At 67.1% G+C, this 57,671-nt stretch carries 46 protein-coding genes, 3 pseudogenes and 2 riboswitches (1 of these 51 only partly in view); of the genes and pseudogenes, 23 read left to right on the forward strand and 26 right to left on the reverse strand.

What is annotated here, in order from left to right; translation table 11 throughout:
• Nucleotides 1-34: 34 nt before the first annotated feature.
• Nucleotides 35-1,240 carry a precorrin-6y C5,15-methyltransferase (decarboxylating) subunit CbiE gene (cbiE, locus tag BVC93_RS02710; protein WP_083735835.1) on the reverse strand — a complete coding sequence of 402 codons (1,206 nt, stop codon included), beginning with the start codon at nucleotides 1,238-1,240 and terminating at the stop codon, nucleotides 35-37.
• Between the two features lie 20 nt (nucleotides 1,241-1,260).
• Nucleotides 1,261-1,425, forward strand: a riboswitch (cobalamin riboswitch).
• A 38-nt stretch (nucleotides 1,426-1,463) separates the two neighbouring features.
• Here cbiE and BVC93_RS02715 point away from each other — a divergent pair.
• Genes BVC93_RS02715 through cobT form a run of 4 tightly spaced genes read left to right on the forward strand, consistent with a single transcriptional unit; the run spans nucleotide 1,464 to nucleotide 7,490 of the window.
• Nucleotides 1,464-3,434, forward strand: coding sequence for a VWA domain-containing protein (locus BVC93_RS02715; protein WP_083735836.1), 1,971 nt, complete (start codon nucleotides 1,464-1,466; stop codon nucleotides 3,432-3,434).
• Nucleotides 3,434-4,048, forward strand: a complete 615-nt coding sequence (cobO, locus tag BVC93_RS02720; protein WP_083735837.1) for a cob(I)yrinic acid a,c-diamide adenosyltransferase — start codon at nucleotides 3,434-3,436, stop codon at nucleotides 4,046-4,048. The genes BVC93_RS02715 and cobO overlap by 1 nt, the downstream gene beginning before the upstream one ends.
• Complete coding sequence (locus BVC93_RS02725; RefSeq protein ID WP_083735838.1) at nucleotides 4,042-6,450, forward strand: cobyrinate a,c-diamide synthase; 2,409 nt, start codon at nucleotides 4,042-4,044, stop codon at nucleotides 6,448-6,450. The genes cobO and BVC93_RS02725 overlap by 7 nt, the downstream gene beginning before the upstream one ends.
• Nucleotides 6,447-7,490, forward strand: coding sequence for a nicotinate-nucleotide--dimethylbenzimidazole phosphoribosyltransferase (cobT, locus tag BVC93_RS02730; RefSeq protein ID WP_083735839.1), 1,044 nt, complete (start codon nucleotides 6,447-6,449; stop codon nucleotides 7,488-7,490). Before BVC93_RS02725 ends, cobT begins: the two co-directional genes overlap by 4 nt.
• Before the next feature lie 16 nt (nucleotides 7,491-7,506).
• Here cobT and BVC93_RS02735 read toward each other — a convergent pair.
• Nucleotides 7,507-7,593: pseudogene (locus BVC93_RS02735) on the reverse strand (bifunctional adenosylcobinamide kinase/adenosylcobinamide-phosphate guanylyltransferase); the annotation flags it as partial.
• Between the two features lie 24 nt (nucleotides 7,594-7,617).
• Between BVC93_RS02735 and BVC93_RS02740 the strand changes: the two are divergent.
• The gene (locus tag BVC93_RS02740) at nucleotides 7,618-8,574 is read left to right on the forward strand and encodes a cobalamin biosynthesis protein (RefSeq protein WP_236950217.1); all 957 of its coding nucleotides are present in this window, start codon (nucleotides 7,618-7,620) and stop codon (nucleotides 8,572-8,574) included.
• Between the two features lie 11 nt (nucleotides 8,575-8,585).
• Here the strand turns inward: BVC93_RS02740 and BVC93_RS02745 are convergent, their stop codons facing one another.
• The 6 genes from BVC93_RS02745 to BVC93_RS02770 form a co-directional block, all read right to left on the reverse strand.
• Entirely contained in the window at nucleotides 8,586-9,314 is a 729-nt protein-coding gene (locus BVC93_RS02745; protein WP_083735841.1) for a cobalt-precorrin-6A reductase, read from the reverse strand.
• Nucleotides 9,314-10,777: a cobyric acid synthase gene (locus BVC93_RS02750; RefSeq protein ID WP_083735842.1), complete on the reverse strand. Its 1,464-nt coding sequence runs from the start codon at nucleotides 10,775-10,777 to the stop codon at nucleotides 9,314-9,316. The genes BVC93_RS02745 and BVC93_RS02750 overlap by 1 nt, the downstream gene beginning before the upstream one ends.
• Nucleotides 10,777-11,535 carry a precorrin-6A synthase (deacetylating) gene (gene cobF, locus BVC93_RS02755; protein ID WP_083735843.1) on the reverse strand — a complete coding sequence of 253 codons (759 nt, stop codon included), beginning with the start codon at nucleotides 11,533-11,535 and terminating at the stop codon, nucleotides 10,777-10,779. The genes BVC93_RS02750 and cobF overlap by 1 nt, the downstream gene beginning before the upstream one ends.
• A gap of 1 nt (nucleotide 11,536) precedes the next feature.
• On the reverse strand, nucleotides 11,537-15,112 hold the full coding sequence (cobN, locus tag BVC93_RS02760; RefSeq protein WP_083735844.1) for a cobaltochelatase subunit CobN: 3,576 nt from the start codon (nucleotides 15,110-15,112) through the stop codon (nucleotides 11,537-11,539).
• 29 nt (nucleotides 15,113-15,141) lie between these two features.
• A riboswitch (cobalamin riboswitch) is annotated at nucleotides 15,142-15,265 on the reverse strand.
• A gap of 226 nt (nucleotides 15,266-15,491) precedes the next feature.
• Nucleotides 15,492-16,112 (reverse strand): DUF3887 domain-containing protein, encoded by a 621-nt coding sequence (locus tag BVC93_RS02765; protein ID WP_083735845.1) that lies wholly within the window; start codon nucleotides 16,110-16,112, stop codon nucleotides 15,492-15,494.
• 32 nt (nucleotides 16,113-16,144) lie between these two features.
• Entirely contained in the window at nucleotides 16,145-17,578 is a 1,434-nt protein-coding gene (locus BVC93_RS02770; protein WP_236950218.1) for a cytochrome P450, read from the reverse strand.
• Nucleotides 17,579-17,631: 53 nt separating this feature from the next.
• On the opposite strand from BVC93_RS02770, the gene BVC93_RS02775 reads away from it, so the two are divergent.
• The gene (locus BVC93_RS02775; protein ID WP_083735846.1) at nucleotides 17,632-18,294 is read left to right on the forward strand and encodes a TetR/AcrR family transcriptional regulator; all 663 of its coding nucleotides are present in this window, start codon (nucleotides 17,632-17,634) and stop codon (nucleotides 18,292-18,294) included.
• A 35-nt stretch (nucleotides 18,295-18,329) separates the two neighbouring features.
• Nucleotides 18,330-22,883 (forward strand): ATP-dependent helicase, encoded by a 4,554-nt coding sequence (locus BVC93_RS02780; RefSeq protein ID WP_083735847.1) that lies wholly within the window; start codon nucleotides 18,330-18,332, stop codon nucleotides 22,881-22,883.
• On the opposite strand, the gene BVC93_RS02785 is transcribed toward BVC93_RS02780, so the two are convergent.
• Nucleotides 22,884-23,960: an ABC transporter permease gene (locus BVC93_RS02785; RefSeq protein WP_192860170.1), complete on the reverse strand. Its 1,077-nt coding sequence runs from the start codon at nucleotides 23,958-23,960 to the stop codon at nucleotides 22,884-22,886.
• 61 nt (nucleotides 23,961-24,021) lie between these two features.
• On the opposite strand from BVC93_RS02785, the gene BVC93_RS02790 reads away from it, so the two are divergent.
• The 3 genes from BVC93_RS02790 (at nucleotide 24,022) to nei2 (ending at nucleotide 26,170) form a co-directional block, all read left to right on the forward strand.
• Nucleotides 24,022-24,630, forward strand: a complete 609-nt coding sequence (locus BVC93_RS02790) for a TetR/AcrR family transcriptional regulator (RefSeq protein ID WP_157516749.1) — start codon at nucleotides 24,022-24,024, stop codon at nucleotides 24,628-24,630.
• Nucleotides 24,631-24,995: 365 nt separating this feature from the next.
• The gene (locus BVC93_RS02795) at nucleotides 24,996-25,355 is read left to right on the forward strand and encodes a hypothetical protein (RefSeq protein ID WP_083735850.1); all 360 of its coding nucleotides are present in this window, start codon (nucleotides 24,996-24,998) and stop codon (nucleotides 25,353-25,355) included.
• A 62-nt stretch (nucleotides 25,356-25,417) separates the two neighbouring features.
• Nucleotides 25,418-26,170, forward strand: a complete 753-nt coding sequence (gene nei2, locus BVC93_RS02800) for an endonuclease VIII Nei2 (protein WP_083735851.1) — start codon at nucleotides 25,418-25,420, stop codon at nucleotides 26,168-26,170.
• A gap of 14 nt (nucleotides 26,171-26,184) precedes the next feature.
• Here the strand turns inward: nei2 and BVC93_RS02805 are convergent, their stop codons facing one another.
• The 8 genes from BVC93_RS02805 to BVC93_RS02840 form a co-directional block, all read right to left on the reverse strand.
• On the reverse strand, nucleotides 26,185-27,519 hold the full coding sequence (locus BVC93_RS02805; protein ID WP_083735852.1) for a flavin-containing monooxygenase: 1,335 nt from the start codon (nucleotides 27,517-27,519) through the stop codon (nucleotides 26,185-26,187).
• Nucleotides 27,520-27,530: 11 nt separating this feature from the next.
• Nucleotides 27,531-29,840 (reverse strand): DUF1989 domain-containing protein, encoded by a 2,310-nt coding sequence (locus BVC93_RS02810; protein WP_236950219.1) that lies wholly within the window; start codon nucleotides 29,838-29,840, stop codon nucleotides 27,531-27,533.
• A gap of 4 nt (nucleotides 29,841-29,844) precedes the next feature.
• Nucleotides 29,845-30,228 carry a cupin domain-containing protein gene (locus BVC93_RS02815; protein ID WP_236950220.1) on the reverse strand — a complete coding sequence of 128 codons (384 nt, stop codon included), beginning with the start codon at nucleotides 30,226-30,228 and terminating at the stop codon, nucleotides 29,845-29,847.
• Nucleotides 30,229-30,341: 113 nt separating this feature from the next.
• Entirely contained in the window at nucleotides 30,342-30,698 is a 357-nt protein-coding gene (locus tag BVC93_RS02820) for an RNA-binding protein (protein WP_236950221.1), read from the reverse strand.
• Between the two features lie 34 nt (nucleotides 30,699-30,732).
• A complete protein-coding gene (locus BVC93_RS02825; RefSeq protein ID WP_083740748.1) occupies nucleotides 30,733-31,164 on the reverse strand; it encodes a hypothetical protein in 432 nt (143 codons plus the stop codon).
• A gap of 87 nt (nucleotides 31,165-31,251) precedes the next feature.
• Nucleotides 31,252-32,106 carry a pseudouridine synthase gene (locus BVC93_RS02830; RefSeq protein WP_083740749.1) on the reverse strand — a complete coding sequence of 285 codons (855 nt, stop codon included), beginning with the start codon at nucleotides 32,104-32,106 and terminating at the stop codon, nucleotides 31,252-31,254.
• A complete protein-coding gene (locus BVC93_RS02835; RefSeq protein WP_083740750.1) occupies nucleotides 32,106-33,809 on the reverse strand; it encodes a glycerol-3-phosphate dehydrogenase/oxidase in 1,704 nt (567 codons plus the stop codon). Before BVC93_RS02835 ends, BVC93_RS02830 begins: the two co-directional genes overlap by 1 nt.
• A 78-nt stretch (nucleotides 33,810-33,887) precedes the next feature.
• Nucleotides 33,888-35,300 (reverse strand): NAD(P)H-quinone dehydrogenase, encoded by a 1,413-nt coding sequence (locus BVC93_RS02840; protein WP_083735853.1) that lies wholly within the window; start codon nucleotides 35,298-35,300, stop codon nucleotides 33,888-33,890.
• An 84-nt stretch (nucleotides 35,301-35,384) separates the two neighbouring features.
• Between BVC93_RS02840 and BVC93_RS02845 the strand changes: the two genes are divergently transcribed.
• A complete protein-coding gene (locus tag BVC93_RS02845) occupies nucleotides 35,385-35,864 on the forward strand; it encodes a gamma-glutamylcyclotransferase (RefSeq protein ID WP_083735855.1) in 480 nt (159 codons plus the stop codon).
• A 21-nt stretch (nucleotides 35,865-35,885) separates the two neighbouring features.
• Here BVC93_RS02845 and BVC93_RS02850 read toward each other — a convergent pair whose 3' ends face one another.
• Both BVC93_RS02850 and BVC93_RS02855 read right to left on the reverse strand, forming a co-directional pair.
• Nucleotides 35,886-37,055, reverse strand: a complete 1,170-nt coding sequence (locus BVC93_RS02850) for a M20 family metallopeptidase (RefSeq protein WP_083735856.1) — start codon at nucleotides 37,053-37,055, stop codon at nucleotides 35,886-35,888.
• A complete protein-coding gene (locus tag BVC93_RS02855) occupies nucleotides 37,052-38,230 on the reverse strand; it encodes a M20 family metallopeptidase (protein WP_083735857.1) in 1,179 nt (392 codons plus the stop codon). The genes BVC93_RS02850 and BVC93_RS02855 overlap by 4 nt, the downstream gene beginning before the upstream one ends.
• Before the next feature lie 20 nt (nucleotides 38,231-38,250).
• Between BVC93_RS02855 and BVC93_RS02860 the strand changes: the two genes are divergently transcribed.
• Nucleotides 38,251-39,093, forward strand: a complete 843-nt coding sequence (locus tag BVC93_RS02860) for a purine-nucleoside phosphorylase (RefSeq protein WP_083735858.1) — start codon at nucleotides 38,251-38,253, stop codon at nucleotides 39,091-39,093.
• Here the strand turns inward: BVC93_RS02860 and BVC93_RS02865 are convergent.
• Nucleotides 39,039-40,152: pseudogene (locus tag BVC93_RS02865) on the reverse strand (AbrB family transcriptional regulator). The gene BVC93_RS02860 and the pseudogene BVC93_RS02865 overlap by 55 nt on opposite strands.
• A 112-nt stretch (nucleotides 40,153-40,264) precedes the next feature.
• Between BVC93_RS02865 and BVC93_RS02870 the strand changes: the two are divergent.
• The 3 genes from BVC93_RS02870 (at nucleotide 40,265) to BVC93_RS02880 (ending at nucleotide 43,832) form a co-directional block, all read left to right on the forward strand.
• Nucleotides 40,265-40,711, forward strand: a complete 447-nt coding sequence (locus tag BVC93_RS02870; protein WP_083735859.1) for a MarR family transcriptional regulator — start codon at nucleotides 40,265-40,267, stop codon at nucleotides 40,709-40,711.
• 32 nt (nucleotides 40,712-40,743) lie between these two features.
• Nucleotides 40,744-42,195, forward strand: a complete 1,452-nt coding sequence (locus BVC93_RS02875; RefSeq protein ID WP_083740751.1) for a phospho-sugar mutase — start codon at nucleotides 40,744-40,746, stop codon at nucleotides 42,193-42,195.
• 140 nt (nucleotides 42,196-42,335) lie between these two features.
• Nucleotides 42,336-43,832, forward strand: a complete 1,497-nt coding sequence (locus BVC93_RS02880; protein ID WP_083735860.1) for an amino acid permease — start codon at nucleotides 42,336-42,338, stop codon at nucleotides 43,830-43,832.
• Nucleotides 43,833-43,869: 37 nt separating this feature from the next.
• Here BVC93_RS02880 and BVC93_RS02885 read toward each other — a convergent pair whose 3' ends face one another.
• Complete coding sequence (locus tag BVC93_RS02885; protein ID WP_083735861.1) at nucleotides 43,870-44,415, reverse strand: YdcF family protein; 546 nt, start codon at nucleotides 44,413-44,415, stop codon at nucleotides 43,870-43,872.
• Nucleotides 44,416-45,039: a uracil phosphoribosyltransferase gene (gene upp, locus BVC93_RS02890; protein ID WP_083735862.1), complete on the reverse strand. Its 624-nt coding sequence runs from the start codon at nucleotides 45,037-45,039 to the stop codon at nucleotides 44,416-44,418.
• Nucleotides 45,040-45,162: 123 nt separating this feature from the next.
• Between upp and BVC93_RS02895 the strand changes: the two genes are divergently transcribed.
• Nucleotides 45,163-46,440, forward strand: a complete 1,278-nt coding sequence (locus BVC93_RS02895) for a primosomal protein (protein WP_083735863.1) — start codon at nucleotides 45,163-45,165, stop codon at nucleotides 46,438-46,440.
• An 84-nt stretch (nucleotides 46,441-46,524) separates the two neighbouring features.
• On the opposite strand, the gene BVC93_RS02900 is transcribed toward BVC93_RS02895, so the two are convergent.
• Nucleotides 46,525-47,610, reverse strand: coding sequence for an adenosine deaminase (locus tag BVC93_RS02900; RefSeq protein ID WP_083740752.1), 1,086 nt, complete (start codon nucleotides 47,608-47,610; stop codon nucleotides 46,525-46,527).
• Between the two features lie 260 nt (nucleotides 47,611-47,870).
• On the opposite strand from BVC93_RS02900, the gene BVC93_RS02905 reads away from it, so the two are divergent.
• Nucleotides 47,871-49,337, forward strand: coding sequence for a GGDEF domain-containing protein (locus tag BVC93_RS02905; RefSeq protein ID WP_083735864.1), 1,467 nt, complete (start codon nucleotides 47,871-47,873; stop codon nucleotides 49,335-49,337).
• On the opposite strand, the gene BVC93_RS02910 is transcribed toward BVC93_RS02905, so the two are convergent.
• Entirely contained in the window at nucleotides 49,334-50,614 is a 1,281-nt protein-coding gene (locus BVC93_RS02910; protein WP_083735865.1) for a thymidine phosphorylase, read from the reverse strand. The two genes, BVC93_RS02905 and BVC93_RS02910, sit on opposite strands and share 4 nt — an antisense overlap.
• Entirely contained in the window at nucleotides 50,611-51,021 is a 411-nt protein-coding gene (locus BVC93_RS02915) for a cytidine deaminase (protein ID WP_083735866.1), read from the reverse strand. The genes BVC93_RS02910 and BVC93_RS02915 overlap by 4 nt, the downstream gene beginning before the upstream one ends.
• Before the next feature lie 248 nt (nucleotides 51,022-51,269).
• Here BVC93_RS02915 and sdhC point away from each other — a divergent pair, with 248 nt between their 5' ends.
• The 4 genes and pseudogenes from sdhC (at nucleotide 51,270) to BVC93_RS02935 (ending at nucleotide 54,683) form a co-directional block, all read left to right on the forward strand.
• Nucleotides 51,270-51,686, forward strand: coding sequence for a succinate dehydrogenase, cytochrome b556 subunit (gene sdhC, locus BVC93_RS02920; protein WP_083735867.1), 417 nt, complete (start codon nucleotides 51,270-51,272; stop codon nucleotides 51,684-51,686).
• Nucleotides 51,687-51,712: 26 nt separating this feature from the next.
• On the forward strand, nucleotides 51,713-52,138 hold the full coding sequence (locus BVC93_RS02925; protein ID WP_442929065.1) for a succinate dehydrogenase hydrophobic membrane anchor subunit: 426 nt from the start codon (nucleotides 51,713-51,715) through the stop codon (nucleotides 52,136-52,138).
• Between the two features lie 4 nt (nucleotides 52,139-52,142).
• Nucleotides 52,143-53,896 (forward strand): annotated as a pseudogene (gene sdhA, locus BVC93_RS02930) (succinate dehydrogenase flavoprotein subunit).
• Nucleotide 53,897: 1 nt separating this feature from the next.
• Nucleotides 53,898-54,683 carry a succinate dehydrogenase iron-sulfur subunit gene (locus tag BVC93_RS02935; RefSeq protein ID WP_083735869.1) on the forward strand — a complete coding sequence of 262 codons (786 nt, stop codon included), beginning with the start codon at nucleotides 53,898-53,900 and terminating at the stop codon, nucleotides 54,681-54,683.
• Nucleotides 54,684-54,743: 60 nt separating this feature from the next.
• Here BVC93_RS02935 and BVC93_RS02940 read toward each other — a convergent pair whose 3' ends face one another.
• Complete coding sequence (locus tag BVC93_RS02940; RefSeq protein ID WP_083735870.1) at nucleotides 54,744-55,607, reverse strand: alpha/beta fold hydrolase; 864 nt, start codon at nucleotides 55,605-55,607, stop codon at nucleotides 54,744-54,746.
• Between the two features lie 84 nt (nucleotides 55,608-55,691).
• Between BVC93_RS02940 and BVC93_RS02945 the strand changes: the two genes are divergently transcribed.
• A complete protein-coding gene (locus BVC93_RS02945) occupies nucleotides 55,692-56,198 on the forward strand; it encodes a CGNR zinc finger domain-containing protein (RefSeq protein WP_083735871.1) in 507 nt (168 codons plus the stop codon).
• A gap of 238 nt (nucleotides 56,199-56,436) precedes the next feature.
• Nucleotides 56,437-57,671 carry the 5' portion of a gamma-glutamyltransferase gene (locus tag BVC93_RS02950; protein ID WP_335583108.1) on the forward strand. Its footprint extends 166 nt past the window's final position, so 1,235 of the gene's 1,401 nt are visible here — the first part of the coding sequence; it begins with the start codon at nucleotides 56,437-56,439; its stop codon lies beyond the right edge, outside the window.

Genomic DNA, 57,671 nt, shown 5'->3' on the forward strand with positions numbered 1-57,671 from the left:
GGCCGTTCCGACACCACAGAAGCCGGTGATCGATTCAGTTCTTGACCCACGCCCACTGGGTCACCGCCCGAGCCGGCGTCCACCCCACAAACGTCCCCACCGGCGCGGCGCGTTCGATGTGAATCCTGGTGAGTTCGCCGCCGTGTCGCAGGTAGGCGGCACCCAACAGCATCTCGGTTTCCAGCGTGACACCGTGAATCACCAGGCGACCGCCGGAACTCAACCTGCTCATGCATTCGTCCAGGACCCCCGGTCGAGTGGCGCCACCCCCGACGAAGATGGCGTCCGGCTCTTCGAGGTCGGCCAATACGTTTGGAGCTGAGCCGTTCACGACGCGTAGTGTGGGAACCCCCAGCGAGTGTGCGTTACCGACGATGCGCCGGGCACGGTCGGCGTCGGCTTCCACCGCGATCGTGCGGCAGCTCGGGTGGGCTCGCATCCACTCGATACCGACCGAACCCGCTCCCGCGCCGACGTCCCAGAGCAACTGGCCGGGCACCGGAGCCAGACGCGCCAAGGCCGCCGCGCGCAGATCTCGTTTGGTGAGCTGACCGTCGTTGTCGAACAGTTCGTCGGGAAGCCCTGTGGCCCAGCCACTCCGGAGTGGTCCAGCGATCTCGAGCGCAACAATGTTCAGTCGCGGCACCGCACCGACGAACTGCTGTGCCGTGGTCTCGATGCGGGATTCGGCTGTACCGCCCAGATCCGACAGGATCACCATCCGGCTGTTGCCGTAGCCCAGACGTTGCAGTAGGTCGGCGAGTTCCCCTGGAGTGTGCTCGTCAGAAGACAAGACCAGTAGGTGCATACCGGGAGCGCACTCGCGCAGTACCGCGCTCACATCGCGGCCCACGACGCTGATCACCGACACCGATTCCGCTGACCAGCCAAGACGTGCCCGGGCCAACGCCACCGAAGAGACGTGCGGTACCACCGTCACCCGATCCGTCCCGAGCTTGTTGATCAATGTGGTCGCGATACCACTGACCAGTGGATCACCCGAGGCCAATACCACGACCCGGCCGGACAGATTTTCCAGCAGGGCGGTCAACCCGGCCAGTAGCGGTCGCGGCAAGGTCAACCGTTGCTGACCATCTACCTCGGGCAACAGACCGAGGTGTCGAGGCGCACCGACAACGGTATCGGCACCGATGAGCAAAGACCGGGCGTTGTCACCGAGCCCGGCCCATCCGTCGGCACCAATACCAACCACAGTGAGACGCACGTCAGCGATCGGCACGGGCGCGATGCTAGCGTGAGTACCGCGAGGTGCCCCGTGTGCCCCCGCGTCGGAAACGGCGCGGACGGCTTTCGGGGAGAATCTGGGAAGCCCGGTGAGAGTCCGGCACAGGCCCGCTGCGGTTATCCGCGCCCGTCCTGGTTCAGGATCGGGACGCGGTGAGTCCGAAGACCGGCCTCGCATGAGCCCACAACAAGTGGCCGAAACGTGAGCGGAGTGCCTCATGCTGCAGCTTTATCCGTTTTCCGCCGTACTGGGCGCCGACCCCGACGCCCAAGGCGGGCTCGACGACATGGCCCTGGCATTGCTGCTGACCACAGTGTCTCCGGCCATCGGCGGAGTTCTGGTGCGCGGGCAGAAAGGCACCGCCAAATCGACATTGGTCCGTGCGCTCGTCGAGGTGCTCCCGCCCATCGAGGTCTACTCAGGCGACCGCTTCTCCTGCGAACCTGCCGACCCCGATGCGACATCTCCCGACGGCCCGTTCGACCCCGGACACCTGATCGAGACCCGACCGGTACGTCTGGTCGAGCTGCCGGTGGGTGCCACCGAAGACCGGGTGGCCGGATCCATCCACCTCGAGCGCGCACTGTCCGACGGCGCCATCGATTTCGAGCCGGGGCTGCTGGCTGCCGCCCACCGCGGCATCCTCTATGTCGACGAGGTGAACCTGCTGCACGACCACCTGGTCGATCTGCTCCTCGATGCTGCGGCCATGGGGCGGTTGTCGGTGGAGCGCGACGGTGTATCCGTAACTCACGCAGCTAGATTCGTGCTCGTCGGCACCATGAACCCCGAAGAGGGCGAACTTCGGCCGCAGCTGTTGGACCGCTTCGGTCTCACCGTCGAGGTCGCCGCCCCACGTGATCCCGTCCTGCGCGCCGAGGTGGTGCGACGCCGGCTGGCATTCGACACCGACTCCCAGGGGTTCCGGGCCCGCTACGCCGAGGCCCAGCAGCGGTTGAAGTTGCGCATCCAGCGCGCCCAGGATGTGGTGGCCCGCGTGCAGCTCTCCGACGAGATGCTGCTGAAGGTTACCGAAGTATGCGCTGCGTTCGAGGTCGACGGGCTGCGCGCCGATATCGTCACCGCCCGCACCGCCGCTGCCCACGCGGCCTGGCAGGGCCGCGAACACATCACCATCGAGGACATCAGGGTGGCCGCGCGCCTGGCCCTGCCGCACCGACGGCGGCGCAACCCGTTCGACGCACCCGGACTCGACAAGCAGGCCCTCGACGACGTGCTGCCTCCGGAAACCTCCGACACCGACCCGGACCCGGACCCGGACGGACCCGACGATGACGGCGGCGGCGAGAACCCGCCCGAGGACGTCTCCCCGCCCGGTGGCAACACTGGCACCACACCGTCATCGGGCATCCCCGCCCCGGTCGGCGCGGGCGAGCCCTACCGGGCCAAGCTGTTCACCGTCGACGGTGTCGGCGAGGGGCAGTCCGGTCGACGCAGCCGGGCCCGCACCGCCGCCGGGCGCCGGGTCGGTGCCACCCGGGTCGACGGTGACGGCCACGGCATCCATCTGGTCGAGACCGTTCGCGCCGCCGCACCGCACCAGATCGCCCGTGGCCGTACCGCGGGGCGGCTCCAGCTGCAGAGTCAGGATCTGCGCCGCGCCGTGCGGGAGGGTCGAGAATCAAACCTGGTGTTGTTCGTGGTGGACATGTCCGGCTCCATGGCGGCCCGTGAACGGATGCGCCACGTCAAGACCGCGATACTGTCGTTGCTGTTGGACGCCTACCGGCGCCGAGACCGGGTGGGCCTGGTGACCTTTCGTGACGCCGGCGCCGAGGTGGCGCTGCCGGTCACCGGATCGGTGGACATCGCCGCGCGACGGCTGGAGGATCTGCCCGCCGGTGGGCGCACCCCCCTGGCCGAAGGACTGTTGCAGGCCGCCGACGTGGTGCGCCGCGAGCGGCTGCGTGATCCCAGCCGGCGTCCGCTGCTGGTGGTGGTCACCGACGGCCGCGCCACTGCCGGACCCGACCCGGTGGGCCGGTCCCGCCAAGCCGCGCAGATGCTGGCCGCCCAGGGTGTCAGCGCCATCGTCGTCGACTGCGAAACCGGCCGTATGCGTATGGGATTGGCGCGCACGCTGGCCGAGCACATGGCCGCCGAGTACGTCGCGCTGACCGAGCTCAACGCGCAGGTGCTGACCGACATCGTGCAGGGAGCGGCCTGATGCCTCAGGGACAACCGCTGACGGTGCCCGACGACCGGTTGACCACACGCCAGCGCCGCAACCGGCCGCTGCTCATGGTGCATACCGGCGACGGCAAGGGAAAGTCCACCGCCGCTTTCGGATTGGCGATTCGGGGCTGGAACCAGGGTTTCCGTATCGGGGTGTTCCAGTTCGTGAAATCGGCAAAGTGGCGTATCGGCGAGCAGACCGTGCTCGAACGCCTCGGCACCCTGCATGAACAGACCGGCGAGGGCGGGCCGGTCGAATGGCACAAGATGGGCTCGGGCTGGTCCTGGACGCGTAAACCGGGCACCGAGGAAGATCACGCCGTGGCCGCCGCCGAGGGCTGGGCGGAGATCAAGAGCAGGCTGGCCGCCGAAACCCACGAGCTCTATGTTCTCGACGAGTTCACCTATCCGATCAACTGGGGCTGGGTGGACATCGACGACGTGGTGCAGACTCTGGCCAATCGTCCCGGCCGCCAGCACGTCGTCATCACCGGTCGCCGGGCTGATCCGAAACTGATCGAGATCGCCGACCTGGTAACCGAGATGGGCAAGGTCAAACACCCGATGGACCTGGGCCAGAAGGGTCAGCGCGGTATCGAATGGTGACTCATCGTCTGCCGCGCTTCGTCGTCGCGGCGCCCGCGTCCGGACACGGCAAAACCACCGTCGCCACCGGTCTGATGGCGGCCCTGTCCGCGCGTGGGCTGGTGGTCAGCGGTCACAAGGTCGGCCCGGACTACATCGACCCCGGCTATCACGCCATGGCCACCGGCAGGCCCGGCCGCAACCTCGACCCGTTCATGGTGGGCGAGAACCGGATCGCGCCACTACTGGTCCACGGAGCTTCCGGCGCCGACGTGGCCGTGATCGAGGGCGTGATGGGACTGTTCGACGGTCGCCTGGGCACCGACGGCGAATCGTCCACCGCACACGTGGCGGCGTTGACTTCGACGCCAGTGGTCCTCGTCGTCGACATCTCGCACGCGTCGCGCACCCACGCCGCCGTGGTCACCGGACTGGCGCACTTCGACCCGAGGGTGCAGATCGCCGGCGTGATACTGAACAAGGCGCGCACCGACCGGCACGCCGACGAGGTGCGTAATGCCCTGACAGACCGGGGCATTCCGGTGCTGGGTGTGCTACCCCGCGATGCCGGGGTCGAGATGCCGTCACGCCACCTCGGTCTGGTCCCGGCCGCCGAACGGGCCGAGTCGGCAACCACGCTGCAGCGGCTGCGCGAGGTGATCGAACAACACGTCGATCTCGAGGCCGTACTCGACATCGCTCGGCAGGCACCGGCGTTGAAGGCCACCGGCTGGAACCCCGCTGCCGAGGTGGTGGCCCGCACAGACAACCGGCCGGTGATAGCGCTGGCCGGCGGGCGGGCGTTCACCTTCCGTTATGCCGAGACCGAGGAGTTGTTGACCGCCGCCGGCTGTGCGGTGGTCGAGTTCGACCCGTTGAGTGATGCGACGCTGCCGCCCGGCACGGCGGGCATCTACCTCGGCGGCGGTTTCCCCGAGGTGCACGTCGCAGACCTCGCGGCCAATGACGCGTTGATGGCCGAACTCCGCGACGCCATCGCGGCCGGGGTGCCCACCGTCGCCGAGTGCGCGGGACTGACGTATCTGTGCCGCACCCTGGAGGACGTTCCGGCAATCGGCGCGGTGGACGCGACCGCCGCGATGACACCGAAGTTGACGCTGGGTTACCGCATCGCGACGTCGGCCGGCGACTCGCTGCTGGGCAGAACAGGTGAGCAGATCACCGGGCACGAGTTCCACCGCACCCGGGTCACGCCCGAGGCAGCTCCTGAAACCGGCTGCTCCGCTTGGGTTCTCCCATCCGGGGCGGAAGGCTTTGCCGGACCGACCCTCCACGCGTCGTATCTGCACATTCACTGGGCGGGCCATCCGCAGTTGGCGCAGCGGTTCGCCGACGCCGCCCACGACTACGCGGCCGCCCCACCGCCGCGGGATTTGCGTCACCACGGCGACGCGGAGGTGGCTTCGGGCCTGCTCGACTTCGCCGTCAACGTCTACGCAGGTCCGCGGCCGACCTGGCTGGATGAGGCGCTGCACCACGCGGTCGACGCCGCCGGCGCCTATCCCGATGCGACGCAGGCCCGTTCGGTGTTGGGAGCGCGGCACCGCCGCCCGGTCGAGGAGGTGCTGCCGACCGCCGGTGCCGCCGAGGCGTTCTTCCTGATCGCCGGACTGCGCCCGTGGCGCCACCCAGTGATGGTGCACCCGCAGTTCACCGAACCTCACCTGGCACTGGAACAGGCCGGGCACACCGTCACCTCGGTGTTGTGCTCTGCCGATGACGATTTCGCCCTACACCCCGACATGGTGCCCGATAACGCCGATCTGGTGATCATCGGCAATCCCACCAATCCCACCGGCGTGCTGCACCCGGCGCAGACCCTTCGTGCGCTGCTGCGCCCGGGCCGGGTGCTGGTGGTGGACGAGGCGTTCATGGACGCTGTCCCCGGACAGCCGCACACGATGGCCGACGAGCGGACACCGGGGCTGCTGGTGACCCGCAGCCTCACCAAGCACTGGTCGATTCCCGGGATCCGGGCCGGATACCTGCTGGGTGACCCTGACCTGATCACCGAAGCGGCGCTGCGGCAGGTGCCGTGGTCGGTGTCGACGCCTGCGATCGCAGCCATGGTGGCGTGCTCGGACGACCGCGCCGCGCGGGAAGCCCAACGTCGTGCAGAACAGTTGTGGCACTGGCACACTCACCTTGTTGATGGACTGCAGCAACGGGGTGTCCGGGTGGTTCCCGGGGAGGCACCGTTTGTGCTGGCACAGGTGGGTCACGGTGTACACCCCGCTCTGCGTGCCACCGGTATGGCCGTACGGCGCGCCGACACCTTCCCCGGTCTGGACGCCGATTGGATCCGCATCGCCGTGCGGGATCAGCCCACCACCGATCGACTGCTGGCCGCCTTCGACCGGGTAGTCCAGCGGCCCCTGCCCATTTCCCAGGAGAATCCATGAGTCGCATCGCCCCGCCCTCGCCCGACGTCGCCATCGCCGCGCGAACCCGCCTGGCCAGCCTGGCCACCCCGCCCGGCGCACTTGGCCAACTCGGTGAGATCGCGGTGTGGGTGTGTGCCACCCAGAATGCCGTCCCGCCGCAACAGCTGGACAACGTACGCCTGGTGATCTTCGCCGGCGATCACGGCGTCGCCGCACACGGCGTGTCCGCCTTCCCGTCGTCGATCACCGCCGCAACCGTCCGCGCGGCCCTGATCCGGAAACTGGGCGTCAACTCCCTGGCCGCTGCACACGGGGTCGACGTGCGTGTGCTGGACCTCGGCGTCGACGACGATTTTGCCGACCTGCCTGCCGAGACTCGCAAGAGGCTGCAGGCCTACAAGATTCGGCGCTGTAGTGGTGCCATTCATCTCGAGGACGCGTTGACCGAGGAGCAGACGCGCGCCGCACTGGCGGCAGGCGCCGAGGTGGCCGCACAGGAGATCGCCGCCGGCGCGCAACTGCTGATCAGCGGCGATCTGGGTATCGGCAACACCACGCCCGCGGCCGCCATGGTGGCCGCCGGACTCGGGCTGCCGGCCGACGAGGTGGTGGGACGGGGCAGCGGTATCGACGATGCGGCATTGCAGCACAAGGCTCAGGTGATCCAGACCGCGCTGAATCGGGTCGGTGACCGTGCCGCCGACGCCGTCCAGACTTTGGCCGCACTCGGTAGCGCCGATCTGGCGGCGTCCACGGGATATCTTGCCGCAGCGGCACGTTCGGGTGTCCCCGTGCTGCTCGACGGGTTGATGGCGGTGGCGTGTGCATTGACCGCCGACCGGATGAACCCGGGTGCGGCGGCGTGGTTCGCCGCGGGGCACCGCTCGACCGAACCGGCCCAGAGCCTTGCGTTGGACAAACTCGGCTTGTCCCCGCTGTTGGATCTCGGTCTACGACTCGGAGAAGGCTCCGGTGCGGTGGCTGCGATACCGGTGTTGCGTGGCGCGGTGGCCGCGATGCGGGACACCGCGCTGCTGACGGATCTGATGCCGGGGTGAGCTCGGGTTGAGCGGCTCAGAGTTTCAGCACGCGGCCGGCAATGACCAGGTGCACGTCATCGCACACTGCGGCCACCCGCCGGTTCACGGTGCCGAGCAGGTCGCCGATCATCGCAGGGAAAGTCAGATGCCCAACCCAATGACGTGGCGGGCGGTGGGCCTGATCCTCGGCCACACCACCGACCGTCTGCTCGGTGACCCCCGCAGGGGTCATCCCGTGGCCGGATTCGGTCGTGTCGCTTCAGCACTGGAAAAGCGCATGTACGCCGACAGTAACGCCCGTGGCCTCGCATACGAGGTGTTGTTGATCGGCACCGCCACTGCGATGGCGGTCGCCGCGGAACGCTACGCTCGTCATCCCGCGGCACAGGTATTGGTGACCACGGTGACCACCTGGGCGGTGCTCGGCGGCCGCTCACTCGAACGTGAAGCGCTGGCGGTACACCGATTGCTCGAGGCCGGCGACCTCGACGGCGCCCGGCAGCAGTTGCGTAACCTGGTCGGCCGCGACACCTCCGCTCTGACTCCGGACGAAGTGGCCCGTGCGGTGGTCGAGTCGGTGGCCGAGAACACCAGCGACGCGGTGGTCACGTCCTACTTCTGGGGCGCGGTTGCCGGGGTGCCCGGGCTGGTTGCGCACCGGGCCGCCAACACCCTGGACGCGATGGTGGGCCATCACAACCAGCGCTACGAGCGGTTCGGTTGGGCCGCTGCCCGATTCGATGACTTACTCGGCTTCCCCGGTGCTCGCTGCGCCGGTCTGATCACGACCGTCCTGGCTCCGGATCCACGCGGAGCACTACGTGCGTGGCTCCGTGACGCCGACGGCCATCCCAGTCCGAACGCCGGGGTTGTCGAGGCCAGTTTCGCTGGGGCACTGGGGATCCGGCTCGGCGGCACCAACACCTACTACGGCAATCGCACTGAGCACCGCGCCCTGATGGGCGATGGGCGAGCTCCGGTGCCAAGCGACGTTCCGCGCACCACCCGGCTCGCCCGCCGGGTGGGCTGGGCTGCCGCAGTCACCGCCGCCCTCCTGCCCGCGACAGCGCGCATGTTGGTAGCGCGCCGGTCTGTGGGTTGACGGCAGCCACGTCACAGCGCCCGCACCCACGCAACGGCATCTTCCACGCTGGACACCGCGGCGACACCGGCCGGGATCTGCGGGCGAGCGACGATCACCACCGGCACGCCGAGTTCGTCGGCCGCCGCCATCTTGGGCCAGGTGTATTCACCGCCGGAGTCCTTGGTGACCAGCACGTCGGCCTGGTGTTCGCGCAGCAGGGCCAGCTCCCCCGGCAACGCGTACGGACCGCGGTCATTCCGCAGCCGCCACCGCTCGGGCAGCTCCACGTCCGGGTCGTCGACCACCCGCGCCAGTACCTCCAGATCCCGTAGTGCCGGGATGAACCGCGCGAGCTGCTGTCGTCCGATGGTCAGGACGGGCCGCCGCCCCAGAGCGGCGGTGCAGACAGCGGCCTGGTCATGCGAGTCCACCCAGTGCCAGGATGGTTTCGCACGATCGGACCAGCCCGGGCGCTGCAGCCGCAGCAGCGGACGCTGGGTGGCCGCACAGGCGGCGACGGCGTTCTGCGACATGGTGAGCGCAAAGGGGTGGGTGGCATCCACCACGGCGTCGTACTCGGCCAGGACGCTGCACAACCCATCCACCCCGCCGAATCCGCCGACGCGGACGGGGCCCACCGGCATCCGTGGCCGAGCCACGCGGCCGGCCAACGAACTCATCACGTCGATCCCGTCAGCCACCAGGTCGGCGGCCAGCGCCCGAGCTTCGGCGGTTCCGCCGAGCAGCAGCAGCCTCATCACGGCGCTCCCGGCGCAAGGAACGGAAGATCGCCGGGGGCGCCGTCCGCCACCAGCGCCAGGAGCGCGTCGACGTCGAGGTGCTGTTCGACCAACTGCCCCAACAGGTCGAGGCGGCGTTGCCGCGCAGCGGGGAAGCTCACCCCGGACGGCGCCAGTCCCAGCGTCTCGCGCAGAAACTCCGCGCGCAGCTCATCACCTTCCAGCGAGCCGTGCCACATGGTTCCGAACACGTGCCCGGCCCGTGCGCCGCCGAGGAAGTCATCGACGTCGTGGCCGCGGGTGATGCGCCCGTGGTGGATTTCGTAGCCCGACGCCGGCACACCGAGTCCGGTGCCGTGGGGCAGGCGCAGCACTTTCGCCGCGGCGAAAGTCGTCTCTATCTCCAACAGGCCCAGGCCGGGAACCTCGGCGGGTTGGCCCTCGATACCGTGCGGGTCGCGAATCATCCGACCGAGCATCTGGAAGCCCCCACAGATGCCCAGCAGCGGCTTGCCTGCCTCGACGTGGGCGGTGATGGCGTGATCCAGACCCCGGGACCGCAACCACGCCAGGTCGGCGATGGTGGCGCGAGTTCCCGGCAGCACCACCAGGTCCGCATCGCCGAGCGACCTGGGATCCGAGACGAACACGACGTCCAGATCGGGTTCCAGACCGAGTGCGTCGACGTCGGTGAAGTTGCTGACCCGGGGCAGCCGGATCACGGCCACTCGGCGGGCGCCGTCGCCCGGGGACCGGCGGCCTTCGAGATCCAGTGCGTCCTCGGAATCGAGCCAGAGGTCGGGATGCCAGGGCAAGGTGCCGTATACGCGGCGACCGGTCACCCGTTCCAGATCACGCAGGCCGGGCGCCAGCAGGTCGAGATCGCCGCGGAACTTGTTCACGATGAAACCGGTCACCAGCGCCTGGTCCTCGGGTGAGAGCAGCGCAACCGAACCGAGGAACGCGGCAAACACCCCACCGCGGTCGATGTCGCCCACCACCACGGTGGGCAACCCGGCGTGGCGGGCCAATCCCATGTTGACGTAATCGCCTGCGCGCAAGTTGATCTCGGCGGGACTGCCGGCGCCTTCGGCTACCACCACGTCGAACCTCGCGGCCAGGTCGTCGAACGCTTGGTGTGCGGCGGTGGCCAGGGCACGCCGGCCGTCGAGCCAGTCCGACGACGACACCTCGCCCCAGGGTTGCCCCATCAGCACCACATGGCTGCGACGGTCGCTGCCGGGTTTGAGCAGCACCGGGTTCATCGCCGCCTCGGGCTCGGCGCCGGCTGCCAGGGCCTGAACCCATTGCGCCCGGCCTATTTCCACGCCTTGCCCGCAGACCATCGAGTTGTTCGACATGTTCTGCGCCTTGTACGGAGCAACTTTGACACCGCGGTGGGCCAGCGCCCGGCACAGCCCGGTGGTGACCACACTCTTGCCCGCGTCGCTGGTGGTGCCGGCCACCAAGATCCCCGGCATCAGTTCTTCCTCAGCAGGAACAGATCCATCACCCAGCCGGCGTCGGCTTTCGCCGCCTCCCGTGCCGCGACCATCGCGGGGTACACCTCGCCGAGGCGTCCGCTGATCAGCCGTTCACCGGGAGCGCCGAGATTGGCGCCCCACCAGAACATCCAGTCCTGCAGACCGGACAGGTCGAGCCGTTCGGGTGGCGGATTGAGCATCGCGACGATGTTGTCCTGGCCGGACGCCACCGCCTCCTGCAGCCGTCTGCCGGTGGTGATGTGCACCGGACGACCCACCTCGTGCAACACGATCCGGTGCCGGGCCGCCAACAGCTGTGGAGCACTGATTCCCGGCAGCACCTCGATGTCCACCGGAACCCCGAGTTCACGCACCAACTCGGCGATCCGAATCGTCGAGTCGTACAGCGACGGATCACCCCAGACCAGGAACGCCGCCGTTCCTCCGCGCTCACGCAGGATCTCGGCATACCGCTGCGCCCGTGCGGTGTGCCAATCCGCCACGGCGCCTTCATAACCAGTGGTGCTCAGCTCCGCGGAGCGGTCTCGTTCGGGATCGCGAACCGCGACCACGGGTGCGCCGCCGTACGCCGCGAGGATTTCGCGCCGCAGCGCCAGCAGGCCGTCTCGGTCGTTCCCTGAGCCGTCGCTCTTGTCGGCGGCCAGCACGTAGTCGACCGATTGCAGCGCCGCGGCGACCTCGGCCGTGATGTGCTGGGGTCCCATTCCGACCCCGAGAATCCGTAGGGTGATCATCTCAGCGGTCCTCGAGGTCGCCTTCGACCTCCAGGTAGGCCTGCTGCAGCGCCGCCAGCGTCTCCGGTGAGGGCTCGGCCCACAGCCCCCGGTCGGCCGCTTCCTGCAGTCGCTCGACGATGCCCTGCAGCGCCCATGGGTTGGATTTGTCCAGGAATTCACGGTTCGTCGGATCCAGCACGTACTCGCTTGCGAGCTTCTCGTACATCCAGTCGTGCACCACCCCGGCGGTGGCGTCGAAACCGAACAGGTAGTCGACCGTGGCGGCAAGCTCGAAGGCGCCCTTGTACCCGTGCTTTCGCATGGCGGAGATCCAGCGGGGGTTCACCACCCGGGACCGGAAAACCCGAGCGGTCTCCTCGGCCAGGGTCCGGGTGCGCACCGCATCCGGTGTCGTGGAATCCCCCACGTAGGCCTTGGGATCGGAACCGGTGAGCGCACGAATGGTGGCCACCATGCCGCCGTGGTACTGGAAGTAGTCATCGCTGTCGGCAATGTCGTGTTCGCGGGTGTCGATGTTCTTGGCTGCCACCTTGATGCGCGAATAGTTGGTGCGCATGTCATCGGCGGCGGCCACCCCGTCGAGACCACGACCGTAGGCGAACCCGCCCCACGCGGTGTACACCTCGGCCAGGTCTTTGTCGTCACGCCAGGTGCCGGCCTCGATCACCTGCAGGATACCGGCGCCATACGAACCCGGTTTTGATCCGAAAATTCTTGTGGTAGACCTGCGTTCGTCGCCGTGATCAGCCATATCGGCGCGCGCGTGGGCCGCGACGAAGTTCTGCTCGTCCGGCTCGTCGAGTGCGGCGACCATGCGTACGGCGTCGTCGAGCATCGCCACCACATGCGGAAAGGCGTCGCGGAAGAACCCGGAGATCCGGACCGTCACATCGATGCGCGGTCGGCCGAGTTCCTGCAGGGACATGATCTCCAGCCGGCTGACCCGTCGCGAGGCCTCGTCCCATTCCGGTCGAACACCCAGCAGCGCAAGCACTTCGGCCACGTCGTCACCGGAGGTACGCATGGCGCTGGTGCCCCACACCGACAGACCCACCGACTCCGGATAGGCACCGGTGTCGTCGAGGTAACGAGCCACCAGCGATTCGGCCATCGCCTGGCCGGTCTGCCAGGCCAGGCGTGACGGCACCGCGCGGGGATCGACGGTGTAGAAGTTGCGGCCCGTCGGCAACACGTTCACCAAACCGCGCAGCGGCGATCCAGAAGGTCCGGGGCGCACGAATCCACCTGAGAGAGCGTGCAGTACGGCGTCGAGCTCACCGACGGTGCCCGCCAACCGGGGCACCACCTCGGTAGCGGCGAACCGCAGCACCGACTGCACCTCGGGGTCGTCGTGCAGAGTGGTCGCGACGGCGGCATCCCAGCCGGCGGCGTCCATGGCTTCGACGAGTCCGCGGGCGCGGGTCTCGATCTCGTCGACAGCGGCTGTCTCGGCGTCCTCTTTCAGACCGAGCGCGGCGCGCAGCCCCGGCACGGCGTGGTCGCGGCCACCCCACACCTGGGCGGCCCGCAGAATCGCCAGCACCAGGTTGACCCGCGCCGGCCCGACGGGAGCGCCGCCGAGCACGTGCAGGCCGTCGCGGATCTGGGCGTCCTTGATCTCACACAGCCATCCGTCGACGTGCAGCAGGAAGTCGTCGAACTCTTCGTCTTCCGGACGGTCATCGAGGCCGAGGTCGCGGTGCATCTCGGCAGCGCGCATGAGATTCCAGATCTCACCTCGGATGGCCGGTAGTTTGGCCGGGTCCATCGAGGCGATGTTGCCGTACTCGTCGAGAAGCTGTTCCAGTCGCGCGATGTCGCCGTAGGTCTCGGCGCGAGCCATCGGCGGAATCAGGTGATCGACGATGGTGGCGTGTGCGCGACGCTTGGCCTGCGCGCCCTCACCGGGGTCGTTGACCAGGAACGGGTAGATCAGCGGCAGGCTGCCGATGGTGGCGTCGGTGGCGCAGTCAGCCGAGAGCGCGGCGTTCTTGCCGGGTAGCCATTCCAGGGACCCGTGCTTACCCAGGTGTACCACCGCGTGCGCACCGAAACCCTGCTCCAGCCAACGGTATGCAGCCAGGTAGTGATGACTCGGCGCCATATCGGGATCGTGGTAGATGGCCACCGGGTTCTCGCCGAAACCGCGGGGCGGCTGGATCATCAGCACGATGTTGCCTGCCCGCAACGCGGCCAGCACGATGTCACCGGCATCGTTGACGAACAGTTTGCCGGGCGCCGGGCCCCACGCCTGCTCCATCTCCCCGCGCAGACCCGCGGGCAGGTCCGCGGTCCACGCGGCGTACTGCTGGGCACTGACCGTCACATGCGCGTCGGTGAGTTGGGCTGTGGTGAGCCATTCCTCGTCCTGCCCACCCGCGGCGATCAAGGTGTGGATCAGCTTGTCACCGGCCTCGGTCTCGTCGTCGATTCCGAGCACGCCGAAACCGTCACCCACGTCGTACCCCGCCGCAGCCAGTCGGTGCAGCAGGCGCACGGTCGAGGCCGGGGTGTCCAGACCCACGGCGTTTCCGACCCGGGAATGCTTGGTGGGATACGCCGAGAGGACCAGAGCAAGCTTCTTGTCGCCGTTGGGAACCCGGCGCAGCCGGGCATGGTTGACGGCGATACCGGCCACCCGCGCGCAGCGTTCGGCGTCGGCGACGTAGTGCGGCAGGCCGTCCTCGTCGATCTCCTTGAACGAGAACGGCGCCGTGATCACCCTGCCGTCGAACTCCGGGATGGCGATCTGGTTCGCCGAGTCCAGTGGGGTCACGCCGTCGTCGTTGGCCTCCCAGTCCTGCTGAGACGAGGTGAGACACAGGCCCTGCAGCACCGGGATGTCCAGGGCGGCCAGCCGCTCGATGTCCCAGGACCCGTCGTCGCCGCCGGCGCTGACGCCGGCGGGCCTGGATCCGCCAGCGGCGAGCACGGTGACGATCAGCGCGTCCAACGTGGAGAACGCCTCGTAGAGTTCCTCGGGCGCGCTGCGCAGCGACGACGCGAAGAGTGGGACGCCCACGGCCTCGCCGGTGGCGTCGATGGCGTCGGCCAGTGCGTGCGCGAACCCGGCGTTGCCGCTGATCTCGTGGGCCCGGTAGTAGAGGATGCCCACTCTCGATTTGCCGTCGGCCTGCGCAGGGCGGTCGGCGTAGCCCCAGTCCGGGATCACGGCGGGCGGTTCGAAGCCGTCGCCGCCGAGCAGCACGGTGTCGCAGAGGAATGCGTGAAGTTGCCCGAGATTGGCCGGGCCGCCTTCGGCGAGATAGACGTGGGCCTGGGCCGCCAGCCCAATGGGCACCGTCGAGTTCTCCATCAGCTCGGGGCTGGGCTGGCGCTCCCCGCCGAGGATCACCATCGGCAGGCCGCTGGCCCGCAGGGTCTCCAGTTCGGCGCGGATCTCGTCGGAGGACCCCAGCACCCGCATCACCACCACGTCGGCGCCGTCGAGCACCGGCTCCAACGGCTGGCGCGCCGGGTTGCCGAGGCTGTACGCCGCTCCGCTGGCGCGGGCCGAGAGCAGATCGGTGTCCGAGGTGGACAACAAAGCAATACGGGTCACGTCATCAGGCATGATCGATCTCCCCGGGGGTTGGCGCCCCTCAACTGTGGATCCTCGTGGCCAGTGTCTGGCTGGGACCCCGTAAACGGAATCTCACAGTGGCGCAACCGCCCCGGATTCGCACCGGGTTCCTGTTCCACGAGGTGTGCGGGAATCAGCTTAGTGTAGGTGTCCCCCGGAGAGGACGCCAGGACATCGCCACCACGCACCCGACACCCGGCGGCCACCGCCCGGCATCGCTTCCCGATCTCCAAACCCCTCACACTCTCCGAACCGAGGTCGTCAACTCCGGGAGCCGGCGGAATCTGAATGATGGAGTCTTTCAACGGGAAAGACGTGTGCACGGGCGCAGGTTCATGGCAGGCCCCTGGTGGCAACTGTCGTGTTCACGCTACTGGTGCGCTTGGGCCGCATCAGCGTCGAGGAGGAACAACCCGGCAATCGTCCGGTCGTCCCGGAAGGTGATGCGAGCGACATAATCACCGGCCTCGAAAGCCAATGGCGTGTTGGTGACCGTGAAGTCCCCGGCCCGCATGACATCGGTCTTGCCCCGACTCTCGTACGCCCCGGCCAACCCCACGATGTGCACCCAGGCCTCGGCCAGCCCCTCCTCGGAGAGGCGTTCGCGCATCGTGGCATCGAAGCGAGCGCTGACATCGGCCCAGCGGACTCCAGCGAGATCGTCGATGACCGCGGCGGCCAGTTCGTCGGCTCCGGCAAGAGCAGTGGTGTTCATGGTTTCTCCCGTTCTCGGATCGATCGGCTTGCCGTAGCGCTGGAAAGCGGCTTGGCGCGAGACACCCAGCACTCCGCCGATCTCCTGCCATGTCCGGCCCTCGTCTCGTGCCTGGAGCACAGCTGCGGCCAGCAACGCCTCCGCCATGCCCTGGACATCGTGCGCCGCGCGCACCAACTCGAGCGGATCGTTGTCGTCACGCAATACGGGCGCAGCCAGGATCTGACCGAGCTGGCGGTGGAGCTGCTGGCCCGTCGCGGTAAAGGAAGCGGACATACGTCAAGATTAGATTGACTTCCGGCCATTCGTCAATATTTTCTTGACAGAACTCGCCGCCGGAGCCCCAACCGGAAACCCTTCGGCATCAGCGTCAGCCGCTCAGCCACTGTGAGCGTGTAGCCGGGGTCGGCCACCAGGTCGTAGCGCCGGATCAGCGTGCCGAGTACCAGCACGGCCTCGTGCAACGCGAACTGCCGTCCTATGCACGCCCGCTCACCGGTGCCGAACGGCTTGTACAGTTGGGCGGGCCGGGACCGAAGATGTACCGGCGCAAAGCGATCCGGGTCGAACTCGTCCACCGTGGCCAAACCCGGTCCACTCCAACGCGGATCGCGGTGCAACGTCGTCGTCAACGCCAGGGCCCACTCCCCCTTGCGCATCCTGTACCGGCCCGCCAGCACGGTGTCCTCACGCGCCGCCCGATAGTACGCAGGCACCGTGGGTTGCAACCGCAGCGATTCGTCGAGCACTCGGCGGACGTATCTCAGTTTGGCGATCTGCTCGAAGTCGGGCTCATCGGCCTCACCCCACACCCGATCCACTTCGTGGCGGGCCCGCGCAAACACCTCAGGATGCGTCGAAAGAAAGTAGATCGCGAAAGACAGTGCACCCGAAGTGGTTTCATGCCCAGCAACCAGGAAGTTGATCAGCTGGTAGCGGATGTTGGCCTCGTCGAGCGGGGCATCGGGGGCCAGCATGATCTCCAGTAGGTCGTCATGGTGACCCAGCCCTTCGCTTCTGCGCCCGGCGATGATCTCGTCGGCCACCCGGTGCATCTGGGCGGCGTGGCGCCTGACTTTGCGTTCATAGCGGTCACCGACGAACTTCGGCAGGAAGGTCGCCCGGAACACCCCGAGGCGGTCCGAACCCACCAGCGCCTCGACCATGTTCTCCACGAAGGGGTGGGGACGGTCCGACTGAAACGCGCCGAACGAGTAGCCCGCCGCACACCGGCCGATGGTCTCCAGCGTGACGCGGGTGGTGTCGGCGGAGACGTCGACGCAGGCTCCGTTCTCGCAGGCGGTGTCCCAGGCATCGGTCAGTTCGGTCGCGGCGGCCAGCATCGTCGGGTGGTAGCGCCGCATCGCCGCCTGAGAGAAGGCAGGCATCAGCAGCTGATGGGCCTTGCGCCAGTTGGGTTCGTCGTTGTCAGCGGTGAACAACCCGTCCCCACCGACCACCCGCAGCGCCACCATGTCCGGCCCGAGGTGCTTGCAGAACCGGCTCTCGTCATTGAGTTCGGTGACCACTTCCGCGCCGGCGGCCACCACGTATCGTGCCCCCAGGAAGGCGAATTCGAACAGCGGACCCAATTGGGCGGCCAGATCGGCCACCGACTGGGCGGGCTCGCTGCCCCGGAAGCTGAAGATGTCCCCCAGCAGCGGGACCCGGCGCGGAGGGTGTGGAATCCGGCGGTCCCGCAGCGCACTGCCACTGCTGACTCCGCCGACGATCACCGCCACGCTCGCACCTCCGCCGCTGTCGTTATTGTACGTATGTCAGATAGTATCCCAGCATGTCTGAACGGTCCGGCGCCCGCCCGTCGCGCAGAAGACTGTCTCCCGACGACCGGCGAACCGAACTGTTGGCCTTGGGCGCCAAGGTGTTCGGCGAGCGGCCCTACGACGACGTCCGCATCGACGAGATCGCTGAGCTGGCCGGCGTCTCCCGCGCTCTGATGTACCACTACTTCCCGGACAAGCGCGCGTTCTTCGCCGAGGTGGTCCGCGCCGAGGCCGAGCGGTTGTTCGAAGCCACCAGCACAGCGGCCGTTCCCGGGCAGACCCTGTTCGAGCGGGTGTGTATCGGGGTGCTGGCCTACGTCGAGTACCACGAGCAGTACCCGCACGGGTCGTGGGCCGCCTACATCGGGCCGGGCCGCACCGATCCGATGCTGGTGGGCATCGACGACGCCGACAACAACCGCCAGATGCAGCGCATAGTGGACGAGATGCGTGCCATCGTCCCATTCGAGCTCGACTCGAAGGTGGAGCGGGACCTGCGGGTCACGGTCTACGGGTGGCTGGCGTTCACCTTGGAGATGTGCAGGCAGCGGATCATCGACCCTTCGCTGGACGCCCGGCAGATCGCGCAGGCCAGCGCGCACGCGCTGCTCGACGCGGTGGCTCGGGTTCCGGGCATTCCGGCCCAGCTCAGCGAGGCCATCGACAACCGCTGAGTTACCTTGTCGGTGCCCAGGGGCACCATGGTGGCATGGCCCGCAAGACCGATCCTCTCTCCCGCTTCAGCTCGCTGACGCGGCAGTGGTTCGCGGGCACCTTCGTCGAACCCACGCCGGCGCAGGCACAGGCCTGGAAGGCCATCGCCGATGGCGACAACACCCTTGTCATCGCCCCCACCGGCTCCGGCAAGACACTCGCGGCATTCCTGTGGGCCATCGACCAGCTCACCGGCCCTGTGGACCTGGACCGCAAGCCCGGCACCCGCGTCCTCTACGTCTCACCACTGAAAGCGCTGGCTGTCGACGTCGAACGCAACCTACGCACCCCGCTCACCGGCATCAGCCGCGTCGCCGAACGTGAGGGCGCGGTGCCGCCGCAGATCAGCGTCGGCGTGCGCTCCGGCGACACCACGCCGGCCAAGCGCCGCGAACTGATCACCAAGCCACCCGATATCCTGATCACCACCCCGGAGTCACTGTTTCTGATGTTGACCTCGGCGGCGCGGGAGACGCTGGCCGGAGTGCAGACGGTGATCGTTGACGAGGTGCACGCCGTCGCCAACACCAAACGCGGCGCACACCTGTCGCTGTCGTTGGAGCGGCTCGACGCCCTGCTCGACACACCCGCCCAGCGCATCGGGCTGTCGGCCACCGTGCGGCCGGCCGAGGAGGTGGCCCGGTTTCTCTCCGGGCCCGCCCCGTGCACCATCGTGTCACCGCCGGCAGCCAAGACGTTCGAGCTGACGGTGCAGGTACCGGTGCCGGACATGGCCAACTTGGAGAACAACAGCATCTGGCCGGACGTCGAAGAACGCATCGTCGACCTCATCGAGACCCACCGGTCGTCCATCGTGTTCGCCAACAGCCGCCGCCTCGCCGAGCGGCTCACGGCCCGGCTCAACGAGATCCACGCCGAACGAACGGGCGTGCAGCTCTCCCAGGACCGCAATCCCGGCGTACCCGGCGGCCCGCCCGCCCACATCATGGGCAGCGGTCAGAGCTACGGGGCCGAGCCGGTGCTGGCCCGCGCACACCACGGTTCGGTCAGCAAAGAGGCGCGCGCCGACGTCGAGGACGCACTCAAGAGCGGACGCCTCAAGGCGGTGGTGGCGACGTCGAGCCTCGAACTCGGGATCGACATGGGCTCGGTGGACCTGGTGATCCAGGTGGAGACGCCGCCGTCGGTGGCCAGCGGCCTGCAGCGCATCGGCCGCGCCGGGCACCAGGTCGGTGAGATCTCGCACGGCGTGCTGTTCCCCAAACACCGCACCGATCTGATCGGTTGTGCGGTGTCGGTACAACGCATGCTCGCCGGACAGATCGAGACCATGCACGTACCCGCCAACCCCCTCGACGTGCTGGCCCAGCACACCGTGGCCGCGTGTGCGCTGGAGCCGCTGAACGCCGACGCGTGGTTCGACACGGTGCGCCGCAGCGCCCCGTTCGCGACGCTGCCGCGCAGCGCCTTCGAGGCCACTTTGGACCTGCTGTCCGGCAAGTATCCCTCCACCGATTTCGCCGAGCTACGTCCTCGCGTCGTCTACGACCGTGACACCGGCACCGTCACCGCCCGCCCCGGCGCCCAGCGGTTGGCCGTCACGTCCGGCGGCGCCATTCCCGACCGCGGCCTGTTCACGGTGTACCTGGCATCCAGTGTGGATTCCGAAAAGCCGTCGCGGGTAGGCGAACTCGACGAGGAGATGGTCTACGAGTCCCGACCCGGGGATGTCATCTCCCTGGGCGCCACCAGTTGGCGTATCACCGAGATCACCCATGACCGGGTGCTGGTCATCCCGGCCCCCGGCGAGCCGGCACGGTTGCCGTTCTGGCGCGGCGACGCAGTGGGCCGCCCCGCTGAGCTGGGGGCCGCCGTGGGCGCCTTCACCGGCGAGTTGGCGCGCATGGACCGCGCCGGGTTCGAAGAGCGGTGCGCCACCATCGGATTCGACGAGTATGCCGTCGACAACCTGTGGCGGCTGCTGGACGACCAGAAGCAAGCCACCGGCACCGTGCCCACCGACACCACGCTGGTGGTCGAACGGTTCCGCGATGAGCTCGGCGACTGGCGGGTGGTGCTGCACTCCCCCTACGGCCTGCGGGTGCACGGCCCCCTGGCGCTGGCCATCGGCAAGCGGCTCTACGAGCGGTTCGGCATCGACGAAAAGCCCACCGCCTCCGATGACGGCATCATCCTGCGACTACCCGATACCGACGAAACTGCCCCCGGTGCTGATCTTTTCGTCTTCGACGCCGACGAGATCGAACCCCTGGTCACCGCCGAGGTCGGTGGTTCGGCACTGTTTGCGTCCCGGTTCCGCGAGTGTGCTGCGCGGGCGCTGTTGTTGCCCCGGCGCCATCCAGGCAAACGATCGCCGTTGTGGCATCAGCGCCAACGGGCCGCCCAGCTGCTCGACGTGGCACGCAAGTATCCCGACTTCCCCATCGTGCTCGAAGCTGTCCGGGAGTGCCTGCAGGATGTCTACGACGTCCCGATGCTCACAGATCTGATGGCCCGGATCTCGCAGCGCCGCGTCAAGGTCGTGGAGGTGGAGACGGCCATGCCGTCGCCGTTCGCGGCGTCGCTGCTGTTCGGCTACGTCGGTGCGTTCATGTACGAAGGTGACAGCCCGCTGGCCGAACGGCGCGCGGCTGCTCTCTCGCTGGATTCCACCCTGCTTGCTGAACTGCTCGGCCGGGTCGAGCTGCGTGAGCTGCTGGACGCCGAGGTCATCACCTCCACAGGTCGCCAGCTGCAACACCTCACCGCGGAGCGGGCGGCGCGAGACGCCGAGGGTCTGGCGGATCTGCTGCGGCTCCTCGGTCCGCTCACCGAATCCGAAGCTGCGCAGCGCAGTACCGTCGACGACGTCAGCGGCTGGCTGGACGGACTGTACGAGTCCAAGCGGGTGCTGCCGGTGGCCTTCGCCGACCAGTCGTGGTGGGTGTCCATCGAGGACATCGGCCGCTTGCGCGACGGGGTGGGCGTCGCGGTGCCGGTGGGTGTACCCGCCACCTTCACCGAGTCGGTGAAGGATCCGCTGGGCGAGCTGTTGAGTCGTTATGCCCGCACCCATGGCCCGTTCACCACCGCCGATGCCGCTGCCCGGTTCGGGTTGGGACTGCGGGTGGCGGCCGACGTGCTGGGCCGTCTCGCCGTGGACGGCAAGCTGGTGCGTGGCGAATTCATCGACACCACAAGCACTGTCGGCGGTGACCAGTGGTGTGACGCCGAGGTGCTGCGGATCCTGCGGCGCCGGTCACTGGCGGCGCTGCGGGCCCAGGTCGAACCGGTCAGCACCGCGGCCTACGCCCGGTTCCTGCCGGAGTGGCAGCAGCTGGGTGCAGCCTCGGGCATCGACGGGCTGGCGTCGGTGATCGAACAGCTCTCCGGAGTGCCCATGCCGGCTTCGGCCATCGAACCGTTGATCTTCGGGCAGCGGGTTCGCGGGTACACACCGGCGCTGCTCGACGAGCTGTTGGCGTCCGGTGAGGTGCTGTGGTCCGGTGCCGGTGCCCTGGCCGGCGGTGACGGCTGGGTGGCCTTCCACACCGCCGATACCGCACCCCTGACACTGGCCGCGCCGACCGACATCGACCTCACCGATGTCCACACCGGACTGCTGGACCTCCTCGGCCGCCCCGGGGACGCGCACGGCGCGTTCTTCTTCCGGCAGCTCACCACGGCGGGCGTGTCAGATGACGCGCTCAAAGAGGCTCTGTGGCAACTCATCTGGGCCGGGTGGGTCACCGGCGACACCTTCGCTCCGGTCCGGGCACTGCTGTCGGGAGGCCGCAGACCAGGGGCCCGCAGAGCGGCCACCGCGACACACCGCACCCGGCGCGCGCCGCGGCTGTCGCGCTACAGCGTGGCCCACCCGCAGGCCCGTGCGGTGGACCCGTGTGTGGCCGGACGATGGTCCGCACTGCCGGCCCCCGAACTCGATTCGACACTGCGCGCCCATTTCTCGGCCGAGTTGCTGCTGGGCCGGTACGGCGTGCTGACCAAAGGCCCTGTGGCCAGCGAGAACCTACCCGGCGGATTCGCCACGCTGTACAAGGTGCTCTCGGCCTTCGAGGACAGCGGCCGCTGCCAGCGAGGCTACTTCGTGGAGTCGCTGGGTGGTGCGCAGTTCTCGACGGCCGCCACCGTGGACCGACTGCGCACACATGCCGATTCGGTCGACGGCGACCGCGGCGAGCGCACCGCGGTGGCCCTGGCCGCTACTGACCCGGCCAATCCGTTCGGCGCCGCTCTGCCATGGCCGGTGCGCGACACCGAGGCCGACACCGCACACCGGCCGGGACGCAAAGCCGGGGCGCTGGTGGTGCTGGTGGACGGCGAGCTCGCCTGGTTCCTGGAGCGGGGTGGCCGCTCACTGCTCAGTTTCACCGCCCACCCCGAAGCCCTGAATGCCGCGGCCGCGGTGCTCGCCGACCTGGTGACCCAACGCCGAGTGGACGGGCTGCTGGTGGAACGCATCAACGGCGCCGCGGTGCTGGACCCCGGCGCCGACCATGCGGCGGTGTCGGCTGCGCTTGCCGCAGCGGGTTTCAGCAGGACACCACGAGGTCTGCGGTTGCGGTGATCAGGCCGGGGTCAGCTGCGCCTCGTGCAGATCATGGCGATGCCGGGCGACAGCACGGGCCCGGCGCCGACTCACCAGCGCCGAGGAACCCAGGCTCAGCAGGATCCCGGCAACCGACCACACCACCAGCACCGACACCGGCCCGGCAAGGCCGTCCCCGCCGAAGTAGACGATCCTGCGCACCGCGTCCGTGCCCGCACCGTTGGGCAACCAACTGTGCAGTGCACGCCAGAACGGCGGCAACAGTGCAGGCTGGTAAGCGCCGCCCGCCGACGGATTACCCAGGATCACGAACACCAAGACCGTCAGCGCGATGCCCAAAGTGCCGAACAACATCTGGAACGCCATCGTCACGGTCGCCGCGGCGAGCGCCACCAGAGTTCCGATTCCCGCCAGCGCCCACAGATGCCCCGTCAACGCACCGAGTACCGGACCCGCCACCACGGCGCCGCCGATGCCTGAGGCAAGACTGTAGGGAATCGTCGCGGCCAGCCGCCAGATGGCCCGCGGGAATGTCGCCGGGCGAGCGCCTTTGGCGACCCCCAGCATCGATGCGAAGAGGTAGCCGCCCACGGCCCATCCGACGACGAGGTAGAAACCGCTGAGCCCTCGCCCGTCACCGGATTCCAGCGGCACCACGTCGTCGACGGTGACAGTTCGGTTCTCGGACTGGGCAACCCGGTCGAAGATCTGCTCCACGGCACCGGACACCGACGTGCCACCGGCCGAGGCGATCAGCAGCCGGTCGTTGGATCCAGTGGGGTCTACGAGGAACACCGCCGATGTTTCCGCGGAACCGAGCGCACGGCGCGCACTTTCCTCATCGGCGGCCACGCTGGCGTCAAGTGGTTGTCCTGCAATGGCATTGAGTCGATCGACCACGGATTGTGATGCCTGCGCAGGCGCCACCACCGCGACCGGGATGTGCTGCGGCGTCGGAGCGTGGAAGGCACCGATGTAGGACAGGATGAACGCGAACTGCAGGAGCAGCACACCGAGACCGAGTACCAGCGTGCGCGGTGACACCGCATCACGTAGGCCTTCGAGCAGCGATTCGCTTCGTTCGTGCTTGCTCATGCCCATTCCCCTCCATAACGGATACACCACGTATCGGATACAGACTGTACTATACGGATCCATGCCCAAGTCGCCGACAAAACGCCGGCCGATCACCATCGCAGCGGTACTGGACGCCGGCCTGACCCTGTTTCTCGACCGCGGGTTCCACCAGGCGTCGATCCACGACATCACCGCTTCCGCCGGCCTGACACGAGGAGCGTTCTACTCGAACTTCCCCACCAAGGAAGCGCTGTTCCTGGCCGTATACGACCGCAAGACCGATGAGACTCTCGGCGAATTACGCCGCCTGCTCGACACCACCCCGGCCGATGTCGACGCAGTTCCGTTGCTGCTCGACTACGCCGCCAACAGCGGCGCCGGCGGAGACAGGTGGTTTCTGGCCTTGGCCGAATTCACCGTGCACGCCGCCCGCGAGGCCGATGTTCGAGCCGAGTTCGCCACACACCGAGCACGATTCACCTCCAAGCTCGCGGCCTTGATCACCGACGCGGCCGCCATCACCGGCCGCCGGATCAACACCGACGTCGGCGAACTGGCAGACGCCATTCTCGCGCTCTACGAGGGCGCAGCACTCTTGCGTGTTTCCAGACCCACCAGCGACGCCCTATTCGCCCGGATGGCGGCCGTCATCCTCGAAACGCTGACGCCGGTGCGCACCGACAGCTGAGCCAGGCAGCATCAGGGCCTTCGTCCGGCCGCAGTACCCCTGACATCCTGGCCACCCTCGCCAAAGGCCTTGGACAACAGTTCTTTCAGCGCGAACACCGAAAGACGCGCCTGGTGACCCGCTGCACCACTTGGGCTACCGCACCACGCCAAGTTGTCATCAAACTCGACGTTGACTGGGAAATCCCTGTGAGTTTCTAAATTTCCTGTGGGTCAATATCTTTGGTGCGCTGTCCGCTTCATGGAAACTGCCTGTGAGCATGTTGGGAATGCGGCTCCTGGCAACTCAGCGCTGCGTTATGGCAGGTAGCGTCCTTTTCGCAGTGACGACCATCTGCTCACTGTACGGAGAAAGGGAAACGCTCGATGGCTATCAACTCAAGCGGCATCAAGACGCTGGGTGTGCTCGGTTTCGGCTCGCTGGCCGTCTCAGCAGCGTTCATGAGTCTCGGCAGCGCCACCGCCAGCGCGGCAGTGGAGGAAATGGCACCGACACCTCAGGTGACCAGCCGGCAGGCGCTGATCATCGATGACAACTCGCTGCGCTCCACAGCCATCGGTGAGGCCCGCGGCCTCGGCGAGAGCCGCTCGGCGGACATGGGCGAGGTCAATGCCCAGGGTGAACTCCACGATTCGATCATGGCGGTTCCCGGCACCACCGCGTCGCCGTTCAACCTCGAGTCCAACGGCTCGTTCGTGTTCGACCCGCCCATGGGCGCTTGGTGACCCGCTAACCACATCCACCGATACTCCCGGGCGACGTAGCGCCCGGGAGTATTTTGGGCGTCATGCCTGAGGGCGATACCGTGTTCCGCACTGCAGAGAAGCTGCGTGCCGCACTCCTGGGCAAGACCTTGACCCGCTGTGACGTCCGTGTGCCACGGTTTGCCGCCGTCGATCTCAGTGGGCAGGTGGTCGACGAGGTGCTCGCCCGGGGCAAGCACCTGTTCATCAGGGTGGGCGATGCCAGCATCCACTCCCATCTCAAGATGGACGGCAGCTGGCAAGTGGGCCGCTTCCGCGGACCCGGGCACAAGGTGCGGATCGTTCTGGCCACCGGCGACAGCGTCGCTTACGGCATCGACCTCGGCATCCTCGAGGTACTGGAGCGCGCCCACGACATGTCTGCCGTGGCCCACCTCGGTCCCGACTTGCTGGGCGACGACTGGTCAGCCGAGACGGCCGTCGCCAATCTGATGTCCGATCCGCAGCGCCCACTGTCGTCGGCACTGCTGGATCAACGCAACCTCGCCGGCATCGGCAATGTCTACGCCAACGAGCTGTGCTTCCTGTTCGGGTTACGCCCCTGCACCGCTGTCAACGAGGTCGCCGACCCTCTCCGTCTGGTCACCCGAGCGCAAAAGATGCTGTGGGCCAACCGTTCGCGCGTCAACCGCACCACCACCGGCAACACCCGACGTGACCAGGATCTGTGGGTCTACGGACGAGGTGGCGAACCCTGCCGCCGGTGCGGCACGCCCGTGTCCAGGGATGCCGACGGCGACCGGGTCTCGTACTGGTGTCCCAGCTGCCAACGCTAGTTCAGGCGCCGGCGTCACGGAGTGCGCAGGAACGTCGCCAAGCTGTCGTCCATCTCGTCCCACCACGGAGTGTGGTGCAACGGCGCACGAGTCCCGGTACACGGCGAGCTGAACGACTTGTCCCGGTAGCCGGTGATGCTCTCGTCCTTGTCGTGCTCCCAGGTGACGAAGTGCTCACGCACCAGGTCCAAGTCGAATGACGTGTAGTCGGTGAACGTCATCAGGTCGCGCACATAGTCGGTCTGGTAGTCGATCATCTCGATCGGAGTGGTCAATGTCGGCAGCCGTTCCAGCCACTGGGCGGTGTCGCTCGTCATCACCTCGACCGGCGGTATGGCCACCTTGCCCAAGACCACGTCACGGGCGAAGAAGGCCTGCGGGTCGAACATGTTGAATGTGTAGAACTGATCCTGCATTCCGAGGTACAACAACTTCGGATTGGCCGTCCAGACCACACCTTTGTACAACCCGGCCGGATACAGGTTGTTGGGTGTGCGCAGCCTCAACGACGGGTCCAGGAACGGGAAGTGGTGCTGATAGCCGGTGCACAGCACGATGGCATCCACCTCACGCGTGGTGCCGTCGGCGAAGTGCGCGGTACGCCCGTCGACGTGCACCAAGGCGGGCACCTCGTCGATCCCGTCCGGCCAACCGAAGCCCATCGGATTGTGCCGGTAGGCGATGGTGACCGAGGCGGCGCCGTACTTACGGGATTGCAGCGCAATGTCTTCGGCGGAGTAGCTGCTACCCAGCACCAGCAGGTTCTTGCCGGCGAATTCACACGCGTCGCGGAAATCATGGGAGTGCAGAATGCGGCCGGGAAAGGTCTGAAAGCCGGGATAATCCGGCACGTGCGGGGTGGAGAAGTGACCGGAGGCCACGATCACGAAGTCGAACTGCTCGGAGTGCAAGGTCCGGTCCTCGAGGGCCTCCACGGTCACGGTGAACAGACCGTCGTCGAAGGTGACGTGGCGCACCGCGGTGTCGAACTGGATGTACTGACGCACATTGCTTTTCTTGGCGCGCCCGGTGATGTAGTCGAACAGCACCTCACGCGGCGGGAACGACGGGATGGGTGCGCCGAAGTGCTCGTCGAAGGTGTAGTCGGCGAACTCCAGACACTCCTTGGGGCCGTTGGACCACAGGTAGCGGTACATGCTGCCGTGGGCGGGGTCGCCGTACTCGTCGAGTCCGGTGCGCCAGGAGTAGTTCCACAGACCGCCCCAGTCGCTCTGCTTCTCGAAGCACACCACTTCGCCCACATCAACACCCCCGGCACGCGCCAGTTCGAATGCATGCAGTTGCGCCAGGCCGCAGGGGCCGGCTCCGATGATCGCCGTACGGGTCATAACGAGGTCTCCTAAGAGCGTGGTCGCATCTTGTCGGGGTCATAGAACGGGAACCGGACGACGGTGGCCGGGAGGCGTTTTTGGTGGCCGTCGAGCTTGCCGATCTCGACTTCTGTGCCGAGCTGTGCATGCTGGACAGCAATGCGGCACAAGGCGATAGAGGCGCTGAGGATGGGTGATCGAACTCCACTGGTGACCACTCCCACCTGGCTGCGGCCCAGGTGCACGCAGTCGCCGTGCCCGGCAGTCTCGTTGCCCTCGAGGCGCAGACCCACCAGCACCCGCTGCGGGTGCGCCTTGCGTTCGGCCAACGCGTCGCGGCCCAGGAAATCGTCGCTCTTGGATTTCAGCGGCACCGTGAATCCCACCCCCGCCTCATAGGGGTCGGTCTGGTCGTCGAACTCAGCGCCCTTGGCCACCAGACCCGCTTCCACTCGCAGCATCTCGAGCGCATCGAGCCCCAGCGGGGCCAGCCCATGCGGCTCACCGGCGGTCCACATCGCGTCCCAGGCAGCCGGGGCGTCCTTCGGATGCGCCCACACCTCGTAGCCGAGCTCGCCGGTGTAGCCGGTGCGGGAGACCAGCACCGGGGCCCCATCCGGCCCGCCTAGGCGCCCGATCAGGAAGCGGAACCACCCGAGCTCACGCAGCGTCGGCTGGGTCGGTGGAGTCCAGATCACCTCCGCCAGCAGATCGCGGCTGGCGGGACCCTGCACCGCGATGTTGTGCAGGTGGTCGCTGGAATCCTTGATCCACACCCGATCCAGACCGCGGGCGGCGGCCTGTTCACGCAGCCACTCCCCGTCATACGGATCACCGCCGACAAACCGGAAGTTGTCGTCACCCAGCCGAAAGACGGTGCAGTCGTCCACCATGCCGCCGGTGTCGTTGCACATCGCCGAGTACACCACCTGGCCCCGGGAGAGCCTGCGAATGTCACGGGTCAGCGTCCATTGCAACAGCGCCTCGGCATCCGGGCCCAGTACTTCGTACTTGCGCAGTGCCGAGAGATCCATCACCGCAGCACGTTCACGGCAGGCCCAGTACTCCTGCTGTGCGCCCTCGGCACTGAAGACACTGGGCAGCCAGTAGCCGGCGTACTCGGTGAAGTGACGGGTCAGCCCCTCGGTGCGCGGCGCGAACGCCGTCTTCTTGGTCAGCACGGTCTCAGAGTCCGGGGTGACGCGGTGGCCCAGCGCCACGGAGAACCTCCTGGTCGAATCATAAACGCGCACATGCACATCGGTGGGTACCCAGCCGTTGGCCGGATCGATGTCATCCGGGCACGCCGACGACGCACACACCAGGTCCGAGGTGGCGCGCAGCAGTACGTAGTCACCGGCCCGCGACCAGGGCTCGTCCGTCACCAAGTGATGCTGGGCATCAAAAGCAGTGTTGTAGAACAGATTCAGCGCGGGCCAGCCGGTACGGCGCCCCACCCCGTAGGCCGACAGCGCATTGTTGAAGTTGTCGGTGCAGTTGATGTGCCCCGGATAGCCCATGTCCTCGTAGTACTTGGCGTTGCAGGCCAATCCGAAGGTGTCGTGCCGGCCCACGGTATCTCGTACCACCTCCACCAGCGCCCTGCCCCTTGGGTCGAAGAACTTCCCGTACAGACCCGGCTTCGGATAGGCGCTGCCCACCATCGTGCGGGTGGTGGTGGCGTCCAATCCGTACTCGAGGCCGTCCTGCAGGGCGCGGGCATCGAAGGCCAGGAAGTCCGAGCACTGTCGGCCTTCGACGTCGATGATCTGGATGAACTGTCCTGCTTTGACCTGGTAGTCACACGCGGTGGACGCGTCGATGCGCAGATCCAGCAGCGGCTCGGCCAGTGGCGCGGGCAGTTCCACCCGTTCCACCCGGGTGGGGTCACCACGGCGCACCTGCACCCACAGCTCTGACGGCGGATTGGGTTCGGGGCTGTCGAGGCGCATCGGGGTGGCAGGGGCCGCCAGCAGCAGCACCGCGTCGTCGTCGACCCCGAAATCGACCTGCGCCCCCGCATGGGTGTGCCCGCCGAACATCCGGGTGGCGCGCGCCTGCTCCGGTGCCACCCCGAAGGACGCCAACATCGTCAGAATGCGTTGCGCCGCATAACCCAGCTCGTCGTCCCCGGCGGACAGCCCCCGGACCACAGTGGCTGGCGCGTCGGCGCCGGCGTCGGGCAGTGCCCGGGGGTTGGCCGACAGTACCGTCAGTTCGGCGGGTTGACGGCCGAATCTGTCGATGACGTGCAGGTGATCACCGGGGTACACCCGGAGCGCGGTGACCGAACCGGGTTGCACCCGGTAGGTCTCGAGAGCAGGTGCCGTCAGAGTCACGTCGTCACGGCGCGAACGAGCGGTATCCGACGTAGAACGCCAGCGCACGATCCGGCGTCGAGAACAAGATCCGCGAACCCTTGGGGAAGAAGATGGCGTCCTTGGCCTTGGCGATCTGCACCTGACCGGTGTCGACGTTCTCGAGGCGGAACTCGCCCTCCAGAACGACCTTCATCTCGTCGTAGTCGTAGAAGTAATCCAGCGCGGCGTCGGTGTGGCGCAGCTCAAAGTAGCCCGAACACATCGGAACGCCTTCGGGATTGACATAGACGTCGTCGATGAAACCCTCGGTGCCCGGATACTTTTCGAGCGGCATCTGCGGCAGTTCACGCCAGAAATCCGATGTCACCTGGAATGTCGGGCCTGCTGCTGCGGTGGTCTCGGTCACGTCGCCTCCTCATCCTCTGTGGTGAAACAGAGAGTAATAGGAGGAAACGCCTCAGCCGGTTACCGCAAGATTAACGCAGGTAACCATGTGCTACCGACGCCCCAGGACACCCGTCAGATACACCCGCTGACGCTGATGCGCCTGCCCACGTTGGCACAGACGTCCACGTTCGGCGTCGGATCTACGTACACCGGCGGAGGTGGCGGAGGTGGCGGAGGCGGAGGTGGAGGTGGAGGCGGCGGCGCGCCCGGCGGCGGCGGTGGCGGAGGAGGCGGCGGCGGTGGCAGATAGTTCAGTTCGGACAACGGATCCGAACAACCGCTCACATCCACGAACCGGCCACCGATGGAGCCGCAGACCGCCTCGGCCGAGGGAGCTGTCACCACGCCCGCACCGAACGTCGAGACGGCAACCAACAACGCGGCACACCCTGATCCGAGCTTGCTCAGCATGCCCATATCGTCGGCCATGACACGTGCCCGTGCACACCTTTGCCCGAAACTCTCAGACCGTGCAGTCGACGCCGGCAGCGTCGCGGGCGATGACGCACGCAGACGGATTGCTGAGCTTCCAGGCGCCGTCGGAGTTCACCCAGTAGATGTCGTGGGTCTTGGTGCCGAAGATCGGGACGGTCACGGCCAGCTGCGCATTCACCTGATCACCACTGAGGGAGGCGTTCTGGACCCGCCACGACATCATCGAGCTGTACTGGTCCATGACCCCGGCGATGTTGTTGGCGGTGGGCACCGCAGCCAGGCCACCCTGCAGCTCGGCAGCACGCTCGGAGTCCGGCAGGCTCCGGTCGAGGACCTTCTGCAACTGTGCCTGCAACTGGTCGGCGGACGGCGCGAGTGGCGCAGGTTCGGCGGTGGCGACACCGGCACCGATCAACGCGCCAGCCAGCAGAACCGTCATCGCACTCAGTGCCGTACGCATCTCCACATCCTTCTCTCAGCAATTAGGGCCCCTAACAAGACCACTTCCGCCTATGCCGCACAAGAGCTACGTTCGACGCCCTGGGTGTCACGCTGAAAGGGCACGCCGCGAGGTGAAGAGGCGGCGCTCCCCCGAGAACGGGTCGTCGAATTCCAACGTATGCGCCAACAGCTGCAGCGGTGTACTGAAGTCGCCATCAACGACGTCGATGACATTGGGGTACAAGGGATCACCAACAATAGGCACACCGATCGAGGACATGTGCACCCGCAGCTGATGCGTGCGTCCGGTGCGCGGGGAGAGTCGATACCGCTGTCCACCAAGGCTTTCCACCAAAGTCTCGGCGTTGTGCTCGCCCGGCTCGTGCGCCGCCTGCAGTACACCACGGTGCTTGACGATCCGACTTCGTAGCACCGTGGGCAGTTCCACTGTCGGAATCCCCTGCGCAACAGCAAGATAGGTCTTGCGCACCTCGCCGCGCGCGAACAGCGTCTGGTACGCGCCGCGCAGCTCTCGACGGCAGGTGAACATCAGCACCCCTGCCGTCAACCGGTCCAGCCGGTGCGCCGGCGACAGCTCGGGCATCCCCAGGGACCGCCGCAGCCGCACCAAGGCGGTCTGGGCCACATGTCGGCCGCGGGGCATGGTCGCCAAGAAGTGCGGCTTGTCCACCACCACCAGATCGTCGTCGCGGTAAAGGATCGGGATGTCGAACGGCACCTCCACCTCGTCGGGCAGGTCACGGTAGAGGTAGACGAACTCTCCCGGCGCCATCACCGTTGTCGCGGTCACCACGGCACCGTCGGCGGCCACCACCTCACCACCGAGCACCTTGGCCGCGGCGGCATCGCCGAATCGGGAGGCCAGTTCCACCAGCACCGCTCCCCCACGCAACCGAATCCTCGTCGGCCCCAGGCCATCCCGGTCCGGCAGTGGTCCAATCAAGTCAAAGGCACCGGTTCGAGGATCTCGGCGCGGGCCTCGGGTGCGGCGGCGCGCAGCGCGTCTGCGGAGGCGTCGTCGGGCTGGGTCTGCGACAGCACCTCGGCTTCGACGCGGGCGACATAAGTGGCAACCTCGCGGTCGACGTCCTCGGCGCTCCAGCCCAGGATGGGCGCCACCAACTCGGCCACTTCGCGGGCACAGTCCACACCGCGATGCGGGTACTCGATCGAGATCCGCATGCGACGCGCCAGGATGTCCTCGAGGTGCAGCGCGCCCTCGGCCGCGGCCGCGTAGGCCGCCTCCACCTTGAGATAAACCGGCGCTTCGGTGATCGGCTCCAGCAGCTCGGGCCGGTCGGTCGCAAGTGCCAGCACCTCGTCGATCAGCGAGCCGTAGCGGTCCAGAAGATGTCGCACCCGATAGGGATGCAACCCGAAACGAGCACCCACGTGTTCGGTCTGGTTGACCAGCGCGAAGTAGCCGTCGGCGCCTACCAGCGGCACCTTCTCGGTGATCGACGGCGCCACCCGCGCCGGAATGAACTGTGCCGCGGCATCGATCGCATCGGCTGCCATCACCCGGTACGTGGTGTACTTGCCGCCCGCGATGGCCACCAGGCCGGGCGCGGGTGAGGCCACCGCATGCTCGCGGGACAGCTTCGAGGTCTCTTCGCTCTCGCCTGCCAGCAGCGGCCGCAGCCCCGCGTACACGCCGTCGATGTCGTCATGGCTCAACGGGGTGGCCAGCACGGTGTTGACGTGGCTCAGGATGTAGTCGATGTCTGCCTTGGTGGCCGCCGGATGCGCGAGGTCCAGGTTCCAGTCCGTGTCCGTGGTGCCGATGATCCAGTGCGTGCCCCACGGGATGACGAACAACACCGACTTCTCGGTGCGCAGGATGATCGCCACCTCGCTGACGATCCGGTCACGCGGGACCACGATGTGCACGCCCTTGGAGGCGCGCACCCGAAACCGGCCACGCTGCTTCGACAGCGCCTGGATCTCGTCGGTCCACACACCGGTGGCGTTGACCACGACGTGCCCGCGTACTTCGGTGACCGCCCCGTCCTCGGAGTCACGGATCCGCACCCCGATCACCCGGTCGCCCTCCCGCAGCAGTGACACCACCTGCGTCGACGTGCGGACCACGGCACCGTAGTGCGCGGCGGTCCGCGCCACCGTCATGGTGTGGCGGGCGTCGTCGACCACGGTGTCGTAGTAGCGGATCCCCCCGATCAGAGAACTCCGCTTGAGCCCGGGTGCCAGTCGCAGCGCACCCGATTTGGTCAGGTGTTTCTGCGCGGGCACCGACTTGGCGCCGCCCAACTGGTCGTAGAGAAAAATCCCGGCCGCCACATACGGGCGCTCCCACACCCTGTTGGTCAGCGGGAACAGAAACGGCAGCGGTTTGACCAGGTGCGGGGCCAGCGTCGTCAGCGACAGCTCACGCTCGTGCAGGGCTTCGCGGACCAGGCCGAACTCCAGCTGCTCGAGGTAGCGCAGCCCGCCGTGAAACATCTTAGAAGACCGACTCGAGGTGCCGGAGGCGAAGTCACGCGCCTCGACCAGGGCAACTTTGAGGCCACGGGTGGCCGCGTCCAGGGCCGCCCCGGCTCCCACCACGCCGCCGCCGATCACCACCACATCGAATTGTTCGTTGCCCAGGCGCTCCCATGCTCGTTGGCGTTCTGCAGGACCCATCAACGACCCGGTGCCGAGTTCGACGTCCGTCACGCGCACTCCTCGTTACTCGTCGCAACGTTGTCCAGGCTACGTCGGCTAATCCAGGTCGTCGTGCGCCATGAGCCGTCGCGCCGCTTCCACGATGGACCCTGACAGTGATGGATACACCGACAGCGTCTGCGCCAGGTCGGTCACCGAGATGCGGTTCTGCACGGCCAGAGCGATCGGCAGGATCAGCTCCGAGGCGATGGGGGCCACCACCACACCACCGATCACCACGCCCGTAGCCGGCCTGCAGAAGATCTTCACGAAGCCGTGTCGCAGCAGGCTCATCTTGGCGCGAGCGTTGGTGTTCAGCGGCAGCATGATCGTGCGCGCCGGAACGCTGCCGTCGTCGATCGCGGTCTGCGGGATGCCGACGGCGGCGATCTCGGGCCTGGTGAACGTGGCCGACGCCACCGTACGCAACCGGATCGGAGACACCCCCTCACCGAGCGCGTGATACATCGCGATGCGGCCCTGCATGGCCGCGACCGACGCCAACGGAAGCAGTCCCGTGCAGTCGCCTGCGGCGTAGATGCCCGAGGCCGGAGTGCGCGACACCCGGTCCACCGGGATGTAGCCACCGGGTTTGAGCTCGACGCCGACGCGCTCGAGACCCAGACCCTTGGTGTTGGGGATCGAGCCCACGGTCATCAGGGCGTGGCTGCCCTCGACGACACGGCCGTCGGCCATCTTCACGGTGACGCCGCGCTCCGTGCGTGTCACCGAGTCGGCGCGAGCATTCTTGACCAACGTCACACCACGCTCGTCGAAGACGTCCTCCAGCGCCGCCGCGGCGTCGCTGTCCTCGTGCGGCAGGATCTGGTCGCGGCTGGCGACCACGGTGACGTCGACCCCGAGTTCGGTGTAGGCGTTGCAGAACTCTGCGCCGGTGACGCCCGAGCCGACGATGATCAGATGCTCGGGCAGCTCCTCGAGGTCATAGAGCTGACGCCAGGTCAGGATGCGTTCGCCGTCGGGCACAGCGTTGGGCAGCACCCGCGGGCTGGCGCCGGTGGCGATCAGCACGATGTCGGCTTTGAGCACCCCGGTCTTGCCATCTGCGGTGGTGACCTTGATGCGGTGGTGCGCCATGCCGGAGACGTCGTCGACCAGCTCGCCACGGCCACCGATGATGGTGACGCCCAGATTCAGCAGCTGGCTGCCGATATCGGCGGACTGGGAGCGGGCCAGCGTCTTGACCCGATTGTTGATCTGGGTGAGCTCGATCTTGGCGGCGTCGATGCCGATGTCGTAACCAAGACCCTCGGCGCGGCGCAACTCGGTGCGCACGCCGGTGGAGGCGATGAAGGTCTTCGACGGCACGCAGTCGAACAGCACACATGCGCCGCCGAGTCCATCGGAGTCGACGACGGTGACCTGTACTTCTGGGCCTCGGGCTGCGGCCACCAGGGCTGCTTCATATCCGGCGGGGCCGCCGCCGATGATCACGATGCGCGTTGGCACTGTTCAAACCTAGGCCATCGGCGCGTACGGCGAAGAACAGGCGCAGGTATGGGCCGGCCCCTGCTTGTTGACTAAGCTCATCGGGTGCCGATCTACGCCGCCTACGGGTCGAACATGCATCCCGAGCAGATGCAGGAGCGCGCGCCACATTCACCGATGGCAGGCACCGGGTGGTTGCACGGCTGGCGGCTGACCTTCGGCGGTGAGGACATCGGCTGGGAAGGTGCACTGGCCACCCTCGTGGAGGACCCGCTGTCGAAGGTCTTCGTGGTGCTCTACGACATGACGCCGGACGACGAGATCAACCTGGATCGCTGGGAGGGTTCCGACTTCGGTGTGCACAAGAAGATCCGCTGCCGGGTGCACCGCGAAACCTCGGACACCACAACCGATCCCGTACTGGCATGGCTGTACGTCCTGGACGCCTGGGAGGGCGGGATGCCGTCCGCGCGGTACCTGGGTGTGATGGCCGACGCCGCGGAGATCGCCGGCGCACCGGCGGACTACGTCCATGATCTGCGCACCCGTCCGGCCCGCAACATCGGGCCGGGCACCAGCACCTGAACCGCCCGTCCGGCGGCCGAGCTAGAACGCGGCGCTCTGCTCCACCAGGTTCACCATCACCCGCACGCCGACTCCCAACGCACGCTCGTCGAGGTCGAATGTGGGCTGGTGCAGATCCAGCTGTGGTCCCACCCCGCTCCACACCCCCAGCCGTGCCATGGCGCCGGGTACCTCTTCGAGGTACCAGGAGAAATCCTCACCGCCGCCGGACTGATGGGTGTCGGCCAGTACGTCCGGGCCGATGGCCTCGATGGCGTGTGTCATGATCCGGGTGGAGATCTCTTCGTTGACCACCGGCGGCACACCCCGGTTGTACTTCAGCGAATGCGCGATGCCCAGCGGTGCCATCAGAGACGAAACCGCTTCGCTGACAAGGCCTTCCAGCTCCAGCCAGGTTTCTCGGCTGGCGGTGCGCACCGTACCGGCCAGCGTGCCCAACTGCGGAATGGCATTCGCGGCCACACCGGCGTTGACGGCGCCCCACACCATCACCGTGCTGTGCCGGGGGTCGACCCGCCGCGACAGGATGCCGGGCACACCGGTGATCAGTGTCCCGAGGCCGTAGACCAGATCACTGGTCAGGTGCGGGCGCGACGTGTGCCCGCCCGGCGAATGCAAGGTGATCTCCAGCGAATCAGCCGCCGACGTGATGGGCCCGGGGATGGTGGCTACCCGCCCGACCGCCAACCGGGGGTCGCAGTGCAGGGCGAAGATGCGCGACACTCCTGTCAACACACCTGCATTGATGGCGTCGATGGCGCCGCCGGGCATCAGTTCCTCGGCCGCCTGGAACACCAGCCGCACCGACACCGGCAGGTCCGGCACCGAGTTCAGCGCCAGCGCCGTACCCAGCAGGACCGCGGTGTGGGCGTCGTGCCCGCAGGCGTGTGCCACCCCAGGCACCTCGGAGGAAAAGGAGAGGTTGGTGCGCTCGGCCATCGGCAGTGCGTCCATATCGGCGCGCAGCGCGATCCGCGGCCGGTGTTCAGGTCCGATATCGCAGGTCAGACCCGTACCGCCGGGCAGCACTTTGGGATTGAGTCCGGCGTCGGCAAGCCGTTCGGCGACAAACTGGGTGGTGGCGAACTCCTGTCGACCCAGTTCGGGGTGACGGTGGATGTGTCTGCGCCAGCTCACCAGGTCGTCGTAGTTGGACGCCAGCCAGGACTCGGTGAAATCGGTGATCGTCATGCGCGTTGCTCCTGCAATTCCAACACCCGGTCCCGCTCGGTCGGCGACTCCGCCAGCGCGACGACAGTCCTGGCCAGCATGATGGCGCCCTCGACCACCGCGGTGTCACCGCTGGGGCTGGCCGCGGCTGCCGCGAACCCCGGCTGGTGCACGTTCGCCCCGCCGGCGTCGACGCCGACCACCGGGTGGATACCGGGCATCACCTTGGTGACATTGCCCATGTCGGTGCTGCCCAGCGGCAGCGAGGCCTCCATCTCCGCGGGCAGAGGGGTCCGGCCCATCCGCAACAATTCCGCCCGGAACGTCTCGGCCAGGAAGCTGTCGGGCGTCAGCTCCTGATACATCGGGGAGGCTTCGTCCACGTCGTACTCGCATCCGGTCGCGACGGCACCGGCCTGGAAGCAGCCGGCCATCCGTTCTTCGAGGTTCTGCAGCGCCGAGGTCTCGACGGCGCGCATGGTGTAGCGCAGCTGTGCCCGTGCCGGAATCACGTTGGGGACCAGGCCGGCTTCGGTGACGATGCCGTGCATCATCTGTCCCGGCAGCAGCTGCTGGCGCAGCAGGCCGATGGCCACCTGGGTCACGGTCACCGCGTCGGCGGCGTTGACCCCCAAGTAGGGCGCCACCGCGGCATGAGATTCACGGCCGCGGTAGGTCACCCACACCTCCGACAATGCCAACGAGCGGGCAGCGGCGATGTCGATGGGACCGGGGTGCAGCATCACGGTGGCGGTGATGTCGTCGAAGACCCCACGAGAGAGCATCAGCACTTTGCCGCCGCCGGCTTCCTCGGCGGGGGTGCCCACCAGGACCACCGTCAGGCCAAGGTCGTCGGCGACATCGGCCAGCGCCAGCGCGGTGCCCACCGCCGAGGCGGCGATGATGTTGTGCCCGCAGGCGTGCCCGATCTCCGGCAGTGCGTCGTATTCGGCACACACCCCGATGACCAGCGGCCCGCTGCCGAAGGACGCGCGGAACGCGGTGTCGATGCCGCCGACCTTCTCGGTGATCGCGAATCCCCGCTCGGCGACCAAGGATTGGACCTTGGCACAGCTACGGTACTCCTCGAAGGCCAGTTCTGGCTCGGCGTGGATGGCATGCGACAACGCCACCAGGTCGTCGCGGCGGCGACGGATGACGTCCTCGACGGTCGAGGACGCGGGGACATCGGGCATCCCAGCAGTATCCCACTGGCATGGGTGTGACCTGTCCCGGCCACCGAGGGCCGTTACGCTCACCGTTCGTGAACTCCCCCGCCGAAGCAGCCTTGACCGCAGCAACCGCCATCGTCGAGCGCACCGGCGTCGAACGCCACGATGTGGCCGTGGTGCTGGGGTCCGGGTGGGCGCCCGCGGTCGAGGTGCTGGGCGAGCCGACCGCGGTGATCCCCATGTCCGAGCTGCCCGGCTTCACGACACCGACGGCGGCCGGGCACGGCGGGCGGGTGCTGTCGATCCCGCTGGGACACCACCGCGTGCTGGCTCTGGTGGGCCGGATCCACGCCTACGAGGGCCACGACCTGGCCGACGTGGTGCATCCCGTGCGGGCGGCGTGCGCGGCCGGCGCGCAGACCGTGGTGCTGACCAACGCCGCAGGCGGACTGCGCAGCGATTTCAGTGTGGGCCAGCCCGTGCTGATCAGCGATCATCTCAACCTGACGGCACGCTCACCTCTGGTCGGCGCGGAGTTCGTGGACCTGGTGGACGCGTACTCCCCGGTGCTGCGCGAATTGGCCCGCGAGATCGATCCGACGTTGGCCGAGGGCGTGTACGCCGGGCTGCCCGGCCCGCACTACGAGACACCCGCGGAGATCCGGATGCTGCGCACCCTGGGTGCCGATCTGGTGGGGATGTCGACGGTGCACGAGACCATTGCCGCTCGAGCGGCGGGCGCACGGGTGCTGGGCATTTCGCTGGTGACCAACCTGGCCGCCGGGATGACCGGCGAGCCGCTGAGCCACGCCGAGGTGCTGGACGCCGGCCGTCAGTCCGCGACCGCGATGGGCTCTCTCTTGTCCTCGGTGATCTCTCGTCTCTGAGCGCCGAACCGCGCGGTCAGTTTGACCAGCCCGCGGGCCATCCACGGCGCGGCGAAGAGCATCACCAGGATGCGCAGCACCTGGGCGGCGACGATGAAGGTGACATCGGAGCCGGTCTCCACGGCCGTGGCCAGCACCGCGTACACACCGCCCGGGCTGGTGGCCAGGTATCCCTCCAGCGGTGTCACGCCGCTGACGTGGGACAGCAGCAGGCCCAGGCCCGCGGTGGCGACGGTCAGCGCCGCGATCAGCCCCAGCGCCAGCGGCATCGCCCGGCCCACCGCTTTGAGCGACTCGCGGGTGAAGGCGACGCCCGCCTGCCAGCCGATCAGGACGTAGCCGATCTGCACCCAGCGCCGTGGGAACCGCCAGACCGAAGGAGTGCCCGGTCACCTCCAGCACCACGGTGATCGCCATCGGCCCCAGCAGTCCGGCGCCGGGGAGCCGCACCAGTTTGCCGAGCACCACCCCCACCACCGAGATCACCACGATCAACCCCACGCTGACATACCAAGGGGCCGAGGCACTCTCGGTGACCTGGGTCGGGTGAGAACGATCGGGATGGAAGACGAACAGCACGATCACCGGCATCGAGGCAGTCACCAGGCCCACGCGCAGGTACTGGACCACCGCCACCACCCGATCGTCGCCGCCGAGTTCGCGGGCGATGGCCACCAGCCCGGACGCTCCCCCCGCCACCAGAGCCAGCGCACCCGTCAGCGGTGTGATGTCGCGGCGCAGCCCCATGAGCGCGCCGGCCAGGACGCTGATAGCCAGGGTGGCCACCACGACGGTGACCACGATGGGCCAGTGTGGCCCCAGCGCCGCGAGTGAATCGTCCTGCACCATGGTGCCGATGTAGACGCCGAGAACGGCTTGGGCCGCCTGGCCGGCGCGCCGGGGCACCCCTGCGGGCGCCAACGACATCAGTGCCAGCGCTATACCCACCACCAGCGCGGCGAACAGTGCGGCCGAGGGCACCCCGAGCAGGGTCAGTCCGATGGTGGCAGCGACGGTGACCGCGGTCAGCAGTACCCAGCGTGCCACCGTCTTCACCATCAGCCTCAGCCCTCCCTCGATCTCTATTGACAAGTATGCCCTTTGTTTTCACTCTGAATCAACCCAGTGTGTTCCACTTCTCGCCGGACTAATACCAAGGTATAACTTGGTAATGCACCGAGATCGAGCCTCAGCAACCGAACTGCGCGAATCCGTCATGGCCCTGGCCAGGCAGATGCGCCGTCACCGCATGGACAACGGGCTGACGCTGACTCAGATGCAGATCCTCGGCGATACCAGCCGGGCCGGCGTCACCACCCCCGCGGAGATCGCCAGCCGCCTCCAGGTACGGGTGCAGTCCCTGACCGACAGCTTCAACGGACTCGATGCGCGCGCGCTGGTCTCCCGCAGACCCGATCCCGATGACCGCCGTCGCCAACTCATCGAGATCACCGCCGAAGGCGAACGCCTGCTCGCCGAGGACCGTGCCGAGCGCGACCAGTGGCTCGACGCCGTGATGCGCGACGCACTCACCGACCTGGAGTACAACCTGTTGATGATCGTGGCGCCGGTGTTGCGCAAGCTCGCCGACGGGGAGGCGGCACAATCGGCGTTGTGATCACCTTCGGCACCGCGGGACTGCGCGGCCCCATGCGCGGCGGGCCCGACGGGATGAACGTCGATACCGTCGAACGCGCGACCTGGGCGGTGGCCCGCGTTCTGCGCGAGCGGTGCCTGGGCGGCTCCACCGTGGTGGTGGGCCGCGACGCCCGGCACAACTCCGACGATTTCGCCTTGGCCACCGCCGAGGTGTTTGCCGCAGCCGGCTTCGATGTGGTGCTACTACCCGATGCGCTACCCACCCCGGTGGTGGCGTTCGCCGTCCGTCGCCTGCGCGCGGCCGCGGGCGTACAGATCACCGCGTCCCACAATCCCGCCGCCGACAACGGATACAAGGTCTACTTCGACGGCGGCGTGCAGATCATCTCTCCCATCGACCGCGAGATCGAAGCCGCAATGCGGCGGGCACCACAGCTGATTCCACGAGAGATTGTGCAGCCCAGCGACACCGGACTTGTCGAGCTCTACATGGACCGGGCCGCCGGGGTCCGCAGAACCGCCGAGCCGGTGCGAGCGGCGTTGACACCGATGCACGGGGTCGGCGGCACGGTGGCCCTGGAGGTGTTACGTCGCGCCGGAATCACCGACGTCCACACCGTGGCATCCCAGTTCTGGCCGGATCCCGACTTCCCGACGGTGGCCTTCCCCAACCCGGAGGAGCCGGGAGCAACGGATGCGGTGTTGGCGCTGGCGGCCGACGTCGACGCCGATATCGCGATCGCCCTGGATCCCGACGCCGACCGCTGCGCCGTGGGGATCCCCACCGAGTCGGGCTGGCGGATGCTCTCCGGTGACGAGACAGGTTGGCTGCTGGGCGATTACATCCTCTCGACAACCCAGACCCCGGCGTCCGAAGTGCCGACCGTGGCCAGCACCGTGGTGTCCTCGCGCATGCTCGGCTGCATCGCCGCAGCGCACGGGGCCCGGCACGTGGAAACGCTGACGGGGTTCAAATGGCTGGCGCGGGCGGCAGAAGAGTCCCTTGTCTACGCTTACGAGGAAGCCATCGGTCATTGTGTGGACCCGTCCGCGGTACGTGACAAGGACGGCGTGAGTGCGGCGGTGTTGGCCTGCGATCTGGTCTCGACGCTGAAAATGAACGGCCGCACCGTGATCGGCGCACTGGATGACCTGGCTCGCCAGCACGGGGTACATCAGACCGCGGCCGCCACCGAACGGGTGACCGACGCCGCCGCGGTGATGACCCGGCTGCGCACCAGACCACCGTCGCAGTTGGCCGGAATCGACGTCTCCGTCGACGATCTGCAGGACCGCCGTGGCGCGCAGCGCACCGACGCCCTGATCTTGCGCGGCGAATCGGTGCGCGTCGCCATCCGGCCGTCCGGCACCGAACCCAAGATCAAGGGATACCTGGAAGTGGCCCTGGCCCCGCGTCAGGACCTACCGGCAGCCCAAGCACAAGCTGCCACCCTGCTCGCGGCTCTCACCACCGAGGTCTCGGCCCTACTCACAGGAATGTGACAGGTTCAGGTAACAACGCATTACCCAGGGTTTACCGGCGTTCACACAGTTTGGGCAACTCCCCCAGTTACGTTCGGGGGAACTCCGCGTGACCCCTCGCACACCGGTGTGCGACCGAACCCGACATCCCGAGGTGAACCATGAGCAGCACGCCTGACACCGCGTATGACAACTCGGCCCTCAGTCACGAGGAAGAGGGTTATCACAAGGGCCTCAAACCCCGCCAGATCCAGATGATCGCCATCGGCGGCGCGATCGGCACCGGCTTGTTCATGGGAGCGGGCAGCCGCCTCAACAGCGCCGGCCCGGGCCTGTTCCTGGTGTACGCATTCTGCGGTGTTTTCGTCTTCTTCATCCTGCGCGCACTCGGCGAACTGGTGCTGCACCGCCCGTCCTCCGGCGCGTTCGTCTCCTACGCCCGCGAGTTCTTCGGGGAGAAAACGGCTTACGTCACCGGCTGGCTGTACTTCTTCAACTGGGCCATGACCGCCATCGTGGACGTCACCGCCATCGCCCTCTACACCCACTACTGGGGGATGTTCCAGGCCATCCCCCAGTGGGTGATCGCGCTGGTGGCCCTGGCCGTCGTGATGGCCATGAACGTCATCTCGGTCAAGGTGTTCGGCGAGATGGAGTTCTGGGCCGCCCTCATCAAGGTCGCCGCGCTGGTGCTCTTCCTGATCGTCGGCACTGTCTTCCTGGCCGGACGCTTCGAAGTGCGGGGCGAGCCAACCGGATTCAGCATCCTGACTGACAACGGCGGGCTCTTCCCGGAGGGGCTCTTTGCACTGGTGATCGTCACCTCGGGCGTCATCTTCGCCTACGCCGCAGTCGAACTCGTCGGCACCGCCGCAGGCGAGACCGAAAACCCGGCCAAGATCATGCCGCGCGCCATCAACTCCGTCATCGTCCGGATCGCGGTGTTCTACGTGGGCTCGCTGATCCTGCTGGCCCTGCTGCTGCCTTACACCGCCTACAAATCGGGCGAGAGCCCGTTCGTGACGTTCTTCTCCAGTATCGGTGTGCCCGCGGCCGGCGGCATGATGAACCTGGTGGTGTTCACCGCCGCCCTGTCCAGCCTCAACGCCGGGTTGTACTCCACCGGTCGCATCCTGCGGTCACTGGCACTCAACGGCAGCGCACCCGAGTTCACCGGGAAGATGAACAAGAACGGGGTCCCCTTCGGCGGCATCGCGCTGACGGGTCTGATCACGTTGCTGGGTGTCGGCCTCAATCTGGTGGTGCCGTCGGAGGCGTTCAACATCGCGCTCGATCTGTCGGCCCTGGGCATCATCTCGACATGGGGCATGATCGTGCTCTGCCAGATCCAGCTGCACCGCTGGGAGAAGAAGGGCATCCTGACCCGCCCGTCGTTCCGGCTTCCGCTCTCGCCGTACACCAGCTACGCCACGCTGATCTTCCTGGCGGCGGTGACCCTGCTGATGTGCTACGAGAACTATTGGAACGCCATCGCTTTGGCGGTCATGGTGCCTGCGCTGATCGCCGGCTGGTACGCGGTGCGCACCAAGGTGATGGCGGTAGCGGCGGCCCGCGTCGGCATCACCGGCGAGTATCCGGTGGTGGCGGACACCCCGATGATGGACGAGTTCCGCCACGAGGACGGCAAGCGCGACTGACGTTCTGGGGCCGGCCACCTGCGGGGTGGCCGGCCCGTCAGCACGGCAGTGTGGCCGCCTTGAGCAAGGCGGCATACTGATAGGCGTACACGTAGCCCCAGTAGAAGATGTCGTAGTCGTAGTCACGCGGTGTCGGTCGCATGGTCAACTCTCCGTCGAAGCACTTCTCGAAGATGTAGCGCGCCCGCACCATGTGGAAGTTCCAGGACACCACGATCAGGTGCTGCCACCCCCGTTCGCGGGCCATACGGGAAGCGAACATGGCCTCTCCCAGAGTGCTCCACGGATCGGGGACGAAGCACACCACCTCGATGCGGGCGGTGCTCGATGCGCAGGCGCGCCGGATCACCGGGTAGTCCGCAGGGTAGGAGTCGGCGATCACCACGGTGTCGGCATATCCCTGCCGCGCCAGTTGCAGGCCGTAGTCGATGCGGCCGTCCTGATCACCGCCGAGTACCACGATGGCGTCGGCCTTGCCCAACACGTCCCCGTGTGGGCGGGTGAACAAGACGTAGCCGACCACACCGGCCACCGTCGCGACCACCAGCGCCGTGGCCGTCGTCCAGATCAGGAGTCGGCGCACTCAGCGCGGACCGAACTGGCGATCACCGGCATCGCCGAGACCCGGGACTATGTAGGCCACGTCGTTGAGACCCTCGTCGACGGTGGCGGTGAACAGCCTGACGCCTGGCGCCGCCGACTCGACCGCGGCCACCCCCTCCGGAGCCACCACCACGCAGAGAAGCGTGATGTCAGACGCCCCCCGATCTTGCAGCAACCCCAGCGCGTGCACCATCGACCCGCCGGTGGCCAGCATCGGGTCCAGGACGAAGACCGGCTGCTCGCTGAGGTCGTCGGGCAACGACTCCAAATAGGGCGTGGGCTGGTGGGTCTCCTCGTTGCGCGCGACACCGATGAAGCCGACCTTGGCCTCCGGGATCAGCGCATGTGCCTGATCCACCATGCCCAGGCCGGCACGCAGCACCGGGACCAGCAGCGGTGGCGATGCCAGTCGGTGGCCGGTGGTGTCCATCAACGGCGTGCGCACGTTGATGGCCGTCCGCGGCGCCTCTCTGGTGGCCTCGTACACCAGCATCAGCGTGAGGTCGCGCAACGCCGCCCGAAACCCGGCGTTGTCGGTGCGCTCGTCCCGCAACGTGGTCAACCGGGCAGCAGCCAGAGGGTGATCGACAACCCGCACATCCATAGGCCGCAACCCTAGACAGCTCAGGCCGAGCGTGCGCGTTCGCGGGCAAAACGCCACGTTTGTTTTCGTGGTTTGCGCACGCTCATGGCAAAGCGTTCAGGGCACGTCGTTATCCTGTGCCGCATGGCTGCTGAGCTTGTGCCGATCCGACTCACTTTGACCGCGGGCGATTTCTACACCGTGTGGGCGCCGCGCTGGCGTGACGCCGGCGACGAATGGGAGGCCCTGCTCGGAGACGACGAGGACCTCTACGGCCTTCCCGGTGCGGCCGAGCTGGCCGCTTTCGTGCGTGGCGGCGCCCCCAACGACCTGTCCGACCACCCGGCATGGCCGCAGCTGGTCGAGGCCAACGCCCACAAGTTCGATCCTCCCGAGAACCGTCAGTTCGACCTCATCGCCGTCGAGGAACTGCTGGCAGACAAGCCCACCGAGGAGTCGGTGGCCACGCTGGCCCGCACGCTGGCCATCGTGTCGTCCATCGGGTCGGTGTGCGAGCTGCCCGCCGTCACCAAGTTCTTCAACGGCAACCCGACGCTGAGCAGCGTCAACGGCGGTCTCGACGAGTTCACCGGCAAGGCGGGCCTCAAGCGGTGGAACAACATCGCCGCGATCGTCGGGCGCAACTGGGACGGCATCATCGCCGCCATCGACGACATCATCACCACCCCCGACGTCGATGAGAAGCTGGTGGCCAAGGCCACCGCGGAGCTCGCCGAACCGGCGCCCGAGGAGCCCGAAGAGGAACTTCTGGTCGAGGATTCCGCCGACGAGGAGCTGGCCGACGACGACGATCTGGATCCCGCGGACGAGGTGCTGGCCGCCGCGGCCGAAGGCGCTGCAGTCTCGGGTGGGGACGTCGATTTCTGGGCCAACGTGGGCATCGACCCGGTGCAGATGATGACCAGCTCCGGCACGTTCTACACGCTGCGCTGCTACTTCGACGACCGCCCGTTGTTCCTGGGCCGCAACGGCCGCATCAGCGTGTTCAGCTCCGAGCGCGCCCTGGCTCGCTATCTGGCCGACGAGCACGATCACGACCTGTCGGACCTGAGCACCTACGACGACATCCGCACGGCCGCCGTGGACGGCTCGCTGGATGTCGACGTCACCGACGAGAACGTCTACGTGCTGACCGGGCTGTCCGAGGAGATCGCCGAAGGTCCCGACACCATCGACCGCGACCAGCTGATGCTGGCCGTCGAGCTGTTGCAGGACGTCGGCGATTACTCCGAGGACGACACCGTGGACAAGACGCTGGCGGCTGACTCACCGCTGGGTCTGTTCGTGGCCTACGTCGAGGATCCCGACACCGCGGAGAGGCCCGCCGCGCCGTACGCCAAGGCCGTCGAGGGCTTCGAGCGGCTGGAACGTTTCCTGGATTCCCGCCTGCGCCGCGAGTGATTTGGGCGTGATTCCGGTCGCTGAGCGGTTGGAATCACGCCGAAATCGCACGGATGACGGCGGCCGTGCGACTCGACAACCCCCTCACCCGACCAGGACGGCGTACCTCGGCTTGATGATCTCGTCGATGATGGCGAGGCGCTGGTTGAACGGGATGAACGCCGACTTCATCGCGTTGATGGTGAACCGCTCGAGATCACTCCAGCCGTAGCCGAAGGCTTCGACCAACCGCAGCATCTCCTGACTCATCGTGGTGTCGCTCATCAACCGGTTGTCGGTGTTGACCGTCACCCGGAAGCGCAACCGGGCCAGCTCGGCAAACGGGTGCTCGGCGATGCTCTTGACGGCCCCGGTCTGCACGTTCGAGCTGGGGCACAGCTCCAGCGGGATGCGCTTGTCGCGCACGATGCCCGCAACGCGGCCCAGCTTGGCGCCGCCTTCGGGCAGCGGTTCGATGTCGTCGACGATGCGCACACCGTGGCCCAACCGATCCGCCCCGCAGAACGCGATGGCCTCGTGGATGGACGGCAATCCGAACGCTTCACCGGCGTGAATGGTGAAGCGGCCGTTGTTGTTCCGCATGTACTCGAACGCGTCGAGGTGACGGGTGGGAGGGTAGCCGGCCTCAGCGCCTGCGATGTCGAAGCCGACCACACCCTTGTCGCGGAACCGGATGGCCAACTCGGCGATCTCGCGCGAGCGCGCGGCATGGCGCATCGCGGTCACCAGACAGCGCACCGTGATGGTCTTGCCGTCGGCGGCGGCGGCTTTCTCCCCGTCTGCGAAACCGGCCAGCACCGCCTCGACGACGGCATCCAACGACAGACCGTTGTCGATGTGCAGTTCGGGGGCGAACCGGATCTCGGCATAGACCACCGAGTCGGCGGCCAGATCCTCGACGGCTTCGAAGGCCACCCGGTGCAGGGCCTCGGGAGTCTGCATGACGGCCACGGTGTGGGCGAAGGGTTCGAGGTAGCGCACCAACGAGCCCGAGTGGGCGGCCGTGCGGAAGAAGGTGGCCAGTCCCTCGACGCTGTCGGCCGGCAGTTCATGGCCGATATCGGAGGCGATCTCCAGCACTGTCGACGGTCGCAGCCCGCCGTCGAGGTGATCATGCAGCAGCGCCTTGGGAGCACGGCGGATGTTGTCCAGGGACAGCGGAGTCGTCATCGCTCCATCTTGCAAAACGATCGGGCCCGCGGCCACGTGATTGGCAGCCTCGGGCGAAGGGAGACCGAATCGGGATACACCCATGTCACCGCCCCCGCCGCAACATGTCGATAACCTGCAGATACAGCAAATTACGTGGAATCTTCTCCAGACATTCATCAGAGAACCGGAGTCGAACGTCGACACCGACAGGTGGCATCGGCTGCGGAACCCAATCCATGAGCATGCAGAATTGACGCCACCAGCATTATCATCGGCCGATGTGGATCGAGCCGATCGAGCGTGCGCGGTCGAACTCGAGACGCGGGGCCGTTGCCGCTTTGGTCCTGACCTTGCTCTACCTGATGCTCGGTCGCCTGACTTTTACCGTGTCGGTCGAACACAGCAACGTGACCAGCGTTGTCTTCGCGCCAGAGGGAATCGCCTTGGCCTTCGCGGTCATGTTCGGACCTCGGGTCGCCTGGGGAGTGCTGTTCGGTCAGACGCTGCTGTCCATCTGGTCTGGGCCCTCGGTGATCGGCGGTCTGGCGATCGGTGTGGTGAACAGCCTGGAATGTGTGCTCGGCGCCTTCCTGTTCGCGCGCTGGCGGATCTCACCGACGTTCGGCCACCCCCGTGATGTCCTGCTGTTCGTCGCAGTGGTCTTCCTGGTTCTGCAGCCCATCAGCGCCACCGGCGGAGTCAGCGTGCTCTGGGCCGTGGGCGCAGCTCCCTTGGACCGGATCCCAGACCTGTTGGAGCCGTTCTGGATTCACGGGATCCAGCAACCCCTCACCGATGCAGGTGAGATTCCGTCGGCGTGGCTGCACTGGTGGATCGGCAATGCGGTGGGCCAGGTGCTCATCGCACCGCTGATCCTCGCCTGGGCGATCCGAGGCATCCCACGGCGAAGGACAACAAGCCCTGATCTGATCGTCAGCGCCGTGGCCATCACGTTGTTGGGCATTGCGGCGACCGTGCTTCCCGTCTATCCGCTGCTGATGCTCGGAGTCACCTACCCACTGCTGGTGTGGATCGGACTCCGGCGCGGGCTACGCGGCGTCACCACCGCCAACGTGCTGATCGCCCCCGCCATCACGTGGGCAGGTGCCTCCGGAGCCGGATTCCTGGCACACCTCAGCGTTCCCGACCGCCTCGCCCATGTCAGCTTCTTCATCGCCACGGCGACGGTGTTCTCGTTGATGCTCTACGCCATGTTCGAGGAGCGGCGCCAACTGGTCGAACGCCTGGACAGCCTGACCCGGGTGGACACACTGGTGCCGTTGGCCAATCGCCGACACTTCGTCGAACACCTGCAGGCTGAACTCGACACAGCGACGCGACTGGACAGTCAGCTGGCAGTGGTCGTCTTCGACATCGACCACTTCAAGCGCATCAACGACGACCACGGTCACGCTCTTGGTGACCAGACGCTGACCGCCGTTGCCGAGACCTGCAACTCGGTGATCCGCCGCGGTGACATCGCGGCCCGAATGGGCGGTGAGGAATTCGCCGTCGTACTACCCGGCTGCGGTCTCGACGACGCCGGGGACTTCGGCGACCGCCTTCGCGCCGCCATCTCCGAACAGCACCGAACCCGCGACGACCTGCCTGCGGTCACCGTCAGTGTGGGAGTTGCCGCTGCACGGCCCCACGATTCCCTGGACGTGCTGCTCAACCGTGCAGACCAGGCGCTCTATGCCGCCAAGAGAGCCGGGCGCAACGCCGTAGAGGTGGCCGGCAGCTAGATCCGGTCGATGACGAGGGGACGTGTCTTCGGCGCGTGGTCCTGCACGCTCCAGGCGCCGTCGAGTTCGGCCAGGGCCGGCCCGAACCGTTCAGCGGTGTCGGTGAGCAAGGTGAACACCGGGTCACCGGGTGCGACGGGTTCGCCGGGGCGGCGGTGCATCAGCAGGCCGGCACCGGCCTGCACCTGCTCGCCGGGGGCCGCGCGGCCCGCACCGAGCCGCCACACCGCCATACCCACCGCCAACGCGTCGACGGGCCCCATTGTGCCGCCGTGCGACGCCGTGACGGTTTCACGATGGTGCGCCACCGGCAGCGGCGCCGTCGCGTCACCGCCCTGCGCGGCGACGATGGCGCGGAAGCTGTCCATCGCCGTCCCGTCGCACAGGGTGTCAGCGGGGTCGCGGCCGTCCAGGCCGACGAGCTCGAGCATCTCGCGCGCCAACGCGACCGTCAGCTCCACCACGTCCGCAGGTCCCCCGCCGGCCAGTACCTCCAGCGACTCGGCCACCTCGACAGCGTTGCCGACGGCACGGCCCAGCGGCACCGCCATGTCGGTGAGCAGGGCTCGTGTCGGGATTCCGTGCGCGTGGCCGAGCGCAACCATGGTGCGTGCCAGCTCCCAGGACTCCTCTTCCTTCTTCAGGAACGCCCCGGAGCCGACCTTCACGTCGAGCACCAGGGCGTCCGCGCCCTCGGCCAGCTTCTTGCTCATGATCGAGCTGGCGATCAGCGGCAGCGACTCGGTGGTGGCGGTGACGTCGCGCAGCGCGTAGATCTTGCGATCCGCCGGTGCCAGGTCGCCCGCAGCGAAGATGGCCGCACCTACGTCGCACAACTGTTGGCGCACTTGAGCTTTGCCGATCTCGGCGGTGAAGCCGGGAATGGACTCCAGCTTGTCGAGAGTGCCGCCGGTGTGCCCGAGCCCGCGGCCGGCCGCTTGCGGGACGGCGGCACCGCACGCGGCGACGACGGGTACCAGCGGGATGGTGAGCTTGTCTCCCACTCCGCCGGTGGAGTGTTTGTCGACCAGCCGAAGTCCCAGGTCGGAGAAGTCCAGGCGCTCGCCGGAGTTGATCATCGCGGCTGTCCACCGGGCGATCTCGTCGCGATCCATGCCGCGCAGGAAGATGGCCATCAGCAGCGCGGCCATCTGCTCGTCACCAACCCGGCCGTGGGTGTAGGCATCGATGACCCAGTCGATCGCGTCGTCACCGAGTCGGCCGCCGTCACGCTTGGTCCGGATGACCGTCGGCGCATCGAATGTGAACTGGGTCACGGTGTTTGATCTCCTCGAGCAAGGTCGTCAGGGCCGAACGCGTCGGGCAGCAGGTGGTCCAATCGCTTGGGCCCACCCGGATGGGCGATCAACATCGTCGCTCCCCCATGTTCGTAGAGCACCTGCCGGCATCGCCCGCACGGCATCAGGAGTTCGCCGTCAGCCGCCACACACGCCAGGGCCAGCAGCCGTCCACCGCCGGATGAATGCAGGGCACAGACCACAGAACACTCCGCACAGAGACCCAGGCCATATGAGACATTCTCCACATTGCATCCCGAGACAATTCGCCCATCGTCGGCTAGGGCGGCCGCACCCACCGGAAATCCGGAGTACGGCGCATAAGCGCGCCGTGAAGCATCTATTGCCTTGTCCTGCAACAGCTTCCAGTCAATCTCAGCTCTCATGACGCCGCCGCCGAATCGTCTCTGAATGCATTCACCACACCCCTGTCCTGACCAGGCTTTTTAGCAAGGTCACCCTAACTTCAGCCCTCTGACCACACCAGGCATCGTTTTGGCAATTAGTTGGTTACTTCAAATGGGATTAGAGTCCTCCCGACGGTTGCCCGAAGCAACAATTGGGAATCGAACACCGCCACGCTGGGGATGAGCCCACTGCCCCGGCGTCCACCGATGGCGTTGGAGGCGCTGAGATGAGTACAGCGGCACCGGCACAGCCGGCCAAGCCGGAAAAGACCCGTCGACGCACCCTGTATCGGGGCGATCCGGGCATGTGGTCCTGGGTCCTGCACCGAATCACGGGTGCGACGATCTTCTTCTTCCTCTTCGTGCACGTGCTCGACACCGCGTTGGTCCGGGTCAGCCCCGAGGCCTACAACGACGTCATCGAGACGTACAAGACGCCGATCGTCGGGTTGATGGAAGTCGGTCTGGTGGCGGCGGTGTTGTTCCACGCCCTCAACGGCATCCGGGTGATCCTGGTGGACTTCTGGGCAGAGGGACCTCGACACCAGAAGAAGATGCTCGTCGGTGTGGCAGCTGTCTGGTTGTTGGTGATGGTGCCCGCGCTGGTGGTGCTGGGCATGCACATGGCGGAGAGGTTCCTGTGAGCGCGCCCGAACGGCCCATCGCGCCGATCCTGGAGAAGAGTTTCGACCGGCCCGCCGGGCTGGACAACCCTCGTGCACCTCGCCGAGCCGGCGGGATGCCGAACTTCGAGAAGTACGCGTGGCTGTTCATGCGGTTCTCGGGAATCGTGCTGGTGTTCCTGGCCCTGGGCCACCTGTTCATCATGCTGATGTGGCAGAACGGCGTCTACCGCATCGACTTCAACTATGTCGCACAGCGCTGGGCCTCACCGTTCTGGCAGACCTGGGACCTGCTGCTGCTGTGGCTGGCGCAGCTGCACGGCGGCAACGGAATGCGGACCATCATCGCCGACTACACCCGCAAGGACTCGACGCGGTTCTGGCTGAACACACTGCTGGCGCTGTCGATGATCTTCACCCTGGTACTGGGTACCTACGTGTTGTTGACGTTCGACCCGAACATCGGGGGTTAAGCCAATGATTCAAGAACATCGCTACGACGTCGTGATCGTCGGCGCAGGCGGGGCAGGCATGCGTGCCGCCGTGGAGGCCGGTCCACGCGCCCGGACCGCCGTGCTGACCAAGCTCTACCCCACGCGTTCGCACACCGGCGCCGCTCAGGGCGGCATGTGCGCCGCGCTGGCGAACGTCGAAGAGGACAACTGGGAGTGGCACACCTTCGACACCGTCAAGGGCGGCGACTACCTCGCCGACCAGGACGCGGTCGAAATCATGGCCAAAGAGGCCATTGACGCGGTGTACGACCTGGAGAAGATGGGGATGCCGTTCAACCGCACCCCGAGGGCCGCATCGACCAGCGTCGCTTCGGTGGCCACACCCGCGACCACGGCAAGGCACCCGTGCGGCGGGCCTGCTACGCCGCCGACCGCACCGGCCATATGATCCTGCAGACGCTGTACCAAAACTGCGTCAAGCACGATGTCGAGTTCTTCAACGAGTTCTACGCCCTGGACATCTCGCTGACGGACACGCCCAACGGCCCCGTTGCCACCGGCGTGATCGCCTATGAGCTGGCCACCGGCGACATCCACATCTTCCACGCCAAGGCCATCGTCTTCGCCACCGGCGGGTCGGGCCGGATGTACAAGACCACCTCCAACGCCCACACGCTCACCGGTGACGGCCTCGGCATCATCTTCCGCAAGGGACTTCCCTTGGAAGACATGGAGTTCCACCAGTTCCACCCGACCGGCCTGGCGGGGCTGGGCATCCTGATCTCCGAAGCCGTGCGCGGTGAGGGTGGCCGGTTGCTCAACGCCGACGGCGAACGCTTCATGGAGCGCTACGCGCCGACCATCGTCGACCTCGCTCCGCGCGACATCGTGGCCCGGTCCATGGTGCTCGAGGTGCTCGAAGGCCGCGGCGCCGGACCGAACAAGGATTACGTCTACATCGACGTGCGTCACCTCGGTGCGGATGTCCTGGAGGCCAAGCTGCCGGACATCACCGAATTCGCCCGCACCTACCTCGGCGTGGACCCGGTGACCGAACTGGTGCCCGTCTACCCCACCTGCCACTACGTGATGGGGGGCATCCCCACCAACGTCGAAGGCCAGGTGCTGCGCGACAACGAGAACGTCATCCCGGGGCTGTACGCCGCCGGCGAGTGTGCGTGTGTGTCTGTACACGGAGCCAACCGCCTGGGCACCAACTCGCTGCTGGACATCAACGTGTTCGGCCGCCGCGCCGGTATCGCCGCCGCCGAGTACGCACTGGGACACGACTTCGTGGAACTGCCGCCGTCGCCCGCGTCGATGGTGGTGGACTGGGTGGGAGACATCCTCTCCGAACACGGCCACGAGCGTGTCGCCGACATCCGCACCGAGCTGCAGCAGTCGATGGACAACAACGCCGCGGTGTTCCGCACCGAGGAGACGCTCAAGCAGGCGCTGACGGACATCCACGCACTCAAGGAGCGATACTCGCGAATCACCGTGCACGACAAGGGAAAGCGCTACAACAGCGATCTTCTCGAGGCCATCGAACTGGGCTTCCTGCTGGAGCTGGCCGAGGTCACCGTTGTCGGTGCGCTGAACCGCAAGGAGTCTCGCGGCGGCCACGCTCGCGAGGACTACCCGAACCGCGACGACACCAACTACATGCGACACACCATGGCCTACAAGGAGGGCGCTGACCTGCTCTCTGACATCCGGTTGGATTACAAACCCGTCGTGCAGACGCGGTACGAGCCGATGGAACGGAAGTACTGACATGAGCGCACCCGTACTGGACAAGCCCGAATCCGGCGATCCGCCCCTGCCGCCCGTCCCGGACGAGGCGGTGATGGTGACCCTCAAGATCGCCCGCTTCAACCCGGAAGACCCGGACGCTCAGGGCTTTCAGAGCTACCGCGTGCCGTGCCTGCCCACTGACCGGCTGCTCAATCTGCTCATCTACGTGAAGAGCTATCTGGACGGCACGTTCACCTTCCGCCGCTCCTGCGCGCACGGCGTGTGCGGTTCGGATGCCATGCGGATCAACGGCGTCAACCGGCTGGCGTGCAAGGTGCTGATGCGCGACATGCTGCCGAAGAAGGCCGGCAAGCAGTTGACCATCACCATCGAGCCCATCCGCGGCCTGCCCGTGGAGAAGGATCTCGTGGTGAACATGGAGCCCTTCTTCGACGCGTTCCGCGCCGTCAAGCCGTTCCTGATCACCTCGGGCAATCCCCCGACCCGTGAGCGCATCCAGAGTCAGACCGACCGCGCTCGCTACGACGACACCACCAAGTGCATTTTGTGTGCGTGCTGCACCACCAGCTGCCCGGTGTTCTGGAGCGAGGGTTCGTACTTCGGCCCGGCCGCCATCGTCAACGCCCACCGGTTCATCTTCGACTCGCGTGACGAAGCCGCCGCCGAGCGGCTGGACATCCTCAACGAAGTCGACGGGGTATGGCGCTGCCGCACCACCTTCAACTGCACCGAGGCCTGCCCTCGCGGCATCGAGGTCACCAAGGCGATCCAGGAAGTCAAGCGCGCGTTGATGTTCGCCCGCTAGCTTCTCTAAGTCCAGCGCGAGCGTGCTGGGGTTACCCCCAGCACGCTCACCGAGGAGAAATCAGGGTAGGCGGCGGGACAGGAAGTCGCGGATCAACGAAACCACCTGTTCGAGAGCAGATTCGAGCAGGAAGTGCCCACCGTCGAGCAGATGGATCTCGGGGTCCACGGCATCGTCGGCGAAGGCACGAGCACCGTCAGGCCCGAAGAACGGGTCCTTGTCACCCCACACCGCGAGCACCGGAACCGCACTGGCTCTGAGGTATTCATGCAAGGCCGGGTACAGCTTCGGATTCGACTGGTAGTCCAGGAACAGCTTCAGCTGGATCTCGGTGCTGCCTGGCCGCGACAGCAGGGCGAAATCGTGGTTCCAGGTGTCCGGGCTGACGAGGCTCTCATCCGAGACCCCACCCAGGTACTGAAGCTTCGTCGCATCCAGTGACAGAAACTGCGCCAACGTCGCGGCGGTCTCGGGTGTCTGCTCGCGCTGATAGGCCCAGACGCCTTCCCAACCGGAGGGCACGAAGCCGGCGTCGTACCCGTTGCCGTTCTGAGTGATGATCGCCGTGATGGCGTCCGGATCTCGCAACGCCAGGCGCCAGCCGACCGGTGCCCCGTAGTCCTGCACGTACATCGCGAACCGCGTGACGCCGAGGTGCTCCAGCAGCCCGGCCGTGTGGTCGGCCAACGCGTCGAAGGTGTAGTCGAATCCGGCCACCGATGGGGCGTCGGACAGCCCGAAGCCCAGAAAGTCCGGCGCGATCACCCGGTACCGGTCGGACAGCTCCGGAATCAGGTGCCGGAACATGAAGGAGCTGGTGGGAAACCCGTGCAGCAGCACGATCACCGGGGCGTCGACAGCCCCGGCCTCCCGGTAGAAGATCTGCCGACCGGCGACGGTCGCATACCGATGATGCACAGCCATAACTAACTCCTAAAGAGGTTTTTAGCGGTTACATCATGGAATCCGAATACCTGTAACCTGTCAAGTAGCATTTGGAGGTTAGATATGGATCTTGCGCTGACCGGCGCCGACGACGAGGCGCTGCTGCTCGACCTGTTGAACACCACGCCGGTGGTCGACGGCATTCCCACTGACACCTTGGCCGAGTTCGACGACGCCGCCGCGTGGATGCGGGCGCACGGAATCGACGCTGATGAACGGGAGTGGACGAACCTCACCCAAGCGCGGACCATCCTGCAGAACATCGTGCGCGACGTGCTGTCACCGGCTGCGCTCGCGCCCATCCTGTCCGACGTGCTGGTGTCCCCCACCGCAACGGACCACGGGGTCGACTGGCAGCTGAGCGGAGCCACCGGCGCCGTGCGCGCGGCGCTGGCCTGGGACCGCCTTCGGATCACCGGTCCCGGACGGCTGCGCCCCTGCGCCAACACCGATTGCCAGCTGTTTCTCATCGACCGCAGCAAGCCGAACACCGCGCGCTGGTGTTCCATGGCGGTGTGCGGCAACCGGATGAAGGCCCGGCGCCACCACAGCCGCAGCCGCGGAGAATAGCTGTCGCCGACGCGCGTTGAGCAGCACGACCCTCGAGGAGCCAGAGAACAGTGTCAGCCACACACGGGTCCGCGTCGTTCACCGGAGCTGTGGCCGCACCACACGTGCTGGCCACCGAAGCGGGCGCGCGCGCCTATCGCGACGGTGGTAGCGCCATCGATGCCGCCATCGCCGCGGCCGCCGTGCTGACGGTGATCTACCCCCACAATGTGGCCCTCGGGGTGACCTCATCGCCCTCGTGCGCACTCCGGACGGGCGGATTCGGTGTGTCAACGCCTCGGGCTGGGCGGGCAGCGACGTTGATCTGTCCGCACTGCGCTCGGTCCACGGAATCGCGCTGCCTGTGCGCGGCGCGGACACCGTCACCGTCCCCGGTGGTGTGCGCGGCTGGGAAGCCCTACGGCCGCACGGAAGTCGGCTGCCGTGGAGTCGACTGCTGGAAGCGGCACACGACACCGCCACCCAGGACACACCGGTCGCCCAATCTCTGGCCGACCATCTTGTCGATCCCGACAATGCCGATCTCTTCGGGACCAGCGACATCGACCGCGTGTTCACCTCCGGGGGCCGGCGGCTGCGGCGGGGAGAGACGTTTCGCCAACCGGAACTGGCGCAGACCTTCCGGGTGCTGCGCGAGGAAGGTCCTGACAGCTTCTACGAGGGTGCCCTGGCCGAAAACATGGTCGCGTTCCTGCGCAGTCGCGGGTCAGTACTGACCATCGACGATTTTGCGGAGTTCGACTCCGAGATCAGCGACCCGGTATCGGTGGCCTTCGGCGATCTCACCGTGTCGACGAGCCCGCCCAACACGCACGGATTCCTTCTGGTACGCGCACTTCGCGCCGTCGAGGAACTCGGCATCACCGACCCGCTGGGGGCCGACCTCGGCACCTTGATGCGGATCTTCCATCGGGGCAACGAGCTACGATCGCGGTTTCTCGCAGATCCACGCCAGACCCATGTCGACGTCGACCAGCTCATCAATGCCGATCTGGGCAGCTTCTCCCCCACCGCGGCGCCGGTGCCGGTGGCGCCGGTACCGCGCGGCGATACGGTGGGGATCGCCGCAGCAGACAGCGACGGATACGCCGTCTCGTTGATCCAGAGCGTTTACCACGCGTTCGGGTCGGGACTGATCGATCCCGCGACCGGCATCCTGTTCCACAACCGGGGCACGAGTTTCACCCTCGACCCGCAGTCCCCCAACGCCATCGCCGCGCGCAAGCGGCCGGCTCACACCTTGATGCCCGCCATGACCACGCAGGACGGAGCGGTTCGTCATGTGCTCTCGACCATGGGCGGCCAGGGCCAGCCGCAGATCATCGCCCAGCTTCTGCTGCGGATGCTGGCCGGGTCGAGTGCAGAAGGCGCACTGGCGGCTCCACGCGCCGTTGTCGGCCCACAAGCCGGCGGCGACACCATCGACACCGTCTCCGGAGAGGCGCACCTTTGGCTGTCAGCACGAGATTCCCT

The sequence above is a fragment of the Mycobacterium sp. MS1601 genome, from assembly GCF_001984215.1.
GTDB lineage: Bacteria > Actinomycetota > Actinomycetes > Mycobacteriales > Mycobacteriaceae > Mycobacterium.

Excerpts from the sequence above, each read along its gene's own strand:
- BVC93_RS02780 (WP_083735847.1), top strand. The coding sequence starts at position 18,330 with ATGGCCCGCAAGACCGATCCTCTCTCCCGCTTCAGCTCGCTGACGCGG.
- BVC93_RS02895 (WP_083735863.1), top strand. The coding sequence starts at position 45,163 with ATGGCTGCTGAGCTTGTGCCGATCCGACTCACTTTGACCGCGGGCGAT.
- cobF (WP_083735843.1), bottom strand. The coding sequence starts at position 11,535 with ATGATCACCCTACGGATTCTCGGGGTCGGAATGGGACCCCAGCACATC.
- BVC93_RS02880 (WP_083735860.1), top strand. The coding sequence starts at position 42,336 with ATGAGCAGCACGCCTGACACCGCGTATGACAACTCGGCCCTCAGTCAC.
- BVC93_RS02795 (WP_083735850.1), top strand. The coding sequence starts at position 24,996 with ATGGCTATCAACTCAAGCGGCATCAAGACGCTGGGTGTGCTCGGTTTC.
- BVC93_RS02900 (WP_083740752.1), bottom strand. The coding sequence starts at position 47,610 with ATGACGACTCCGCTGTCCCTGGACAACATCCGCCGTGCTCCCAAGGCG.
- BVC93_RS02860 (WP_083735858.1), top strand. The coding sequence starts at position 38,251 with ATGGGTGTGACCTGTCCCGGCCACCGAGGGCCGTTACGCTCACCGTTC.
- BVC93_RS02715 (WP_083735836.1), top strand. The coding sequence starts at position 1,464 with ATGCTGCAGCTTTATCCGTTTTCCGCCGTACTGGGCGCCGACCCCGAC.
- BVC93_RS02875 (WP_083740751.1), top strand. The coding sequence starts at position 40,744 with ATGCGCGGCGGGCCCGACGGGATGAACGTCGATACCGTCGAACGCGCG.
- BVC93_RS02820 (WP_236950221.1), bottom strand. The coding sequence starts at position 30,698 with ATGGCCGACGATATGGGCATGCTGAGCAAGCTCGGATCAGGGTGTGCC.
- BVC93_RS02940 (WP_083735870.1), bottom strand. The coding sequence starts at position 55,607 with ATGGCTGTGCATCATCGGTATGCGACCGTCGCCGGTCGGCAGATCTTC.
- upp (WP_083735862.1), bottom strand. The coding sequence starts at position 45,039 with ATGGATGTGCGGGTTGTCGATCACCCTCTGGCTGCTGCCCGGTTGACC.
- sdhC (WP_083735867.1), top strand. The coding sequence starts at position 51,270 with ATGAGTACAGCGGCACCGGCACAGCCGGCCAAGCCGGAAAAGACCCGT.
- BVC93_RS02765 (WP_083735845.1), bottom strand. The coding sequence starts at position 16,112 with ATGTCCGCTTCCTTTACCGCGACGGGCCAGCAGCTCCACCGCCAGCTC.
- BVC93_RS02745 (WP_083735841.1), bottom strand. The coding sequence starts at position 9,314 with ATGAGGCTGCTGCTGCTCGGCGGAACCGCCGAAGCTCGGGCGCTGGCC.
- BVC93_RS02805 (WP_083735852.1), bottom strand. The coding sequence starts at position 27,519 with ATGACCCGTACGGCGATCATCGGAGCCGGCCCCTGCGGCCTGGCGCAA.
- cobT (WP_083735839.1), top strand. The coding sequence starts at position 6,447 with ATGAGTCGCATCGCCCCGCCCTCGCCCGACGTCGCCATCGCCGCGCGA.
- cobN (WP_083735844.1), bottom strand. The coding sequence starts at position 15,112 with ATGCCTGATGACGTGACCCGTATTGCTTTGTTGTCCACCTCGGACACC.
- BVC93_RS02740 (WP_236950217.1), top strand. The coding sequence starts at position 7,618 with ATGCCCAACCCAATGACGTGGCGGGCGGTGGGCCTGATCCTCGGCCAC.
- BVC93_RS02750 (WP_083735842.1), bottom strand. The coding sequence starts at position 10,777 with ATGCCGGGGATCTTGGTGGCCGGCACCACCAGCGACGCGGGCAAGAGT.
- cobO (WP_083735837.1), top strand. The coding sequence starts at position 3,434 with ATGCCTCAGGGACAACCGCTGACGGTGCCCGACGACCGGTTGACCACA.
- BVC93_RS02905 (WP_083735864.1), top strand. The coding sequence starts at position 47,871 with ATGTGGATCGAGCCGATCGAGCGTGCGCGGTCGAACTCGAGACGCGGG.
- BVC93_RS02870 (WP_083735859.1), top strand. The coding sequence starts at position 40,265 with ATGCACCGAGATCGAGCCTCAGCAACCGAACTGCGCGAATCCGTCATG.
- BVC93_RS02850 (WP_083735856.1), bottom strand. The coding sequence starts at position 37,055 with ATGACGATCACCGATTTCACCGAGTCCTGGCTGGCGTCCAACTACGAC.
- BVC93_RS02790 (WP_157516749.1), top strand. The coding sequence starts at position 24,022 with ATGCCCAAGTCGCCGACAAAACGCCGGCCGATCACCATCGCAGCGGTA.
- BVC93_RS02825 (WP_083740748.1), bottom strand. The coding sequence starts at position 31,164 with ATGCGTACGGCACTGAGTGCGATGACGGTTCTGCTGGCTGGCGCGTTG.
- BVC93_RS02915 (WP_083735866.1), bottom strand. The coding sequence starts at position 51,021 with ATGAGAGCTGAGATTGACTGGAAGCTGTTGCAGGACAAGGCAATAGAT.
- BVC93_RS02945 (WP_083735871.1), top strand. The coding sequence starts at position 55,692 with ATGGATCTTGCGCTGACCGGCGCCGACGACGAGGCGCTGCTGCTCGAC.
- nei2 (WP_083735851.1), top strand. The coding sequence starts at position 25,418 with ATGCCTGAGGGCGATACCGTGTTCCGCACTGCAGAGAAGCTGCGTGCC.
- BVC93_RS02835 (WP_083740750.1), bottom strand. The coding sequence starts at position 33,809 with ATGGGTCCTGCAGAACGCCAACGAGCATGGGAGCGCCTGGGCAACGAA.
- BVC93_RS02935 (WP_083735869.1), top strand. The coding sequence starts at position 53,898 with ATGAGCGCACCCGTACTGGACAAGCCCGAATCCGGCGATCCGCCCCTG.
- BVC93_RS02725 (WP_083735838.1), top strand. The coding sequence starts at position 4,042 with ATGGTGACTCATCGTCTGCCGCGCTTCGTCGTCGCGGCGCCCGCGTCC.
- BVC93_RS02785 (WP_192860170.1), bottom strand. The coding sequence starts at position 23,960 with ATGAGCAAGCACGAACGAAGCGAATCGCTGCTCGAAGGCCTACGTGAT.
- BVC93_RS02775 (WP_083735846.1), top strand. The coding sequence starts at position 17,632 with ATGTCTGAACGGTCCGGCGCCCGCCCGTCGCGCAGAAGACTGTCTCCC.
- BVC93_RS02855 (WP_083735857.1), bottom strand. The coding sequence starts at position 38,230 with ATGCCCGATGTCCCCGCGTCCTCGACCGTCGAGGACGTCATCCGTCGC.